The sequence below is a fragment of the Pseudomonas putida genome (assembly GCF_030159595.1).
GTDB lineage: Bacteria > Pseudomonadota > Gammaproteobacteria > Pseudomonadales > Pseudomonadaceae > Aquipseudomonas > Aquipseudomonas putida_AC.
The window spans coordinates 339420-394973 of sequence record NZ_BSKJ01000001.1 but is presented as its reverse complement, the minus strand read 5'-3'; the positions used below and the strand labels follow the sequence as shown (position 1 = coordinate 394973).

Sequence of the window (55554 nt, the reverse complement as noted above, 5' to 3'; positions counted from 1 at the left end):
GCTCAACCTCAATCGGCGCCCGATGCGCACGGGTCGGCCATCATACAAAAAAGCCCCTCGCCTGCGAAGCCCAACGAGGGCTTCGCTGACCGAGGGGCCATCATCCGTGCTTGGCCATTAGGTTGCCAGCACTTCGTCGAGGTCATAGACCCCGGCAATTTCCCGCATATCGTCAGGCATGCTTCGCACCTGGCAGCCTTTACCGGCGGCCTGGGCATCGCGCATGAATGCCAGCAGCAGCGACAGGCCGACACTGGTGGAATGTTGCACCGCCGAGCAATCGAGCACCAGCTGCGCCTCGCGGCAAGCCGAGATCAGCGCCTTGCCCTGCTTGCGCAGGACCGGCCCGCTGCGGTAGTCCAGCACGCCAGCCAGGCACAGTACGCCCGGCTCGGCCATGCTTACAGCGGCCTCACTCATTTGACGGTCTTCTCCGGGGAGCTGTCGGCAGCCTGCTTGGCCTTGGCCACTTCGCCGGCCCAACCATCGATGGTCTTGTCCAGGTCGTTGCCGTTGCGCTGCATGGCATCGGCGAACTGGTCACGGAACAGCTTGCCGATGTTGATGCCGTTGACGATGACGTTACGCACCTTCCACTCGCCGCCGATGTTTTCCAGGGTGTATTGCACCGGGTACACGGCACCGTTGTTGCCGGTGACCTTCATGCCGACACTGGCGCGCTTGCCGTCGTCGGCCTTGGCCGGATCGACGATGATGCCCTGGTTGTTGTATTCGAGCAGGGCGTTGCCATAGAACTGCATCAGGCTGCGCTTGAAGTTTTCCTGGAAGCGCTGCATCTGCTCCGGGGTAGCCTTGCGCGAATACTTGACGGTCATGATGCTGCGGGAAATCCCGTCAGCGTCCACCACCGGGCCGAGAATGCGGTTAAGCGAATCGTAGAAGGCGTTGGGGTTGGACTTGTACTGCTCCTTGTTGGCCTTGAGGTCGCCGAGCAGTTCAGTGGTCGTGCCCTGAACCACGTCGTGCGGCGTCTGCGCAGCCAGGGTCAGCAGGGGGAAAGCCGCCAGCAGAACCAGCAGGCCGCGTCGCAGAATGGAAATCATGGAAACTCCTTAATTAGCCGGTTGCGCTTCTTTCGGTTCCTTGCCAACGGAGTTGAGCAGGAACTTGCCAATCAGATCTTCCAGCACCAGTGCCGACTGGGTGTCGTGGATGGTCGCGCCGTCCTTGAGCACTTCGTCTTCACCGCCCACGCTGATGCCGATGTACTTCTCGCCAAGCAAACCGGCGGTCAGGATCGATGCAGTGGAGTCGGTCGGCAGGTTGTCAACCGACTTGTCCAGTTGCAGGGTCACCCGACCGGTGTAGGAATCACGGTCCAGATCGATGGCGGTAACCTTGCCGATGGTCACACCGGCCATGGTCACTTTAGCTCTGACCGTCAAACCGGCGATATTGTCGAAATACGCATAAACTTTATAGGTATCGCTGCTCGGGCTGGCCGACAGCCCGCTGACACGCAGGGCCAGCAGCAGCAGCGCCAAGATCCCGGCCAGGAGGAAAAGGCCGACACCGATTTCCAGGGTGCGGTTTTGCATCAGAAATCTCCAAACATCAAGGCGGTCAGAATAAAGTCCAGACCCAGCACTGCCAACGAGGCATAGACCACGGTCTTGGTGGTGGCACGGCTGATCCCTTCTGAGGTGGGCTCACAGTCGTACCCCTGGAATACGGCGATCCAGGTCGTGACGAAGGCGAACACCAGGCTCTTGATCAGCCCGTTGAGCACGTCGTCGGTGAAGGAAACACTGTTCTGCATGTTGGCCCAGAACGAGCCCTCATACACACCCAGCCAGTCCACGGCCACCCACGACCCACCCCAGATACCGACAACGCTGAAGATCAGCGCCAGCAGCGGCAGCGAGATGAAACCGGCCCACAGGCGAGGCGCGACGATGTACTTGAGCGGGTCGACGCCGATCATTTCCAGGCTCGACAGTTGCTCGGTTGACTTCATGTTGCCGATTTCAGCTGTCAGCGCCGAACCGGCACGGCCGGCGAACAGCAACGCCGTCACCACCGGGCCAAGCTCACGCAACAGGGTCAGGGCGACCATCTGCCCCACCGCCTGCTCAGAACCGTATTTGGTCAGGATGCTGTAGCCCTGCAGCGCCAGCACCATGCCGATGAACACCCCGGACACGACGATGATCGCCAGCGACAGCACGCCCACTGAATACAGCTGCTTGGTCAGCAACTGGAAACCGCCGCCGATGCCGCCACGGCCGATCAGTGCATGGAACAGGAACAGGCAGGAACGCCCCAGAACCGCCAGCACGTCGATCGCCGAGCGACCCAGCAGGCGGACACGTTCGAGTAAGGATCTTCTGCGCATCAACGCGCCCCCAGCAGGTCGGCGCGGTAATCAGGCGCAGGAAAGTGGAAGGGTACCGGGCCGTCCGGGTCGCCCTTCATGAACTGGCGAATCCGCGGGTTGTCCGAGCCCATCAGCTCATCAGGCGTGCCTTGGCCCAGCACCTGGCCGTCCCCCACCACATAGATGTAGTCGGCAATGCTGGCGGTTTCTGCCAGGTCATGGGACACCACGATGCTGGTAATGCCCAGCGCATCGTTGAGCAGACGGATCAGGCGCACCAGCACGCCCATGGCGATCGGGTCCTGGCCGACGAACGGTTCGTCGTACATGAGGATCTGAGGGTCCAGGGCAATTGCCCGGGCCAGCGCCACGCGACGTTTCATGCCGCCAGACAACTCGTCAGGCATCAGGTCGATGGCACCGCGCAGGCCCACGGCCTGCAGCTTCATCAACACGATGTCACGGATCATTTCGTCCGACAGCTGGGTATGCACGCGCAGCGGGAACGCGACGTTCTCGAACACATCGAGGTCGGTGAACAGCGCGCCGCTCTGAAACAGCACCCCCATCTGCTTGCGGGCGTCGAACAGGTCGCTGCGCGACAGCGTCGGCAGGTTTTGCCCGGCAACCCATACCTCACCGCTGGAGGGGCGCAACTGCGCGCCCATCAAGCGGAGCAACGTGGTCTTGCCGCAACCCGATGGCCCCATGATGCCGGTGACCTTGCCGCGCGGGATGCGAATGTCGACGTTGCTGAAAATGCTGCGCGAACCGCGTTTGAAGGTAACCCCCTTCAACTCGACCGCGTAGGCGCTATCCACACTCATCTGGACTCCTTGCTAGTGCAGCCTCGTCCTAATGGACGCCGGCCTCCATCAGGAAGGCACACGCCCCCCCTGGCAGGCCGAATAGCGGCGAACTATAGCACCGCTGACAGCGCCGCCCCAAGGCCAGGCAACGAGTCGTTCAGCCCTGTGACAGGCTTTGCTGACATTCGCCACAGCAATCGAAAGGGTGAGGGTTTTCGTCATTGCGCGTATAATCGCGGCCTTTTCATCAGGCATTGCTTTTTCGACATGAGCCAATCCAGCGAGCTGATCCAATCCGCCCAACGCACCCTGCGCCTGGAACTCGAGGCCGTAGAGGCCCTGCTGGCGCGCATCGACGACAATTTCGTCAAGGCCTGCGAACTGATCCAGGCCTGCAAGGGCCGGGTTGTCGTGGTCGGCATGGGCAAGTCAGGGCACATCGGCAACAAGATCGCCGCCACCCTGGCCAGCACCGGCACACCCGCATTTTTCGTGCACCCGGCCGAAGCCAGCCATGGCGACATGGGCATGATCACCCGCGAGGATGTCATCCTTGCCCTGTCGAATTCAGGCAGCACTGCCGAGATCGTCACCCTGCTGCCCCTGATCAAGCGCCTGGGCATCAAGCTGATCAGCCTGACCGGCAACCCGGACTCGCCCCTGGCCCAGGCCGCCGAGGTCAACCTCGACGCCCGCGTCGAACAAGAGGCCTGCCCACTGAACCTGGCGCCCACCTCCTCTACCACGGCATCGCTGGTGCTGGGGGACTGCCTGGCCATCGCGTTGCTCGAAGCCCGCGGTTTCACCGCCGAGGACTTTGCCTTCTCGCACCCGGGTGGCGCACTGGGCCGACGCCTGCTGCTGAAGGTCGAAAACGTGATGCACAGCGGCGACGAACTGCCCCAGGTGCCCCGCGGCACCCTGCTCAAGGACGCACTCCTTGAAATGTCCCGCAAAGGTTTGGGCATGACCGTCATCGTCGAAGCTGACGGCAAGCTGGCCGGGATCTTCACCGACGGCGACCTGCGCCGTAGCCTGGACCGCAACATCGACGTGCACACCACCCTGATCGACCAGGTCATGACCGTGCACGGCAAGACGGCACGCGCCGAAATGCTTGCCGCAGAAGCCCTGAAGATCATGGAAGACCACAAGATCGGTGCCCTGGTGGTGGTGGACCGCGAAGACCGCCCGACCGGTGCCCTGAACATGCACGACCTGTTGCGCGCCGGCGTAATGTAAGGAGCGATGGAATGAACCAGGACCTCATGCAACGCGGCAAGCACATCAAGCTGGCAGTGTTCGACGTGGACGGCGTGCTCACCGACGGGCGCCTGTACTTCCTCGAAGACGGCAGCGAATTCAAGACCTTCAACACCCTCGACGGCCAGGGCATCAAGATGCTCATGAATTCGGGCGTGACCACCGCGATCATCAGCGGCCGCAAGACCCCGGTGGTCGAGCGCCGGGCCAGAAACCTCGGCATCCCGCACCTGTACCAAGGCCGAGAGGACAAATTGGTCGTGCTTGACGGCCTGCTCGCCGAACTGGGCCTAAGCTATGATCAAGTGGCCTACCTGGGCGACGACCTGCCGGACCTGCCGGTCATTCGTCGGGTAGCATTGGGCATGGCCGTGGCCAACGCCGCGCCGTTCGTTCGCCAGCACGCCCACGGCGTGACCCAGGCACGCGGCGGCGAAGGTGCGGCCCGTGAATTCTGCGAACTGATCATGCAGGCCCAGGGCACCCTGGACGCTGCCAACGCCAATTACCTGTAAGGCTGCCCATGTTCAGCAAGAAAGCCCGCAATGCTGCGCTGCTCGCAGTGATCGCTGCCCTGCTGGTGGCGATCGGCTACTGGAATGTCAGCCCGGAAAGCTTCCTCGACAAGCCGGTAAGCCAGGTCGATGAGAGCGCCATCGACTACTATGCGATCAACGCCCACAGTGTGCAGTTTCTGCCCGACGGCAAGCTGCAGTACGAAATGACCGCCGACAAGGTCGAACACCTCAAGGCCAGTGAAATCACCCTGCTGACCACGCCGGACCTGCACATGTACCGCGGCACCGAATACCCGTGGCATGTACAGAGCACCCGCGCCGAGGTCAACCCGGACGGTACCGAGGTCGAACTGATCGACAAGGTACGGGTTGCCCGCACTGACGAAAAGCAGCGCGAAACCATCATTACCAGCTCACGCATGACTGTGTTCCCGCAGAAGCAATATGCGCAGACCGAGCAAGCCGTTAGAATCGACGGCGCCGGTGGCACTACTACGGGCAAAGGAATGAAAGCGTATTTGAAAGAAGGCAAGATGGACTTGCTCTCTAACGTAAGAGGACAGTATGAGGCTCGTTAAAACCCTCCCCCTTTTGCTCAGCCTGAGCGCAGCACTGGGAAGCGCGAGCGCCCTCGCCCTGCCGAATGACCGTGACCAGCCTATCCGCATCCAGGCCGACAACGCCCACCTGGACGACAAGCAAGGCGTGGCCACCTACACCGGCGACGTGATCATCACCCAAGGTTCGATGATGATCAAAGGCAACACCGTGACCATCACCCGTTCCGCCTCTGGCGACATCGACGTGGTGACCTCGGTGGGCAACCTGGCCTACTTCGAGCAGCAGCAGAGCGCGGCCAAGCCGGACAAGATGAAAGGCTGGGGCGTGACCATCCAGTACCAGTCGCAAAAAGACCTGGTGATCCTCACCGACCGTGCCAAGGTCGAGAACGAGGGCAACACCACCGAAGGCGAGAAAATCGTCTACAACACCCAGACCCAGGTGGCGACTGCCGGTCGCGGTGGTAACGTGACCACACCGCGTCAGCGTATCGACATGGTGATCCAGCCCAAGAAGAAGGCCGAGTAAATGGCAACCCTCAAAGCCCAGCACCTGGCCAAGAGCTACAAGGGGCGGCAGGTCGTACGTGACGTCAGCCTGTCGATCGACAGCGGCCAGATCGTTGGCCTGCTCGGTCCCAACGGCGCCGGCAAGACCACCTGCTTCTACATGATTGTCGGGCTGGTCCAGGCCGAGCAGGGGCGTGTGCTTATCGATAACCTCGATGTCAGCCACCAGCCCATGCACGGTCGCGCCCGCGCAGGCATTGGCTACCTGCCGCAGGAGGCCTCGATCTTCCGCAAGCTGTCGGTGGCCGACAACATCATGGCCATCCTCGAGACTCGCAAGGAACTCGACCGCGAAGGGCGCCGCAAAGAACTGGAAAGCCTGCTGCAGGAATTCCACATCAGCCATATTCGCGACAACCTTGGCATGAGCCTGTCCGGTGGTGAACGCCGCCGTGTCGAGATCGCCCGCGCCCTGGCGACCGCCCCCAAGTTCATTCTGCTGGACGAACCCTTCGCCGGTGTCGACCCGATTTCGGTCGGCGACATCAAGCAGATCATCCACCACCTCAAGGCCAAGGGCATCGGTGTATTGATCACCGACCACAACGTGCGCGAGACCCTGGATATCTGCGAAACCGCCTATATCGTCAATGATGGCCGCCTGATCGCAGAAGGCGATGCCGAAACCATCCTGGCCAACGACCTGGTCAAAGAGGTTTACCTGGGCCACGAGTTCCGTCTCTGACCCCGATACATGCCTGGAGTACCGGCAAATCGCCCTGAAACCGGGGTTAAAGTTGTTACAGTGCTCTAGGCAAACGCTACAATTTAAGGCATAAAACTTGCTTGATCTGGCGCTCCGGCGCCCTCGTGTAGTGGATGGCGCATGCGCGCCGGCGAACAAGGTATTAAGCCCCAGCCATGAAACCATCGCTCGTCCTAAAAATGGGCCAGCAACTGACGATGACACCGCAGTTGCAACAGGCCATCCGCCTGCTCCAGCTTTCCACCCTGGACCTCCAACAGGAAATCCAGGAAGCGCTGGAGTCGAACCCGATGCTCGAACGTCAGGAAGACGGCGACGACTTCGACAACAGCGACCCGATGGCGGACAACGCCGAGAACAAGCCGGCCGCCGAAGCCCAGGACAACAGCTTCCAGGAGAGCACCGTCAGTGCCGACAACCTGGAAGACGGTGAGTGGAGCGAGCGCATCCCCAACGAGCTTCCAGTTGATACCGCCTGGGAAGACATCTACCAGACCAGCGCCAGCAGCCTGCCGAGCAACGATGACGACGAGTGGGATTTCACCACCCGCACATCCGCCGGCGAGAGCCTGCAGAGCCACCTGCTGTGGCAGTTGAACCTGGCGCCGATGTCCGACACCGACCGCCTGATCGCCGTCACCTTGATCGACAGCATCAACGGCCAGGGCTACCTGGAGGACACCCTCGAGGAAATCTGCGCCGGTTTCGACCCGGAGCTGGACATCGAGCTCGACGAAGTCGAAGCGGTGCTGCACCGCATTCAGCAGTTCGAGCCAGCGGGTGTTGGCGCCCGCAACCTGGGCGAATGCCTGCTGCTGCAACTGCGCCAGTTGCCGGCGAGCACCCCCTGGATGACCGAAGCCAAGCGCCTGGTCACCGATTTCATCGACCTGCTCGGCAGCCGTGATTACAGCCAGCTGATGCGGCGCATGAAAATCAAGGAAGACGAGCTGCGCCAGGTGATCGAACTGGTACAAAGCCTCAACCCGCGCCCGGGCTCGCAAATCGAGTCCAGCGAGCCCGAGTATGTGGTGCCCGACGTTATCGTGCGCAAAGACAGCGACCGCTGGCTGGTGGAACTGAACCAGGAAGCCATCCCGCGCTTGCGCGTCAACCCGCAGTACGCAGGCTTCGTACGCCGTGCCGATACCAGCGCCGACAACACCTTCATGCGTAACCAGTTGCAGGAAGCGCGCTGGTTCATCAAGAGCCTGCAAAGCCGCAACGAAACCCTGATGAAGGTTGCCACGCAGATTGTCGAGCACCAGCGCGGTTTCCTCGACCATGGTGACGAAGCAATGAAGCCGTTGGTGCTGCACGACATCGCCGAGGCGGTAGGCATGCACGAGTCGACCATTTCGCGGGTTACCACGCAGAAATACATGCACACCCCGCGTGGTATCTACGAACTGAAATACTTTTTCTCCAGCCACGTCAGCACCTCCGAAGGCGGAGAATGCTCGTCCACGGCGATCCGCGCGATCATCAAAAAACTGGTTGCGGCGGAAAATCAGAAAAAGCCATTGAGTGACAGCAAGATCGCTGGTTTACTGGAGGCACAAGGCATCCAGGTAGCCCGTCGCACCGTCGCCAAGTACCGCGAGTCCCTCGGCATCGCACCGTCGAGCGAGCGCAAGCGACTGATGTAGCCCCTGAGATGTGCCACAGCGTTTGCGGGGTAGGTGCAAGACCTGCCTCTTTATGCACGGGCAACAAAGGAGAAGCTGTATGCAAGTCAATATCAGTGGACAGCATGTAGAAGTCACCCAACCACTGCGCGATTATGTGCTTGAAAAGCTCGCCCGCGTAGAAAGTCACTTCGACAAGATCACCAACGTGCAGGTCATCATGAAAGTCGAGAAGCTGCAGCAGAAGGTCGAGGCGACCCTGCAGATTCCCGGCGGCGAAGTGGTTGCCAACGCCGAACACGAAGACATGTATGCAGCGATCGACGCCTTGGCCGACAAGCTCGACCGCCAACTGAAAAAACACAAGGAAAAACAGCAAAGCCTGCTGCAAGGTGCAGCTGCCCGCTGATCCCCCTCATCCATGATCCGACTTGAAACCATCCTGACCCCCGGCCGTTCCCTCGTGAACGTGCCGGGCGGCAGTAAAAAGCGCGCCCTGGAAAAGGTCGCCACCGTCATCGCCGAACAAGTGCCAGAACTGGAGATGCAAGACGTCTTCGAAAAACTGGTCGCCCGGGAAAAACTCGGCTCGACCGGTTTCGGCAACGGCATCGCCATTCCGCACTGCCGCCTTGAAGGCTGCTCGGCGCCGGTTAGCGCCCTGCTGCACCTTGAAGCACCTATTGATTACGACGCTATCGATGGCGCACCCGTGGACCTGCTGTTTGTCCTGCTGGTGCCTGAAGCCGCCACCGATGCCCATCTGGAACTGCTGCGTCAGATCGCCAGCATGCTCGATCGCAAAGAGGTTCGTGATCGTCTGCGTGCCGCCAGCAGTAACGAGGCCCTGTACCAGGTTGTCCTGGACGTACAGAACGAGCACTGAACATGCGCCTGATCATCGTCAGCGGCCGGTCCGGCTCCGGCAAGAGCACCGCCCTCGATGTCCTGGAAGACAACGGTTTCTACTGCATTGACAACCTTCCCGCCGGGCTGCTTCCGCAGTTGGCGGAGGAGGCACTGATCAACACGGAATTACTGCAACCCAAGGTTGCCGTGTCAATCGATGCGCGCAACCTGCCCAGCCACCTCACCCGCTTCCCCGAGCTACTCGAAGAAGCGCGAGCGCGGAATATCCAGTGCGACGTGCTGTTCCTGGATGCCGAAGAGGACATGCTGCTCAAGCGCTTCTCGGAAACCCGCCGACGCCACCCGCTGACCAATGCCAACCGTTCGCTGGCAGAAGCCATTCGCGTGGAGAGCGAGCTGCTAGGGCCAATTGCCGATCTGGCAGACCTGAAGATCGACACCACCAGCCTCAACCTGTATCAACTGCGGGATTCGATCAAGCTACGCCTGCTCAACCAACCCGAGCCCGGTACAGCCTTCCTGGTCGAGTCGTTTGGTTTCAAGCGCGGCATGCCAGTCGATGCCGACCTGGTATTCGATGTACGCTGCCTGCCCAACCCCTACTGGAAGCCCGAACTGCGCGAGCACTCCGGCCTTGATCAACCGGTCGCCGACTACCTGGCCGCACAGCCGGACGTCGAAGACATGTTCAATGACATCTCCAGTTACTTGCTCAAGTGGCTGCCCCGCTTCGCCGCCAGCAACCGCGCCTACGTCACCATTGCTATCGGCTGCACCGGCGGCCACCACCGCTCGGTGTACATCACCGAACGCCTTGGCCAGTTGCTGCAGCAATCCCTGAAAAACGTCCAGGTCCGCCACCGCGACCTCTAAGCCCAAGGATCCGCCCCACGATGCCCGCCCGCGAAATCACCATCATCAACAAGCTGGGCCTGCATGCCCGGGCGGCAGCGAAGTTCGTCGGCGTGGCCGGCCGCTTCCCCTGCGCAGTCAGGGTTGGCCGCGCGCCGGACAAGCTGGTGGATGGCAAGAGCATCATGGCGGTGATGATGCTGGCGGCCGGAAAAGGCACACAGGTTCACCTGCTGACCGAGGGTGAGCAGGACAACGACGCGATGGATGCGCTGGTCGAGCTGATCAATAACTTCTTCGACGAAGGCGAATAAACCGCTTGGGCCTAGGTTGACTGTACCGGCCCTATCGCCGGCAAGCCTGCTCCCACAGGTACAGCACAGGCCGCAAGCCGGGTGAAATACCTGTGAGAGCAGGCTTGCCGGCGATGAGGCCAGATCAGGACATCGCGGTATCCATCACCATCATCAAACAGAACCCGATACACAGCCCCAGGCTGGCCAGACGATGATGGCCGTTGCTGCGTGATTCCGGGATGATTTCCTGGGTGACTACCAGCAGCATCGCCCCCGCCGCGCAGGCCAGGCCCAGCGGCAGCAGCAGTTCGGCGATGTTCACCAACCAGGCACAGATCACTGCAGCTACCGGCTCGACCAAACCTGAAGCAGCACCGATCAGGAAGGCTTTGAAGCGCGGCATGCCCGCCCCTGCCAACACCAGCGCAATGACAAGACCCTCAGGCACATCCTGCAAGGCAATACCCATGGCCAGGCTGTCGGCGTCAGCCATTCCACCACCGGCCGACACACCAATAGCCATGCCTTCAGGGATGTTGTGCGCGATGATCGCGATGACAAACAGCCAGATGCGCGCAGCAATCACTGGCTGATTGCCGGTGCCGACCAGTGCTTCCGGCGAGGCGCCAGACACCTTGAGGTCAACCAGAAACAGGCACAGCGCACCGAACATCAGGCCAAAGCTGATCAGACCACCCGCGCCCCAAGGGCTGAAACCGATGGACTGAGCGGCGTCCAGCCCCGGAATGATCAAGGAAAACGCGGTGGCCGCCAGCATTACGCCAGCGCCAAAGCCCAGCAGCGTATCGGCCAACGCCACCGGCATGTTGCGAATGACCAGTACCGGTACCGCGCCCAGCGCCGTCCCCAGCGCACACAATGCGCCGCCTTCCAGCGCACGCAGCATGCGTGGCTCCAGGTCCAGCCAGGCAAGGCCTCGCGCCACCAGCAGCGCGGTGCCGACCAGCAACAGCAAGGTCCCAAGCGCCAGGCGGAACAGGCGCACACTGCTGACAGACATTACCTCTGAGCGCATACCGGTCTGACTCACTTCAGGGCTTCGAGGTAACGACGTTCCACTTCCGCCCAGTCAATGACGTTGTAGAAGGCACCGATGTATTCCGGACGACGGTTCTGGTACTTCAGGTAGTAGGCGTGCTCCCACACGTCCAGCCCGAGGATCGGCGTGTTGCCGTGCATCAGCGGGCTGTCCTGGTTGCCGCTGCTCTCGACCACCAGGGTATTCTGCGGTGTTACGCTGAGCCAGGCCCAGCCGCTGCCGAAACGGGTCAGCGCAGCCTTGGTGAAAGCATCCTTGAAGGCATCAAAACCGCCCAATTGTGCAGTGACGGCTTGCGCCAGCTGGCCCACAGGCTCGCCACCGCCCTTGGGCGACATGACGGTCCAGAACAGGCTGTGGTTGGCGTGCCCGCCACCGTGGTTGGTCACTGCGCCACGCAGGTTTTCTGGCAGCTGCTTGACGGCGCCGACCAGTTTTTCCACCGGCCATTCGGCCCACTCGGTACCTTCGATGGCGGCGTTGAGGCCGTTGACGTAGGTCTGGTGATGCTTGGTGTAGTGGATCTCCATGGTCTGCGCATCGATGTGCGGTTCCAGCGCATCGTAGGCGTAAGGCAAAGCAGGCAAGGTATGCGGCATGTCAGTGAATTCCGTAGGCTTGGGTTCTGGGCGCCACATCCGGCTGGGCAGCGAGTTCGCTGGCCCCGGCGTTATGGCGGTTGAGCAGACGCTCGGTACGTGGGTACTGGCCGTATTCGGCGATGAAACTCAGCAACTCGGTGTAGGTGCGCCCACTGTGGCGCAAGGCTGCGTCACGCAGCGCTTGGGGCAAGCGCGCCTCCTGGCTGGCCTGCAACAGCCGTTGGTGAGCGGCGCACAGGTAGTCGGCGCTCTCGTGCGGCTGGTTCAGGCGCAGGTGCAGGTCGGCCAGGTTGTGGTGGGCGATGACAAATGCAGCCACCGCTTCGTCGACATCATGCCAGCGCTCGAACAGCACCTGGGCGAGGGCCAGGGCCTGCAGGTAATGTTCCCGGGCGTCAACCAGCTCGCCTTGTTCGAACAGGCGGTTGGCGGTTTCCGTGGTGCGTTTCCAGTGCTGCATGGTTGCCTCCTGAGCGGTGACGCAGGGTCAGATACCGCCGGCGGTGAGTTTTTCCGGGTCCAGCAGCGCTTCCAGTTGGTCACGCGACAGGTCGGTGTGCTCCAGCGCCACATCGATGATCGGGCGGCCCTGCTTGTAGGCGGTCTTGGCGATTTCGGCAGCCTTGAGGTAGCCGATGATCGGGTTCAGCGCAGTGACCAGGATCGGGTTGCGCGCCAAGGCCTCCTTGAGCTTGCCCTCGTTGACCTTGAACGTGGCGATGGCCTTGTCGGCCAGCAGGCGGCTGACGTTGGCCATCAGCTCGATACTTTCCAGCAGGTTGCGGGCGATCACCGGCAGCATCACGTTCAGCTCGAAGTTGCCGGACTGGCCAGCGACAGCGATGGTGGCGTCGTTGCCAATCACTTGGGCAGCAACCATGGCGGTGGCTTCCGGAATCACCGGGTTGACCTTGCCTGGCATGATCGAGGAGCCAGGCTGCAGGCCTTGCAGCTCGATTTCGCCCAGGCCAGCCAGCGGGCCGGAGTTCATCCAGCGCAGGTCGTTGGCGATCTTCATCAGCGCCACGGCGGTAGTCTTGAGCTGGCCAGACAGCGCCACGGCGGTGTCCTGCGAGCCGATCAGGGCGAACAGGTTCTGGCCCGGGGTGAACTCGACCTGGGTCAGGCCGCTGAGCTGGCGGGCGAAACCGGCCGCGAACTGTGGGTGGGCGTTGATGCCGGTCCCCACGGCGGTGCCGCCCTGAGCGAGCGCCTGCAGGCTCGGCAGGGTCGCTACGATGTGTGCCTTGGCACCGTTGATCTGCGCGGCCCAGCCATCCAGCACCTGGCTCATGCGCACCGGCATGGCGTCCATCAAGTGGGTACGGCCAGTCTTCACATACTGATGCACTTGCGCCGACTTGGTCTCGATCACCTGCACCAGGTGGCTCAGGGCCGGCAACAACTGCTCGTGCAGGGCCAAGGCCGCGCTGACGTGGATAGTGGTCGGAATGATGTCGTTGCTGCTCTGGCCACAGTTGACGTGGTCATTGGCGTTTATCGCATCGCCCAGTACACGGCTGGCCAAGGTGGCGATCACCTCGTTGGCGTTCATGTTCGAACTGGTGCCGGAACCGGTCTGGAACACATCCACCGGGAAGTGCTGGATGAAATCCTCGCTCAGCAGTTGCTCGACCGCCTTGACGATGGCATCGCCCTGCGCGGCGGACAGTTGCTCCAGCTCGATGTTGGCCTTGGCGGCGGCCGCCTTGGCCAGCAGCAGCGCGCGAATGAACTGGGCTGGCATGCGCTGGCCGCTGACTGGGAAGTTGTCGACCGCGCGCTGGGTCTGGGCACCGTACAGGGCCTGGGCCGGCACCTGCAGTTCGCCCATGCTGTCACGCTCGATACGGGTATCACTCATCATCAAATCCTTGCATCAGGTCATCGGGAGAAATCGACGGCAGCAGGCGGCAATTGGCCAACTGCAGGGCGTAGGGCTGCCAGCGCTGGTTCTGTTCATGGCGGTCGAGATTGCGCAGGTCCAACAGTGGTCGCCAGGCCTGGTCGAGGCACAGGCAGCGCCAATGCCAGGGCAACATACGGTCGCAGGCGGTATCCAGCAGCAGGCGGAAAGAGGTCAGTGCCACCGTCCATGACGAGGTCTCGGTGCAGCACACCAGATAGCGGCCCTCGGCCAGGTAATGCTCGATCAGGCGCGGCTCGTCGGGTTCGAGCGCACAGCGGATGCGCCGGCTGAGCCAGCGCCAGTTTTCCAGGTAGGGCAGTTCGCGGAGGACGGGTTTCATGAACATCATCGCCGGGTTACTGGATAATGATATTCATTATTAAGTGATAAACAGAATCACTTCAAGAAAAAGGTGATGAAACAAAAAACCCGGCACAGGGCCGGGTCTTCTGATTTGCTGAGGAATCTCGAACGGATTAGCTACCCGCTACAGTCATCCGCTCGATCAGCACAGACCCCGTATGGATATTGCTACGCGTTTCGAGATCGCTACCAATCGCCACAATTTGCTGGAACATGTCCTTCATATTGCCGGCGATGGTCACTTCCTGCACGGCATGCTGGATCTCGCCGTTTTCGACCCAGAATCCTGCCGCACCCCGGGAGTAATCCCCCGTCACCATGTTCAAGCCGTGCCCCATCAGTTCGGTAACCAGCAGGCCGCGACCCATACGACGGATCAGGGCCGCCTGGTCTTCGACGCCGTGGCTGACGAACAGGTTATGCACACCGCCCGAGTTGGCCGTGCTTGGCAAGCCCAGCTTGCGCCCGGAATAGGTGCCCAGCAGGTACGACACCAGCTCGCCTTTGTCGACGAACGGCTTTGCATAGGTCGCCAGGCCATCACCATCGAACGCGGCGCTGCCCAGTGCTCGCGGAATGTGCGGGCGCTCGTCGAGGGTAAGCCAGGAGGGGAACAGGCGCTGGCCAATGGTCCCTTCAAGGAACGACGATTTGCGGTAAAGATTGCCGCCGGAAATCGCCGAAAGGAAGCTGCCGAACAAGCCACCAGCCAGTTCGGCGGAAAACAGCACCGGCACTTCGCAGGTGGGCACCGGGCGCGCGCCCAGGCGGCTGGCGGCACGCTCGGCAGCGCGAACACCGATGCTACGCGGGTCGGCCAGCAGGTTGCCTTGGCGGTTCACGTCATACCAGTAGTCACGCTGCATTTGCCCGTCGCCTTCGGCGATCATCACGCAACTCAGGCTGTGCCGGGTCGAAGCGTAACCACCGATAAAGCCATGGCTGTTGCCGTACACGCGACAGCCTTGATGGGTATTCAGGGTGGTGCCATCTGCGTTGAGGATGCGCGGGTCGGCATCGAATGCCGCAGCCTCGCAGGCCAGGGCCATCTCGATGGCCTTCTCGGGCTCGATATCCCAGTCGTGATACAGGTCCAGATCCGGGATGTCGCGGGCCATCAGCGCTGCATCGGCCAGGCCGGAACATTCGTCCTCGGACGTATGCTTGGCAATGGCCAATGCCGCAGCGACGGTTTCGCGAATTGCGTCCGGGCCACTGGCCGAGGTGCTGGCCGAACCTTTGCGCTGGCCAACGTAAAGGGTGATGCCAAAGCCCTGGTCACGGTTGAATTCGACGGTCTCAACCTCACGCTGGCGTACCGTTGTGGACAGGCCCTGCTCCAGCGACACTGCCACTTCGCAGGCACTGGCCCCCTGGCGGCGCGCCTCGGCAATGATTGCCTCGACCTGCTCCTGCAATGCTGGCAGGTCTTTCGGACCCACGCTCTGGACTGCACTCATGGTTCTCTCCAATCAAATTCTGCGTACGGCTTGGGGTCATTCTACGACCGGGCCGGACAAGCGGCCCCCGACTGGTTATCATGGCGGCGATTTCTAGCGGACTGCCACCATGGTTGATTCAAACGACGACGCCTTCGACGGCGAAAAAAGCAAAACCCAGATCAAGCGCGAACTGCATGCACTGGTCGAACTCGGCGAGCGCCTTACCACGCTCAAGGCCGATACCCTGGCGCGCCTGCCGTTGACCGACGAGCTGCGCAAGGCGCTGGCCGAGGCCAGCAAGCACACGGCTCATGGCGCCCGTAAACGCCACATGTCGTTCGTCGGCAAGCTGATGCGCGTACAGGACCTGGATGCCATCCACGCCTTGCTCGAACAGATGGACAGCTCGACTCGCCAGTACAACGAGCGCTTCCACGGACTGGAACGCTGGCGCGACCGCCTGATCGACGGTAACGACGAAGACCTCGAACGTTTCGTCAACGAGTACCCCGAAACCGATCGCCAGCAAATGCGCTCGCTGGTCCGCCATGCCCAGCACGAGAAGGCGCGGAACAAGCCGCCTGCCGCTGCGCGCAAGGTGTTCAAGTACATCCGCGACCTCGACGAACTGCAGCGCGGGTTGCGTTGACCCAATGGGGGCCGCCTTGCGGCCCCCAGAAGGCCATCACGCCCCGGTACCGCCCACGGTAATCGCATCCAGCTTCAAGGTAGGCTGCCCTACCCCCACCGGCACCGACTGCCCGTCTTTGCCGCATGTGCCGACCCCGCTGTCCAGCGCCAGGTCGTTACCGACCATCGACACCCGGCTCATTGCCTCCGGACCGTTACCAATCAGGGTCGCCCCTTTCACCGGTGCAGTAATCTTGCCGTCTTCGATCAGGTAGGCCTCACTGGTCGAGAACACAAACTTGCCGCTGGTGATGTCCACCTGGCCACCGCCGAGGTTGGCGCAGTAGATACCCTTCTTCACCGACGCGATGATTTCCTGTGGGTCGCTTTCGCCGGCTCGCATGTAGGTGTTGGTCATGCGCGGCATTGGCAGGTGCGCGTAGGATTCACGGCGGCCGTTACCGGTCACCGCCATGCCCATCAGGCGCGCGTTCAGCTTGTCCTGCATGTAGCCCTTGAGCACCCCGTTCTCGATCAGTGTGGTGCATTCGGTCGGGGTGCCTTCGTCATCCACGCTCAGCGAGCCACGGCGGCCTTCGAGCGTGCCATCGTCAACGATGGTGCACAGGCTCGATGCCACTTTCTCGCCAATACGGCCACTGAACGCCGAACTGCCCTTGCGGTTGAAGTCGCCTTCCAGGCCATGGCCGACAGCTTCATGCAAAAGCACGCCCGACCAGCCCGAACCCAATACCACCGGCAAGGTACCGGCCGGCGCCGGAATCGCTTCCAGATTCACCAGTGCCTGACGCAGCGCCTCACGGGCATAGCCCATCACCCGCTCTTCAGTGAAGAAGCGGTAGTCGGTACGCCCGCCACCGCCCTGCCCGCCGCGCTCGCGGCGGCCGTTCTGCTCGACGATCACACTGACGTTGAAGCGCACCAGCGGGCGCACGTCGGCGGCCAGGCTGCCATCTGCCGCCGCGATCAGGATGCGCTCCCAGACCCCGGCCATACTCACACTGACTTGCTGAATGCGTGGGTCCAGGGCACGGGTGGCGGCATCGACACGCTTGAGCAACTCGACCTTCTCAGCACGGCTAAGTACATCCAGCGGGTTGTCTGCGGCATACAGGGCCGTTACTTCCTGGCTGCGGAAGGCCTGCACCGTACCGTTCTGACCGGCACGGGAGATAGAGCGGGCAGCGCGCGCCGCCGAGGTCAGCGCCTCGAGGTTGATTGCATTGCTGTAGGCGAAGCCGGTCTTTTCACCCGACTGGGCACGCACGCCCACGCCTTGGTCAAGGTTGAAGCTGCCCTCTTTGACAATGCCGTCTTCCAGCGCCCAGGTTTCTGAGATCTGCCCCTGGAAATACAGGTCGGCGGCGTCGATGCCGGGGCCGGCCAACTCACCCAGCACGCTCTGCAGGCTGTCCAGGGTCAAGCCGCCTGGGGCCAGGAGCTGCTCACTGACGGTGGATAACATCTGGCTCATAGTCACTCCGAGGTGTGCGCAGGCCGCAACGCGCCCTGCGAGAAAAAGCGCCGGTGCGATACCACCGGCATGCGCGCCCGGATGGACGCTTGTTCTTCAATGTCGCGCTCGGCAAGCAGTACCGCTTCGCCTTGCGCCTGTTCTGCGACGATGCGCCCCCAGGGGTCGACGATCGCCGCATGGCCATGGGTTTCGCGTGGGCCTGGGTGGGTACCGCCCTGCGCCGCCGCCAGCAGGTAACACTGGGTTTCGATGGCGCGGGCGCGCACCAGTACCTCCCAATGGGCCGCGCCTGTCACTGCTGTAAAGGCAGCCGGCGCAGTGATCAGTTCCGCGCCAGCAGCACGCAGTGCGCTGTACAGCTCGGGGAAACGCAAGTCGTAGCACACGCTCAACCCCAGCCGCCCGACAGGTGTATCAGCCACCACCACTCGAGCGCCATGCGCATAGTCATCAGACTCACGGTAACGGCCGCGATTGTCGGTAACATCCACGTCAAACAGATGCAGCTTGTCATAACGTGCCACCACCTCGCCGTGCTCATCGATCAGCAGCGAGCAGGCATGGGCCTTGGCCTCGGGCTGGCCGACCGGCGGCAAGGGCAAGGTACCGGCAACAATCCATAACTTGAGGTCGCGGGCGGTGCGTTTCAACCATGGCAGGATCGGCCCGTCGCCCAACGCTTCGGCACGGCCGATATCAGCAGCGTCCTTGCGGCCCATGGCGGCGAAGTTTTCCGGCAGCACCGCCAGCCGTGCACCGCCCAATGCAGCCTGCTCCAACAGGGCACCGGCACGTTGCAGGTTGGCCAGCACATCATCCTGGCTGACCATCTGGATTACCGCTGCCTTCATGGGCACTCCTAGCGGGATTTCTCGAAAGGTTTCACAAAGGTGATTCTAGGCTCTTTCACCGGCCCTTCGACACGGTAATGCACGCTGGCAAAGCGTGAAACACGGTCACCGATCAACCGATCAACCAGGAACAGCGCTCCACCTACGGCCGGCGCGCCGACAATCAGTGCCGCCAGCGGCAGGTTGTTGGTCACCGGCAGGCTCACCTGCAGGTTCGCATCGATCCGGTCGCGCACCATGTCCAAGGTGCCGTCCAGCTCGAAGTTGCTCGACGGGCCGGTGACGCTGATCGGCTCGCGGGTCACATACACCCCGTCACTGGCCACCAGCAGGCCCTTGACCCGGTCATAGGCCAGGCCTTTGTCGAACAGGTCGGAGAAGTCCAGACGCAGGCGCCGGCCAATGGAGTTGAAGTTGAGCAGGCCGAATACCCGCAACGCCTGAGCGCTGCCTTCAACCTCGACGAACTGGCCGGTACGCAGCGCCGCGTCCATGCTGCCCGAGAAGCGCTTCAGGCCCACCGCGGCCGGCGAACCGGGCCAACGGCCGTCCACATCCAGGCGGAAATCGCGGCTGGTCACGGTCGGGGCAAAGCCCCAGGCCTTGAGTACATCGGCCAGGTTCTTGCCGTCCAGGCGCCCTTTGTACCAACTGCTGGTGTTACCCGTTTCGCCTTCCCAGCCACCGCCACCGTCGATGCGCAGGCCTTTGAAATCGAGGTCGATGTCACTGGCGCTAACACCACGAGCGGTTGGTCGCAACTTGATCGAGGCACTGCCGAACAGGTCGTCACCGCGGTACAGCTTGTCGATGCTCAGGTCCAGCGCCGGGACCTTGCGCGGGTCGAACGAAGCCAGCGGGTCGGGGCCCTCCTCAGCCTGTGCCTGGGCAGGGTCGGCCGCAGGCAAGCGCAAGGTTTGCATTCGCACCACCATGGGCGCACCTTTGGCATCCGGCACGCGGGCATTGCCAATCACTTCCTTGCTGTCGAGGCGCAGGTCCCAGGCCTGGCCGCCTCGGGCCAGCCTGACCACAGCCTGGTTCAGGTCCATACCGAAGGCGCTCAACTGGCCAATGCTCAGGTCAACGCTTTGCAGGTTCTGCCGCGCACTGCCACCTGGATCGTCGCCAGCCAGGCGCGCCGCCTGTTCCTGCCAAGGTGCCAGGTCCAGCGCCTCCAGACGGCCACGCACCCGCAGGCCTTGACCGGCAGGCAGTTGAGCGTCTCCTGCGCCCAGCAGCAACTCGCCACGACCCTGGGCCAGCTTGTCGGCCGGCGCAGCATAAGCAAAGCGGGCAAGGCTGGTGTAGGCGGCATCGAAGCGACGCTCCGGCCCCTGCAGGTTCATGCTGAAACGGCTGTCGCGGGTATCTGCCGCAGCCTTGCCGAACGGCGCCGGCAGCTCGATCGCCAGGCCCTTGAGGTTGGAGGTGACGCTCAGGTTGTTTTCCTGGCTACCCAGGCTGACCTGCAACTGGTACGGCAGGTCGCCGGACACCGGCAAGGACTGCTTGAACTGCAGCCAGTCAGTCAGCGCCTTGAGCGGCACCAGGCCATTGGCATTGATGCGGGTCTGCATCTGTCCGGCCTGGCCTTCAGCGGTGATTTGCGCCGTTACCGGCTTGCCGAAGGCCTGCAAGCTGATGCCCTTGCCACTCAGGCCCTTGTCGAAGTCAAAGCTGAAGTCCCCCTTCAGGCGGTTCAACTCCAGGCTCGGAGGGGCGACTTTCAACCGCGCGTCGCTGGTGACGAAGTCCACCTGCACTTTCGGCCGCTGCCCATGAGCTAGCGGGATATCGAGTTTGACCTTGCCCTTCAGCGGCCCCTCACCCTCCCAGCCGGCGAAAATTTCACCCGTGCCGATTGGCGCCTCCTTGAGAATCTTCAGGCCATCGCCCAGGCTGCCGTCGAAGTCTCCGTCCAGGTACAGGTGACTATGCTGGTCACCGTCGACATGCGGGATATCAACCTTCACATCACTGACCTTGGTGTCGAGCAGCACGCCACGCTGAGCCTTGATGCGCACACCGCTGTCTTCGATGAACACATCGCCGTCCACATGCTGCACTTGCGGCCAACCGGGCTGGAAGTCCAGGGCGGCATCACGCACCTTGAAGAACAGGCTGATACTACGGGCTTCCGGCGCGGCGCCATGGTTCAGCGAACCCTGATACTGGAAGTAGCCTTCGTCCACCGCGCCTTTGACGATAGCGCTGCGCAACCATTCGTCGAGGGCCGGGCTGAGCACCTCGGGCAGGTATTTGGCGGTATAGCGGCCATCGCCTTCGGTCAGGCCGACGCGCAGGTCCATGTAGTCCTCGCGGCCCTCTTCGAACAACAGACGAATCAGGAAGTCGCCGGCAATCTTGCCCTCCTCGCCCAGCACCTTGAGATACGGCGCAATCAGGGTGAAACCGTCGTTGTCCAAGGTCCAGGTCAGGCGTGCATTGGCCTTCTGGTAGTGCCAGGGTTTGGCGAAGATCGGATACAAATGCAGCATGAACGCTTCGGTATCCAGGCGCAGCTCGCCGTGGCCCAGGTCACCACTGATGCTGCCGCTGACGTTACCGGCAGCCGGAGCACTGTGATAGGCATCGAAACCGACCTTTTCCAGGTTGGCTTCGAACTGCAGACGCTTGTCGCCCTCGGCCTTGGGCCGGGCCTCCAGCCGCACATTGCGCAGCGCGCCGGTCACCTTCAGGCCATCGACCACGGCCATGACGTTGTCAGGCAACGGCGCCAAGGCATCGATCAGCGGGGTCAAAGGCGTAAGGTCGAGCCGATCGGCCTGCACCTGCCAACGGTCATCGGCTGCGCTCTCGCCCGGGCGCTGCTGCAACTGCAGGTGCGACTCCCAACGGGTCTTGCCGATGTCCATGGCCAGGGAGTCGACCACCACATCGAAGCCTTGATCCCGGCGCTGGAACCAGGCGCCCAGGGCCAGGTTGTTCAGGGTCGCTGCCTTGCGGCCGGCATAGGCGCCCTGCAGTTCGGGTGCATTGAGCCGCACCACAGCTTGCTGCAGCTGCCCCTCGCGCCAGTCGACCCAGAACTCTCCGCCCGCTCGCAATGCATCGGCTTGCCACTGGCCCAACAGGTGCGGTGGCAACCAGCGCGCCCAGTCACTTTGCGGCAGGCTCAGGTAAGCCTCGAGCTGGCCATCGCGCCAGGCCTTGGCCGACGCACGGCTGCGCAGGTTCAGCGACAGGGGCTGACCGTCAGGCAGGGTTGCACGCAGGTCCAGGGACTGACGTGAAGCGCCAGCCTGCAAGCCAGCGCTAACATAGGTCAGCGTAAGCGGGTCACGCTGCCATGGGTGCAAGGTGACCTGGCTGTCGAACACATCGACGCGGCCCAGTTGACGCAGTCGCTGCAGCAGGTCCGCGGGGTCGAGTGGCGTGTCGTCTTTCTTTGGCAGGCCTTCGAGGCTCCAGGCGCCCTGCGCGTTCTCGCGCAGTATCAGTTGCAGGCCGCCCAGCTGAATGCGCGCCAGGCGCACTTCGCGGGCGGTAAGGCTGGCCCAGACATCGGGCACCACTTTCACGTCATCCAGGCGCAGCGCCGTAGCACCTTCACCCAGTTGCAGGTCGCGCACCCGCAACACCGGTGCCAGGCCGCTCCAGCGGCCTTCAAGGGCACCCACATGTACCGGCAGGCCCAGCGCCTGCTCGGCCTTGCTTTCCACATCGGCCCGGTACTCGGCCACCAGCGGCACCAGTTCGCGGCCGAGGCTGACATACAGCGCCACCAATACCGCCAACAGGGCGCACAAGCCCAGCCCCCAGCGGGTCAAGGCGACAAGAACGCGGGTCAGACGTCCCATGGCCATGGCCCTCCAAGTCGTTTATCCATGATGGCCGGTAGTGGCGGTTTTGCCAGCCCGACCATCCAGCGCTGCGTTCTAGAAGACCTCAGAGCAGCACCACGTCGTATTGTTCCTGCGAATACATCGACTCGACCTGGAAGCGAATGGTTCGACCGATGAAGGCCTCCAGCTCCGCCACGTTGCCGGACTCTTCATCCAGCAGGCGATCGACCACCTTCTGGTTGGCCAGCACACGGTAGCCCTCGGCCTGATAGGCACGGGCCTCACGCAGGATCTCGCGGAAGATCTCGTAACAAATGGTCTCGGGGGTTTTCAGCTTGCCGCGCCCCTGGCAGGCCAGGCACGGCTCGCACAGCACCTGCTCCAGGCTTTCACGCGTGCGCTTGCGGGTCATCTGCACCAGGCCCAGCTCGGTGATACCGATGATGTTGGTCTTGGCGTGATCGCGCTCTAGCTGCTTTTCCAGGGTACGCAGCACCTGGCGCTGATGCTCTTCATCTTCCATGTCGATGAAGTCGATGATGATGATGCCGCCGATATTGCGCAGGCGCAGTTGCCGGGCGATGGCGGTAGCGGCTTCCAGGTTGGTCTTGAAGATGGTCTCTTCCAGGTTGCGATGGCCGACGAAAGCACCGGTGTTCACATCGATGGTGGTCATCGCTTCGGCCGGGTCTACCACCAGGTAGCCACCCGACTTGAGCGGCACCTTGCGCTCCAGGGCACGCTGGATCTCGTCTTCGACACCGTACAGGTCAAAGATCGGCCGTTCACCCGGGTAGTGCTCAAGGCGGTCGGCAATCTCCGGCATCAGTTCGCCGACGAACTGCGTGGTTTTCTGGAAGGTTTCCCGCGAGTCGATGCGGATCTTCTCGATCTTCGGGTTCACCAGATCGCGCAGCGTGCGCAGGGCCAGGCCCAGGTCTTCGTAGATCACCGTCGGCGCGCCGCACGTCTTGATCTGGGAACCGATCTGCTCCCACAGGCGGCGCAGGTAGCGGATGTCCTGCAGGATCTCTTCAGCGCGCGCACCTTCTGCCGCGGTGCGCAGGATGAAGCCACCGGCATCCTTGATGTTCTCGCTTTCCATGCAGTCACTGACCACCTGTTTGAGGCGATCACGCTCGGCTTCGTCTTCGATCTTCAGCGAGATGCCGACATGGCTGCTGCGCGGCATGTACACCAGGTAGCGCGACGGGATCGACAGCTGGGTGGTCAGGCGTGCGCCCTTGGTGCCGATCGGGTCCTTGGTCACCTGCACCACCAAGGCCTGGCCTTCGTGAACGAGCGCAGTGATGTTCTCTACCGCCGAGCCTTCACGCTGGGAAATTTCCGAGGCATGGATGAACGCCGCGCGCTCCAGGCCGATGTCGACGAAGGCCGCCTGCATGCCCGGCAGCACGCGCACGACCTTGCCCTTGTAGATATTGCCGACGATGCCCCGGCGTTGGGTGCGCTCGACGTGCACCTCCTGCAACACCCCGTTTTCCACCACCGCCACGCGTGACTCCATCGGGGTGATGTTGATCAGGATCTCTTCACTCATGGCAGGCTCTCGTCAAAGGTCTTTTGTAATGATGGATGGCGTATGCACTGCTGGCTACCGCAGGTTTGTTACCTCTGGCGTATGCGCAGGTAGTTGCCAGCAGGCAATGCCGAACTGGCCAAGCAAATCGGCCGTTTCGCTGAGAGGTAGGCCGACCACTGCCGAGTAACTGCCGGAAAGGCCGGTGACGAACACCGCGCCCAGACCTTGGATGGCGTAGCCACCCGCCTTGTCCGCTGGCTCGCCGCTCGCCCAGTAGCGCTGCGCTTCATCGGCGCTGATGGTGCGAAAACGCACCTTGCTGGTAACGCAAAAACTGTGCACGCGCTGACCATCATCGAGGGCGACAGCAGTCAGCACCTGATGCTCGCGCCCTGACAGGTCAGCCAGCATGGCCAGGGCATCTTCGCGGTTTTCCGGCTTGCCGAGAATACGACCATCGAGCACCACCGCGGTGTCTGCACCAAGCACTACAGCCGGGCCATCGACACTGGCCAGGCCAGCGGCGGCCTTGGCCCGGGCCAGGCGTTCGACGTAGGTCGGGGCGCTTTCGTTGGCCAGTGGCGTTTCATCGATGGGGGCGCTGACGACGCTGAACGGCACGCCGATCTGGGTCAGCAGTTCACGACGACGGGGCGAGCCGGAGGCCAGGTATAGCGGGTTCATTCAGACATCTCCCTGTCAGTGGCGCATCGGCGTCAGTTGATATGCAAGCGTCGGCGCAGATCGCGCAGGGCAAAGCTGATCCACGGCCAGAGCAAGGCACTGATCACCGCCGACCAGACCAGCGCCAGGGTGGGCAGGCGATTGCCGGTCAGTGCGCTGAGCCACAACTGGATCAGCTGGGCGATGCCGAAAATCACCAGAATGACCAGGCTTTGCTGCCACATGGGGAACATACGCAGGCGCTGCTGCAGGGACAGCACCAGGAAGGTGATGAGGGTAAGGACCAGCGCATTTTGCCCAAGCAGGGTGCCGTACAGCACGTCTTCGGCAAGGCCCAACACGAATGCCGTGGTCATACCGACCTTGTTCGGCACCGCCAGGGTCCAGAACGACACCAGCAAGGCCAGCCACATGGGCCGGAATACTTCCATGAACTGCGGCATGGGCGAGACGCTGAGCAGCAGGCCGATGGCGAAAGTCAGCCAGATGACCCAGCCGTTGTTGCGGCGTGAAGCAGCCATCATTGTCTCCGGGTATGAGCGGGTGCGGCAGGCGCAGCCGCCGGCGTGACAGGGGCAGCCGCCGGGGCTGCAGGCTGTGCGGCCGGCGCTGGCGTTGTGGCCGGTACGACCGGCGCATTGCTGGCTGGCGTGCCCTGCTCGCCCGCGCTTACCGGCTGGCCTGGGGCCGAAGTACCCTTGCGGTCAGCCTCTTCCTGGGCAATGGCGGCGTCGGTGGCGCGCTGTTCCGGGCTACGCCGGTCGCTGAACACCAGCAGCATGTAGCGGCTGCGGTTGAGCGCGGCGGTGGGGATGGCGCGCACGATGGCGAATGGCTGGCCGGAGTCGTGGATCACCTCGTTGACCGTGGCCACCGGGTAGCCGGCCGGGAAGCGCTGGCCCATGCCCGAGCTGACCAACAGGTCGCCTTCCTTGATGTCGGCGGTATCGGCCACATGGCGCAGCTCCAGGCGCTCCGGGTTGCCGGTGCCGCTGGCAATGGCACGCAGGCCATTGCGGTTGACCTGCACCGGAATGCTGTGGGTGGTGTCGGTCAGCAGCAGCACCCGTGAGGTGTAGGGCATCAGCTCGACCACCTGGCCCATCAGGCCACGCGCATCAAGTACCGGCTGGCCCAGGAACACACCGTCACGCTCACCCTTGTTGATCAGGATGCGGTGGGTGAACGGGTTGGGGTCGACACCGATCAGCTCGGCCACTTCAACCTTTTCGTTGACCAGCGCCGAAGAGTTGAGCAGCTCGCGCAGGCGCACGTTCTGCTCGGTCAGGGCCGCCAGCTTCTGCAGGCGCCCCTGCAACAGCAGGGCCTCGGTCTTGAGCTTTTCGTTTTCGGCGATCAGTTCGTTGCGGCTGCCGAACTGGCCGGCCACGCCTTGCCACGCACGCTGTGGCAGGTCGGTGATCCAGTACGATTCCATCAGTACCACGCCCATCTGGCTGCGCACAGGTTTGAGCACGTCAAAGCGCGCGTCGACAACCATCAACGCGACCGACATCACCACCAGAACGAGCAGGCGAACGCCCAGCGAAGGGCCCTTGGAGAAAAGCGGTTTAATGGGCCGTTCCTCGTGGACGACTCAGGAGGTCATTGGACATGGAACAACGCACCAGCCTGGTTGCGGGTTGACGGATACGGCGCCCTGAACGGGCGCCAGCCCAGCACATACAGGTAGCACTGTGCGTACCACCTGTAAACCGGGCGCTCGTGAACAGGGAGTGGGATCACTCGCTGGAGAGCAGATCCATCGCGTGCTTGTCCATCATCTCCAGGGCGCGACCGCCGCCACGGGCGACACAGGTCAGCGGGTCCTCGGCGACGATCACCGGCAGGCCGGTTTCCTGGGCCAGCAGCTTGTCGAGGTCACGCAGCAGCGCACCACCACCGGTCAGCACCAGGCCACGCTCGGCGATGTCCGAAGCCAGCTCGGGTGGCGACTGTTCCAGGGCGCTCTTCACGGCCTGGACGATGGTTGCCAGCGATTCCTGCAGCGCTTCGAGCACTTCGTTGGAATTCAGGGTGAAGGCACGCGGTACACCCTCGGCCAGGTTGCGGCCACGCACGTCGACTTCGCGCACTTCGCCGCCCGGGTAGGCGGTACCGATTTCCTGCTTGATGCGCTCGGCGGTGGACTCACCGATCAGGCTGCCGTAGTTGCGGCGCACATAGGTGACGATGGCTTCGTCGAAGCGGTCGCCGCCAACGCGGACGGATTCGGCATAAACGACGCCGTTCAGGGAGATGAGGGCGATTTCAGTGGTACCACCACCGATATCGACGACCATCGAACCACGGGCCTCTTCAACCGGCAGGCCGGCACCGATGGCAGCAGCCATTGGCTCTTCGATCAGGAACACTTCACGCGCACCGGCACCCAGGGCCGACTCGCGAATGGCGCGGCGCTCTACCTGGGTCGACTTGCACGGCACGCAGATCAGCACACGCGGGCTTGGCTGCAGGAAGCTGTTCTCGTGAACCTTGTTGATAAAATATTGCAACATTTTTTCGCACACGCTGAAGTCGGCGATGACGCCGTCCTTCATCGGACGAATGGCAGCAATGTTGCCAGGCGTACGGCCCAGCATGCGTTTGGCTTCGGTACCGACGGCGACGACGCTTTTCTGATTGCCATGGGTACGGATGGCAACAACCGAGGGCTCATTCAGGACGATACCGCGCTCACGCACGTAAATAAGGGTGTTGGCAGTACCCAGGTCGATGGAAAGATCGCTGGAAAACATGCCACGCAGTTTCTTGAACATGGGAAAGTGACCCTGGGGAAAGCGTGGGTAAAAAAGTGCGGCAAACTCTAACAATGGCAGGGATTTTGGGCAAGGAGCCAATATGTTAAATTGGCTGTTTTTCCGAGCACGCCAGCAGAAATTCGCGGCCGTTAGACCGCCAGAAAGCTGACATGTTCCTCACTGCGGACCCAAATTCCGTTCTTTGTTTCCCTTGGAGATCCCCATGGCGCTTGAACGCTGCGACGTGGAAAAGATCGCTCATCTGGCCCGTCTGGGCCTGAATGATGGCGAACTGCCACGCATTACCGACGCCCTGAACAGCATTCTCGGGCTGGTCGACCAGATGCAAGCGGTCGATACCACTGGTATCGAGCCCCTGGCCCACCCCCTGGAGGCCAGCCAGCGCCTGCGTCCCGATCAGGTCACCGAAAGCAACCAGCGCGATACCTACCAGGCTATCGCGCCGTCGACCGAAAGCGGTCTGTACCTGGTTCCCAAAGTCATCGAGTAAGGGATAGAGCCTGCCATGCATCAATTGACCCTGGCCGAGATCGCCCGCGGACTCGCCGACAAATCGTTTTCTTCCGAAGAGCTGACTGGCGCCCTGCTGGCGCGCATCAAGCAGCTCGACCCGCAGATCAACAGCTTCATCAGCATCACCGAAGACCTGGCCCTGGGCCAGGCGCGTGCCGCCGACGCCCGTCGCGCCGCTGGCGAAAACGGTGCGCTGCTGGGTGCCCCGATTGCCCACAAGGACCTGTTCTGCACCAACGGCGTACGCACCAGCTGCGGCTCGAAGATGCTCGACAACTTCAAGGCGCCGTATGACGCCACCGTGGTCGCCAAGCTGGCCGAAGCCGGCATGGTCACCCTGGGCAAAACCAACATGGACGAGTTCGCCATGGGTTCGGCCAACGAATCCAGCCACTACGGCGCGGTGAAAAACCCATGGAACCTCGAACACGTCCCAGGCGGTTCGTCGGGGGGGTCGGCTGCTGCCGTGGCCGCACGCCTGCTGCCGGCCACCACCGGCACCGACACCGGCGGCTCGATCCGACAGCCGGCGGCACTGACCAACCTCACCGGCCTCAAGCCGACGTACGGTCGTGTCTCGCGCTGGGGCATGATCGCCTATGCCTCCAGCCTCGACCAAGGCGGGCCGCTGGCCCGCACTGCCGAGGACTGCGCCCTGCTGCTGCAAGGCATGGCCGGTTTCGACGCCAAGGACTCCACCAGCATCGAAGAGCCGGTGCCGGACTACAGCGCCAACCTCAACGCCTCGCTGCAGGGCCTGCGCATCGGTCTGCCGAAAGAGTACTTCGGTGCAGGCCTTGACCCACGGATCGCCGACCTGGTCCAGGCCAGCGTCAAAGAGCTGGAAAAGCTCGGCGCGGTAGTCAAGGAAATCAGTCTGCCGAACATGCAGCACGCCATCCCGGCCTACTATGTGATCGCTCCGGCTGAAGCCTCTTCCAACCTGTCGCGTTTCGACGGCGTACGCTTCGGCTACCGCTGCGAAGAACCGAAGGACCTCACCGACCTGTACAAGCGCTCTCGTGGTGAAGGCTTCGGCGTTGAAGTGCAGCGCCGCATCATGGTTGGCACCTACGCCCTGTCGGCTGGCTACTACGACGCCTACTATGTGAAGGCGCAGCAGATCCGCCGCCTGATCAAGAACGACTTCATGGCCGCCTTCAACGACGTCGACCTGATCCTCGGCCCAACCACGCCAAACCCGGCCTGGAAGCTTGGCGCCAAGAGCAGCGACCCGGTCGCCGCCTACCTGGAAGACGTCTACACCATCACCGCCAACCTGGCGGGCCTGCCGGGCCTGTCGATGCCAGCCGGCTTCGTCGACGGCCTGCCGGTCGGCGTGCAGCTGCTGGCACCGTACTTCCAGGAAGGCCGCCTGCTCAATGTCGCGCACCGCTACCAGCAAGTGACCGACTGGCACACCCGCGCCCCCAACGGCTTCTGAGGAATTCACACATGCAATGGGAAGTTGTGATCGGGCTGGAAATCCACACTCAGCTCGCCACCCAGTCGAAGATTTTCTCCGGCAGCGCCACCACCTTCGGTTCCGAGCCGAACACCCAAGCCAGCCTGGTTGACCTGGGCATGCCCGGCGTACTGCCGGTGCTGAACCAGGAAGCCGTGCGCATGGCGTGCATGTTCGGCCTGGCCATCGACGCCGAAATCGGCAAGCGCAACGTGTTCGCGCGCAAGAATTACTTCTACCCGGACCTGCCCAAGGGTTACCAGATCAGCCAGATGGACCTGCCGATCGTCGGCAAGGGTCACCTGGACATCGCCCTGGAAGACGGCACCATCAAGCGCATCGGGGTCACCCGCGCGCACTTGGAAGAAGACGCCGGCAAGAGCCTGCACGAAGACTTCAGCGGCTCCACCGGCATCGACCTGAACCGTGCCGGCACCCCGCTGCTGGAAATCGTCTCCGAACCTGACATGCGCAGCGCCAAGGAAGCCGTGGCCTACGTCAAGGCGATCCACGCGCTGGTGCGTTATCTGGGCATCTGCGACGGCAACATGGCCGAAGGCTCGCTGCGTTGCGACTGCAACGTGTCGATCCGCCCGAAAGGCCAGGCCGAGTTCGGCACCCGCTGCGAGATCAAGAACGTCAACTCGTTCCGCTTCATCGAGCGCGCGATCAACAGCGAAATCCAGCGCCAGATCGACCTGATCGAAGACGGCGGCAAAGTGGTGCAGGAAACCCGCCTGTACGACCCGAACAAGGACGAAACCCGCTCCATGCGCAGCAAGGAGGAAGCCAACGACTACCGTTACTTCCCCGACCCGGACCTGCTGCCGGTGGTGATCGAGGACAGCTTCCTCGAAACCATCCGCGCCGGCTTGCCGGAGCTGCCACCACAGAAGGTCGAGCGCTTCCAGAGCCAGTACGGCCTGTCGGCCTACGACGCCAACGTGTTGGCTTCCAGCCGCGAACAGGCGGACTATTTCGAAGAAGTGGTGAAGATTGGCGGCGATGCCAAGCTGGCCGCCAACTGGGTCATGGTCGAGCTGGGCAGCCTGCTGAACAAGCTGGGGGTCGAAATCGACCAGGCGCCGGTGAGCGCCGCGCAACTGGGTGGCATGCTGCTGCGCATTCGCGACAACACCATCAGCGGCAAGATCGCCAAGACCGTGTTCGAAGCCATGGCTGCCGGTGAAGGTGATGCCGACAGCATCATCGACAGCAAAGGCCTGAAGCAGGTCACCGACACCGGCGCAATCGACAAGATGCTCGACGAAATGCTGGCGGCCAACGCCGAGCAGGTCGAACAGTACCGCGCCGCCGACGAGGCCAAGCGTGGCAAGATGTTCGGCTTCTTCGTCGGCCAGGCGATGAAGGCGTCGAAGGGCAAGGCTAACCCTGGGCAAGTGAACCAATTGCTCAAGGCCAAGCTCGAAGGGTGATTGTTTTACCCCTGTAGTCCTGCGAGGGCTTCGCCCTCGTTCGCGGGCAAGCCCGCTCCCACAGTTACATCGCCGCCGTCACGGGCGGTGACATACCTGTGGGAGCGGGCTTGCCCGCGAATGGCCACACCGGAGCATTTGAATTGCTAAAACGATCCCTCGGCACTCTTGCCCTCTTTTCCCTGCTGGCCGGCTGCGCCAGCCACGACATCGACCCGCGCGGTTACGACCAGACGGGCACCGCGTCCTATTACGGCTCGCGCCACCACGGTAAACGCACCGCCAGCGGCGAACCGTTCAACCAGCACGGCCTTACCGCCGCCCACCGCAGCCTGCCTTTCGGCACGCGCGTACGGGTCACCAACATGAGCAACCAGCGCAGTGTGGTGGTGCGCATCAACGACCGCGGCCCACATACGCGTGGCCGGCTTATCGACCTGTCTCGCGCCGCAGCGGAAAAAATCGGTATGCTGCGTAGCGGAACAGCACGCGTGCGAGTACAAGGGCTTAGCGACTGACGCGACAGGAGTCCGACCATTTTCGACCTGGCCACCCTTCCCACCTTCAGCCTCCTGCAACTGGGCATCGCCCTGCTGTTGCTGGTCGCCGGCGCCGAGCTGCTGGTGCGCGCCGCGCTGCGCCTGGCCCAGCGCCTTCATGTTCGCCCGTTGATCATCGGCTTGAGCCTGGTGGCCTTCGGCAGTACCGCACCACAACTGACCGTAAGCCTGCAGGCCGCCTACCAGGGCGCGCCGGATGTGGCGGTCGGCAGCGTGATCGGCAGCAACATCTTCAACGTACTGGTCATTCTCGGCCTGGCCGCACTGATCATCCCTCTGCGCGTGTCGCGCCAGCTGGTGCGCCTGGACATTCCGCTGATGATCGTCGCCAGCGGCCTGGTCTATGCCCTGTCCGCCAACGGTTACCTGGGTCGGGTGGAAGGTGGGCTGCTGCTGCTTGGCCTGGTCGGCTACCTGGCAATGCTTTGGCACCAGTCACGCCACTACGCACGCACCTACCCCGCGCCAGACACCGCCAAATCCAGCGCCAGGCGCTTCTGGTCAGGCACGCTGCTGCAGGTGCTGGCCGGTCTTGGCCTGCTGAGCCTGGCGGGCCACCTTCTGCTGGAGGCCGCCGTGGAGGTTGCCACCGACCTAGGCCTGTCCGAGCGCATCGTCGGCCTGACCGTCGTCGCCATCTGCACCTCCCTGCCAGAGCTCGCCGCCGCATTGATCGCTGCCCTGCGCGGTGAACGGGAAATTGCCGTGGGCACCGTGATCGGCAGCAACCTGTTCAACCTGCTGGCCGTGCTGGGTCTGACTGCGTTGATCACCCCTGAGCCGCTGTCGATCTCGCCCAACGCCCTGGCGTTCGACCTGCCGGTGATGCTCGGGGTTGCCGCACTAAGCCTGCCGGTGTTCTATTCCGGTTACCGGATTACCCGCGCCGAGGGCCTGGTGTTCCTCTGCCTGTACCTGGCCTACGGGCTGCATGTGGCGGCGTTCACCATGGGTATGCCGCTGGCCGGGCGCCTGGAGCGGTTGATGCTGTTCTATGTACTGCCTGTGCTTGCCGTGGTGTTGCTGTACACCACCGTGCGCGCCTGGCGTCGCCAACACTAAGGAAAACAACATGGCTGATAGCAACAAGACCGGCGAGCAGATTCGCCGCCAGGTAATGGGCGATGCATTCGTCGACCGGGCACTGGGCAATGCCACCGACTTTACCCAGCCGTTGCAGGACTTTGTCAATGAACATGCCTGGGGCAGCGTGTGGGCCCGTGAGGGGCTGCCACTGAAGACCCGCAGCCTGATTACCCTGGCCACGCTGACGGCACTCAAGTGCCCGCAAGAGCTCAAGGGGCATGTGCGTGGGGCGTTGAATAATGGCTGTACGGTGGAGGAGATTCGCGAGGCGCTGCTGCATTGCGCGGTGTATGCGGGGGTGCCGGCGGCGATTGATGCTTTCCGTGCGGCACAGGAAGTGATCGACAGTTACCCAAGCTGAAGGCTACTGGCCCTATCGCTGGCTTGCCGGCGATAGGGCCCGTACTGTGTAACTTACTTAGCCTGGCGCGCCTTCTTCAGCTTGAAGGCCACCCACAGCACGGCAATCCATGCCGGGATCAGCATCACCGAGATGCGAATCGGCGGGGTCAGGTACATCACCACCAGGATCAGCACGATGAACGCCAGGCACAGGTAGTTGGTCAGCGGGTGCCCCAAGCTCTTGTAGAACGGGGTAATCCCGGCCGCCAGCTTGGCCTTGCGGAACTTCAGGTGGGTAATGCTGATGCTCGCCCAGTTGATCACCAGCGCCGACACCGCCAGGGCCATCAGCAAGCCAAAGGCTTCACCCGGCATCAGGTAGTTGATCACCACGCACAGCCCGGTAGCGAAGGCCGACACGCCCAGCGCAGTCAGTGGCACGCCGCTGCGGCTGACTTTCAGCAACTGGCGCGGCGCGTCACCCTGGCTGGCCAGGCCGAACAGCATGCGGCTGTTGGCGTATACACAGCTGTTGTAGACCGACAGCGCGGCCGTCAGCACCACGATATTGAGAATGGTCGCCACCAGGTCGCTGTCCAGCTCGTGGAAAATCATCACGAACGGGCTGCCGCCCTGCACCACCTTCTGCCACGGGTACAGCGACAGCAGCACCGCCAGCGCACCGATGTAAAAGATCAGGATACGGTACACCACCTGGTTGGTGGCCTTGGGAATGCTCTGGCGCGGATTGTCTGCCTCGGCAGCGGTGATACCCACCAGCTCCAGGCCACCGAACGAGAACATGATCACCGCCAGCGCCATCACCAGACCACTGACACCGTTAGGGAAGAAGCCGCCGTACTGCCACAGGTTGGCCACGCTGGCATCCGGGCCGCCATGGCCGCTGCTCAGCAACCAGGCGCCGAAGCCGATCATGCTGACGATGGCCACTACCTTGATCAGGGCGAACCAGAATTCCATTTCGCCATAGACCTTCACCTGAGTCAGGTTGATCAGGTTGATCACCACGAAAAAGATCGCCGCCGTTGCCCAGGTCGGGAAATCCGGCCACCAGTACTGCACATAGATGCCTACCGCCGTCAGCTCGGCCATGCCGACCAGCACATACACCACCCAGTAGTTCCAGCCCGACACAAAGCCGGCGAATTCACTCCAGTACTGGTGTGCGAAGTGACTGAAACTGCCAGCAACCGGCTCTTCCACCACCATTTCGCCCAACTGGCGCATGATCAGGAAAGCCATCAGGCCGGCGATGGCATACCCAAGCAGGACGGAGGGACCGGCCAGCTGGATGGTCTGGGCAATGCCCAGGAACAACCCGGTGCCGATGGCCCCACCCAGCGCGATCAGCTGGATATGGCGGTTCTTCAGCCCGCGCTGTAACCGCTCGGGCGTGCTCTGGTCTTGCATGAAGTGTCCTTTAGCTCAGTGAGGCAGTGTTTTTATGGTGTATGCAGTCAAGGATCTAGATCCATCCGCCCCACTGCAAGATGAAAATACCAATGTTCGTGGTGATCGCTGCCATTAGGGTGGTAATCACGATGATCGACGCTGCCAACTGGTGATTACCGTTAGCGGCCCGGGCCATGACATAACTGGCCGCCGCGGTCGGGCTGCCGATGTACAGGAACAGGATGCCCAGCTCGGCACCGCGAAAGCCGCACAACCATGCACCAAGGGTGCCCAGCACGGGTAGCCAGACCATTTTCACCAGGCTGGCATCGATGGCCAGCCGGCCGCTATCGCGCAATGCCGACAGCGACAGGGTGCCACCAATGCAGATCAGCGCCAGCGGCAGGGTCATCTGCGCCAGGTAGTCGCCCGAGGTCAACAGCCAGTTGGGCAGCGGCACCTGGCCGTAAGCCATGGGGGTGGCGACCAGCACGCTGATGATCAGCGGGTTGCTGAAGATGCTCTTGCAGATGCTCCACGGGTCGGACTTGAGGTCCGGGCTGTACACCGCCAGTACCACTGCCGACAGCGAGTTGTACATGAGGATCACCAGGCCAGCGAGTACCGCCCCCAGGGAAATACCATAGTCACCGTACAGGCTGGCAGCCAGGGCCAGGCCGATCACGCCATTGTTGCCGCGGAACGCGCCCTGGGTATAGATGCCCCGCTCTGCCAGCGGGCTGCGCCAGATAGCCATGCCCCAGGCAATGGCGAAGCCGACCAGGGTGGCGACGATGAAGTAGAGGATGACACCGGGCTTTACTGCGGACGCCAGGTCGGCGTGATAGATGCCGAGGAACAGCAGCGCCGGCATGCAGACATTGAACACCAGCTGCGAGGCGACCCGGTTGAAATTGTCGTCGATCAGGTGGATGCGTTTGAGCAGTACACCCATGAACAGCATGGCGAAGACCGGTGCCGTGATGTTCAGCGTCTGGATAAGAAGGGCGAGCATGCGCAAGCGATCCTGGAGGGGGTTGCCGTTAGGGGGCTAATGATACGCCAACGGCTGGGATTTGCGGGGATCGAGCGCGATAAAAGGAATTGTCTTTCAGATTTGCTACTGCCTGTACTGGCCTCTTCGCGGGCAAGCCCGCTCCCACAGGTCCTTCGCTGCACTCATGGGCGGCGCAATACCTGTGGGAGCGGGCTTGCCCGCGAAGAGGCCGGTACAGGCCCAGCAAGAATCAGCGTCGAACCGGCCGCTTCTGCAATTTGCGCTGCAAGGTCCGCCGGTGCATGCCCAAGGCCCGCGCGGTGGCCGAGATATTGCCCTCGTGCTCATTCAGCACGCGCTGGATGTGCTCCCACTGCAGGCGGTCAACCGACATCGGGTTTTCCGGCACCAGGGTATCCAGGTCGGTGTGCTCCGACAGCAACGCCGCCAGTACATCATCGGCATCGGCCGGCTTGCACAGGTAATTGCAGGCGCCACGCTTCACCGCCTCCACCGCAGTGGCAATGCTCGAGTAACCGGTCAGGATCACCACACGCATTTCCGGGTCCAGCTCCAGCAGCTTGGGCAGCAGCACCAAGCCCGAGTCACCGTCCATCTTCAGGTCCAGCGTGGCGTAGTCTGGCAAATCCTGCTGGGCCAGGATCAAGCCTTCCTCGGCAGAACTGGCAGTGCTCACGCGGAAACCGCGGCGGCTCATGGCCCGGGCCATGACCCGGGTGAAGGTGGCATCGTCATCCACCAGCAGCAGGTGCGGCAGCTCTTCGCTTTCGACCTGGTTTTCTTCGCTCATCATTCATCTCCTCGCTTGCCATAGGGCAGGCGCAATTCGGTCAGGGTGCCACCCTGTTCATGACTATAGAGTTTCACCGAACCGCCCGCACGGGTCACGCTGGCCTTGCTCAAGAACAGGCCCAGGCCAAAGCCTTTGCCTTTGGTGGTAATGAAAGGTTTGCCGATGGCTTCGGCAATGGCCGGCGGCACGCCCGGGCCATGATCGCGGATGCTGATAACGATGTCGTGTGCGTCCCAGTCCAGACGCACTTCCAGGTCATCGGGGCAGGCATCGGCAGCATTGTTCAACAGGTTCAGCAGCGCCTGGGTCAGATCAGGTGGCGGGGTCAGCCGCGGCACCTTGCCATCGCGCAGGCGCTGGAAGCGGTAGCTGGCTTCCGGGCGCATCAGGTGCCAGCGGTTCAGCGCCTCGTCCAGCCAGGCGGTCACATCCTGCTCCACGATCGCCAGGCGGCGGTTGGCTTCGGCTGCGCGCACCAGCTGTTGCAGGGTTTCCTTGCACAGCTTCACCTGGTCCTGGAGGATCTGCAGGTCTTCCTGCAGCAGTGGGTCAGTGTGGTCCTGACGCATTTCGTTGATCAGCACGCTCATGGTCGCCAACGGCGTACCCAGTTCGTGGGCGGCACCGGCGGCCTGGGTGGCCACGGCCAGCAACTGCTCGTCGCGCAGGCTTTCTTCACGCCGCTCGGAACGCAACTGCTCCTGGCGGCGCAGCTCTTCGGCCATGCGCGCAGCAAAGAACGTGATCACCGCCGCAGCCAAGGCAATACTCAGCCACATGCCGTAGACCTGCATCTTGTCCCGCGCCATCGGCAGGCCTTCGAGCGGGTAGAACTGCACCAGCAGTAGGCTGTAGGCCGTCAGGGCGATACCCGAAAGGATCAGCGAATACAGCCACGGCAAGGTCACCGCCGCAATCGCCAGCGGCACCAGGTAATACGACACGAACGGGTTGGTCGAGCCACCGGAGTAATACAGCAAGGCACTGTGAATCAACAGGTCACAGGCCAGTTGCAGGGCATATTCCATTTCAGTGACCGGCAGCGACAGGCGCAGGCGCAGCGCCGTGAAGGCGCACAGCAGCGAAGACAAGGCCAAGGTGCCAGCCAGCGATAGCCAAGGCAAAGGCAGCAGTTCGGTCCAGTAGGCAACGCCCACGGAGCCTGCCTGGGCAGCCAGGACCAGGACCCGAATGACGGTCAGGCGCCAGAGGTTCTGGCGAGTAGCGGACAACGGTTGTACGGCGGCGAGCATGAGCTCTCCTGATGAGTGCTCCAGAAAAATCGGCTGGAGTATACCGAAGCCAGGCGCCTCGCTGCAGCGATGCGGCAAAGCGCCACACTTTGTCACAGGTTCATGATGGCACTTTTGAACCCACTACACTGTTGCCGGTCAGATGGGCCATGCGTGGAAAGGATGGCCAAAACCCACGCCCTTTATTGCCAAGGAGTACCACATGCAAATCCCACGTCGCAGCGCCGCCCTTGTCCTGTCTTGCGGACTGCTCGCCAGCCTGCCGGCGCTGGCTGCCGATGAGCCGCGCTACAACCAGGTATCGCTGCGCGCCGAAGTCAGCAAGGAAGTGGCGCGTGACCTGATGGTCGTGACCCTGTACAGCGAAGCGCAGAACACCGACCCGGGCAAGCTCGCCAAGCAGATCACCGAAACCATGAACAAGGCCGTGCAGCAGTCGCGCCAGGTCAAGGACGTGAAGATCAGCCAGGGCAGCCGCAACAGCTACCCGGTGTATGACAGCAAGGGCCAGAAGATCACCGGCTGGCGCGAACGTGCCGAGCTGCGCCTGGAGAGCGCCAACTTCCCGGCCTTGTCCCAGCTTACCGCCGACTTGCTGCAAACGCTGAAAATGGGCGGCATGGACTTCTCCATCGCCCCGGCCACGCGCAAGGCCAGCGAGGATGCACTGCTCAAGGACGCGGTCGACGCGTTCAAGGCACGCGCGCAGTTGGCCACCGAGGCGCTGGGCGGCAAGGGCTACAAAGTGGTCAACCTGAACCTCAACAGCAGTGGCTACCCGCGCCCGTACCTGCGTAGCGCACCAATGGCAATGAAGGCCATGGGGGCTGACGAGGCGGCGCCGGCGCCGGATATCGAAGCGGGTACCAGTGAAGTGAGCATGAATGCCGATGGATTGATCGAAGTGCAGATGCCTTAACGGACCCACGCAACACCTCTGGGAGCGGGCTTGCCCGCGAAAAAGACACCGCGGTGGATGGCACGGGCTTCGCCCGTGTTCGCGGCGGTGCGACGCCTCGACGAGCTCGCTCCCACAGGGATCGCAACAGCCCTCAATTCTTCAATTTCAGACCTTTCCTACGCACCACTAAGGTGCCTCCTACATTTACGCCCGCCGCGAAACATCCTGCAAAAAGCCATCATTTTGCCTGCGCAAACGTTTAACTTCGTCGAAAGTTATACCGATGCGACATCCATGTACGGTCGTACCACTTTTCTGGCGCCAACTATCCTTCTACCTGTTGCATTGTGAACATCCCCTGCATTAGTATCCGCAGGTCGGCTCACGAGGCCACCTCATCCGAAAAATGACAACAATGAGGCCACCATGCTCAAACACGCAGTCATTCCGTTCCTGCTGGGTGCAGGTTTGCTCACCGGCGCACCGTCGGCCCTTGCCGCGTCCAACCTGGTGTTCTGCTCCGAAGGCAGCCCGGCCGGTTTCGACCCGGGGCAGTACACCACCGGGACCGACTTCGACGCCTCGGCCGAGACCATGTTCAACCGCCTGACCCAGTTTGAGCGTGGCGGTACCGCGGTCATCCCGGGCCTGGCGACCAAGTGGGAAGTGTCCGACGACGGCAAGACCTACACCTTCCACCTGCGCGAAGGCGTCAAGTTCCACACCACCGACTACTTCAAACCCTCCCGCCCCTTCAACGCCAACGACGTGCTGTTCACCTTCAACCGCATGCTCGACAAGGACCACCCGTTCCGCAAGGCCTACCCCACCGAGTTCCCGTACTTCACCGACATGGGCATGGACAAGAACATCGCCCGCGTCGAGAAAATCGACCCGATGACCGTGGCATTCACCCTGAACACGGTCGATGCCGCGTTCATCCAGAACCTGGCCATGAGTTTCGCCTCCATCCTCTCCGCTGAATACGCCAACCAGCTGATGGCCAACGGTCGCCCCAGCGACATCAACCAGCACCCCATCGGCACCGGGCCGTTCGTGTTCCAGCGTTACCAGAAGGACTCGCAGATCCGCTACAAGGGCAACAAGGATTACTGGGCTCCGGATGAAGTGAGGATCGATAACCTGGTGTTCTCGATCAACATCGACCCCTCCGTGCGTATACAGAAGCTGCGCCGCAACGAATGCCAGGTCACCCTGCACCCGCGCCCGGCCGACCTGCCGGCACTCAAGGCCGACAGCAAGCTGCAGGTGCTGCAACAGCCGGGCTTCAACCTCGGCTACATCGCCTACAACACCCAGCACCCGCCATTCGACCGCCTGGAAGTGCGCCAGGCGATGGACATGGCGGTGAACAAGAAAGCCATCATCCAGGCGGTGTACCAGGACTCCGGCCAACTGGCGGTCAACGCCATGCCGCCCACCCAGTGGTCCTATGACGAAAGCCTCAAGGACGCTCCCTACGACCCGGAAAAGGCCAAACACCTGCTCCAGCAGGCCGGGGTCAAGCCTGGCACCGAAGTTACCCTGTGGGCCATGCCGGTGCAGCGCCCGTACAACCCTAACGCCAAGCTGATGGCTGAAATGCTCCAGGCCGACTGGAGCAAGCTCGGCTTCAAGGTGCGCATCGTCAGCTACGAATGGGGCGAGTACATCAAGCGCATGAAAAGCGGCGACCACGACATCGCCCTGATCGGCTGGACCGGCGACAACGGCGACCCGGACAACTGGCTGGGCACCCTCTACAGCTGCGATGCCATCGGCAGCAACAACTACTCGCTGTGGTGCGACCCGCAATACGACAGCCTGGTCAAGCAGGCCAAGCAGGTCACCGACCGCACGCAACGTACCGCCCTGTACCAGCAGGCCCAGCAGCGGCTCAAGCAGCAGGTACCGATTACCCCGGTAGCGCATTCCACAGTCAACCAACCGCTCAGCGTCAAGGTTTCCCAGTTCAAGGTCAGCCCGTTTGGGCGCAATGATTTTTCCGGTGTGAGTGTTGATTAGGCGTTAGCCGGCACCGGCCTCTTCGCGGGTGAACCCGCTCCCACAGAGACATCCACACACCAGGGGTCTGCGCAGATCCCTGTGGGAGCGGGTTGACCCGCGAAAAGGCCCGCAAAGCCAACACACCCCCCCGATTTAGCCCGGTGATCCCGCGGCAACCCTGGCAACACCGCAACAACCATCCGGCCCACAAGGCCGGCAATAACTAGAAAAGCATGGGAGCTTCAACCTTGAAAGTATTCACCCTGACCGCACTGGCCTTATCCATCAGTGCCTTATCCACCGTGGCCCAGGCCGACCCGCAAAGCCAGGATTACATCCCCCTCACCCTCAAAGACAGCAGCGAGCAAGCGCAAGCCAGCGGCTTCATCGACGGCCAGAGCCTGTCCGGTACCACCCGCAACTGGTACGCCCGCGAACGTGCCGCCCGCGCCCCACTGTGGCGTTACTACAAAAGCGACGGCACCCGCCACGCCACCCACAGCCGCGAAAACTGGCTGCAGGGCACCATCCTCAACTACAGCTCCGGCTTCACCCAGGGCACCGTGGGCTTCGCCGTCGAAGCCGCCGGCTACAACGCCATCGCCCTGCAACAGAGCCGACAGGCCGTCGCCGGCCCCAACAACCGCACGCTCACCCACAGCGACGGCGACCCCATCGGCCAGTGGAGCAAACTGGGCCTGGGCAACATCAAGGCGCGCGTGTCCAACACCACCCTGACCCTCGGCCGCCAGGCGGTGGACACGCCGATGATCGCCTACATCGGCAACCGCGCACTGCCCTCGAGCTTCCAGGGCGCGTTCCTGCACAGTGCCGAGTTCGACAACCTCAGCTTCGACCTGGGTACCTTCGACCGCGTCTCGCCACGTACCGAGCAAAGTCTCAGCAAATTCCGCAGCGAATACAGCGCCACCGGCGTGGAAACCGACCGCGCCAGCACCACTGGCATCAACTACCAGCCGTTCAAGAGCCTGAGTACCAGCCTGTACGCCACCCAGGTCGACGACTTCTGGAACCAGTACTACTTCGGCGCCAACCACATGCTGGGCGACAGCGCGGTACTCAGCCTGAAGACCGGCCTGAACTACTACAAGACCGTGGACGCCGGCAGCCAGAAAATGGGCAAGATCGACAACGACGTCTACAGCCTGTCGCTTGGCCTGACCCACCAAGCCCACACCCTCAGCGCCTCGTGGCAGCAGGTGAACGGCAACGAGTACTTCGACTACCTGCACGAAACCAACGGCATCTACCTGGCCAACTCGCTGCTGTCGGACTTCAACGGCCCCAACGAGAAATCGCTGCAGATTTCCTACGTCCTGAACATGGCGCCCTATGGCGTGCCGGGCCTGAAGTTCAACCTGTACAACGCCCGCGGCTGGGGCATCGACGGCACCCATTACCGCGGCACGGCCTACGACGTGAATGGCCTGGACGGCGAAAACCACTACGAGTGGGGCATCGGCACCAGCTACGCGGTGCAGAGCGGGCCGCTGAAAGACACCAGCATCCGCGCCACCTATACCGCGCACCGCGCCAGCAAGGCACAGGGTGACGGCAGCCTGGATGAGTTCCGCGTGGTCACCACCATTCCATTCAACATTCTCTGACCGCTGGCGCCACGGCCCGCTTCGTGATGGGCCGTGGCGGCTACGCTGGATTCAATGCAAGCCGGGAGTCTAAACCCATGCAGAGAGCTTTCATGAAATCGCTACCGCTACGCTTGGCCTTGGCCGCACTGGTGCTGGGCAGCGCCTCGCAACTGGCGGCCAAACCGTTGGTGGTGTGTACCGAAGCGAGCCCGGAAGGGTTCGACGTTGTGCAGTACACCACCGGGGTCACGTTCGATGCCACCGCCGAAACACTGTTCAACCGCCTGGTCGACTTCAAACCCGGCAGCACCGACATCGAGCCGGCCCTGGCCGAGCGCTGGGACATTTCACCCGACGGCCTGACCTACACCTTCCACTTGCGTCAGGGCGTGAAGTTCCACAGCACCGACTACTTCAAGCCAACCCGCGCCTTCAACGCCGACGACGTGCTGTGGAGCCTCAACCGCCAGCTTGACCCGAACCACGCGTGGCACGACAAGACCAGTGTCGGGTACCCGTATTTTGAAAGCATGTCCTTCAAAGAGCTGCTCAAATCGGTGAAGAAAACCGACGACCACACCGTGGTGATCACCCTCACCCGCCCCGAAGCGCCGTTCCTGCGGGACATGGCCATGGGCTTCACCTCGATCTACTCCGCCGAATACGGCGACCAGTTGCTCAAGACCGGCAAGACCGCCGAGCTGAACAGCAAGCCGATCGGCACCGGCCCGTTCATCTTCCAGCGCTACAACAAGGATGCTCAGGTCCGCTTCAAGCCCAACCCGGACTACTTCCGGGGCAAACCGCCGACCGATACCCTGGTGTTCGCCATCGCCACCGACAGCAACGTGCGCTTGCAAAAGTTGCGCGCCAACGAGTGCCAGATCGCGCTGTACCCCAAGCCGGAAGACGTACCGTCGATCAAGGCCGACCCCAGGCTCAGGGTGGCCGAGATCGAAGCGCTGGTCACCGGCTATATCGCCATGAATACCGAGCACAAATACCTCAGCGATGTGCGCGTGCGTAAAGCCATCAACATGGCCTTCGACCGTCAGGCCCACGTTGACCAGCTGTTTGGCAAAGGCAATGCGCGGGTCGGCGTGAACCCTTACCCACCGACCATGATCGGTTACAACACGCGTAACCAGAACCCGCCGCGCGACCTCGACAAGGCGCGCGCACTGCTCAAGGAAGCTGGCGTACCGGCAGGCACGGTGATCACGCTGTTCACCCGCAACGGCGGCGGCATGACCAACCCTAACCCGCGGCTGTCCGCCGAGATGCTGCAGGCTGACCTGAAGCAGGTTGGCCTGAAGCTGGATATCCGGGTGATGGAGTGGGCCGAAATGCTGCGCCGTGCGAAAAAGGGCGAAGCCGACCTGGTGTCCACCGGCTGGGCCGGCGACAACGGTGACCCCGATAACTTCCTCACCCCGCTGCTCAACTGCGAGGCGGCGAAGAACGGCGAAAACTACGCCCGCTGGTGCAACCCGAAATTCCAGGAGCTGATCAGCCGCGCCCGCGAAGTGATCGACAACGACGAGCGCGCAAGGCTCTATAGCGAGGCATTGAAGGTGTACGATGACGACCAACCCTGGATCAGCATGGCCCACCCCAAGGTGTTCGTGGCCATGCGTGACAACGTGGAGGGCTATGTGATCAGCCCTCTGACCAAAAATAACTTCGCCACCACGAAGGTGAAGTAGAACAACAACGACCGCCGGCAACCCACATGGGGACCGGCGGCACCACCGTGGCGTGCCACTGGCCGCACGGTCTGAAGAGGTAACCCCGACAATGTTGAGCTTTATTGCCCGGCGCCTGGGCCTGCTGATACCGACCTTTTTCGGCATCACCTTGCTGACCTTCGCGCTCATACGCCTGATCCCCGGCGACCCGGTGGAAGTGATGATGGGCGAGCGCAGGGTCGACCCCGAAATGCATGCCCAGGCCATGGAACGCCTGGGCCTGAACAAGCCATTGCCAGCCCAGTACCTGGACTATGTGGGCAAGCTCGCCCAGGGTGACCTGGGCGAATCGCTGCGTACCCGAGAAAGCGTGTGGAGCGAGTTTCTCACGCTGTTCCCGGCTACCTTGGAACTGGCCTTCGCCGCCCTGCTGTTTGCCGGCATCGTCGGCCTGCTGGCCGGGGTGATCGCCGCGCTCAAGCGCGGTTCGCTGTTCGACCACGGGGTGATGGGCATATCGCTGGCTGGCTACTCGATGCCGATCTTCTGGTGGGGCCTGATCCTGATCATGTTCTTCTCGGTGAGCCTGGGCTGGACCCCAGTGTCCGGGCGCATCGACCTGCTCTACGACATCGAGCCTAAAACCGGTTTCATGCTTATCGACACGCTGCTCAGTGACGAAGAAGGCGCCTTCAAGGACGCGGTGATGCACCTGATATTGCCGGCCATCGTGCTCGGCACCATCCCCCTGGCGGTCATCGCCCGCATGACCCGCTCGTCGATGCTCGAAGTACTGCGCGAAGACTACATCCGTACCGCCCGTGCCAAGGGCCTGTCACCAGCCCGCGTGGTATTCGTCCATGGCCTGCGCAATGCCCTGATCCCTGTGCTGACGGTATTTGGCCTGCAGGTCGGCACGCTGCTGGCCGGTGCAGTGCTGACCGAAACCATCTTTTCCTGGCCGGGCATCGGCAAGTGGCTGATCGAAGCCATCGGTGCCCGTGACTACCCCGTGGTCCAGAACGGCATCCTGTTGATCGCCTGCCTGGTGATCCTGGTCAACTTCGTCGTGGACATCCTCTACGGCCTGGCCAACCCACGCATCCGTCATCAGCGCTGAGGCCCTTGCCATGACTAGCCCGATCCCCAAATCCGTGTCGCCGGCCAGCCGGGTGGACCAGAGCTTGCTCTACCCCTCGCCCTACAAAGAATTCTGGCAAGCCTTCGCGCGCAACAAAGGCGCGGTAATGGGCCTGGCCTTCATGTGCCTGGTGGTGTTCTGCGCGCTGTTCGCGCCGTGGGTCGCCCCGCATGATCCGAGCGAGCAGTACCGCGACTTCCTGCTGACCCCGCCGGTATGGCTGGAAGGCGGCACCTGGCAGTTCATCCTCGGCACCGACGAACTGGGCCGCGACCTGCTTTCGCGGCTGATTCAAGGCGCGCGGCTGTCGCTACTGATCGGCCTGTCGTCGGTAGTGATGTCGCTGATCCCGGGCATCCTGCTGGGCCTGCTGGCTGGCTTCTTCCCGCAAATTCTCGGCCCATCGATCATGCGCCTGATGGACGTGATGCTGGCCCTGCCCTCCCTGCTGCTGGCCGTGGCCATCGTCGCCATCCTCGGCCCAGGCCTGATCAATACGGTGATCGCCATCGCCATCGTCTCCCTGCCCTCCTATGTGCGCCTGACCCGGGCCGCGGTGATGGTCGAGCTGAACCGCGACTACGTCACCGCCGCACGCCTGGCCGGTGCCGGGCTGCCACGGCTGATGTTCGTCACCGTGCTGCCCAACTGCATGGCGCCGCTGATCGTGCAGGCTACCCTCAGCTTCTCCTCAGCGATCCTCGACGCTGCCGCCCTGGGCTTCCTCGGCCTCGGCGTACAACCGCCAACCCCCGAGTGGGGCACCATGCTGGCTTCGGCCCGGGACTACATCGAGCGCGCCTGGTGGGTGGTAAGCCTGCCTGGCCTGACCATTCTGCTCAGTGTGCTGGCAATCAACCTGATGGGCGACGGCCTGCGCGATGCGCTGGACCCGAAACTCAAGAACGCCGCCTGAGGAGAACGCCATGTCACTGTTGCAGATCAACAACCTGAACGTGCGCTTCGGCGACGCCACTGCGGTACCGGTGGTCGATGGCCTGGACCTGACGGTGGAAGCCGGCGAGATCCTGGCCATCGTCGGCGAATCCGGCTCGGGCAAATCGGTCACCATGATGGCCGTGATGGGGCTGATCGACGCCCCCGGCCGCATCACCGCCGACACCCTCACCTTCGACGGCACCGACATGCTCAAGCTCAGCGGCCGCCAGCGGCGCAAGGTGGTGGGCAAGGACATCGCCATGGTCTTTCAGGACCCGATGACCGCGCTCAACCCGAGCTACACCGTGGGCTACCAGATCGAGGAAGTGCTGCGCCAGCACCTGGGGCTGAAGGGAAAAGCCGCTCGCCAGCGTGCCCTTGAGCTGTTGAAGAAGGTCGAGATCCCGGCTGCGGAAAGCCGCCTGGATGCTTACCCGCACCAACTGTCCGGCGGCATGAGCCAGCGCGTGGCGATCGCCATGGCCATCGCCGGCGAGCCCAAGCTGCTGATCGCCGACGAACCGACCACCGCGCTGGACGTGACCATCCAGGCGCAGATCATGGAGCTGCTGGTCAACCTGCAAAAAGAGCGCAACATGGCGCTCATCCTGATCACCCACGACCTCGCGGTGGTCGCCGAAACGGCCAGGCGCGTGTGCGTGATGTACGCAGGCCAGGCCGTGGAAGTAGGTCAGGTGCCTGAGTTGTTCGACGTGCCTGCCCACCCCTACAGCGAAGCCTTGCTGGCAGCGATCCCCGAGCACAGCATCGGCGCCGAACGCCTGGCCACCCTGCCCGGCATCGTCCCTGGCCGTTACGACCGCCCTGTCGGCTGCCTGTTGTCGCCGCGCTGCCCGTATGTACAGGACAACTGCCGTCACCAACGCCCGTCCCTTGATCCCCAGGTTCACAGCCTGGTGCGCTGCTTCTACCCGCTGAATCAGGAGGTGGCGTGATGGCCGTCGTTCTATCTGCCCGGGATCTGACCCGGCATTACGAAGTCTCCCGCGGGCTGTTCAAAGGCCATGCGCTGGTCCGTGCACTGAATGGTGTGTCGTTCGAGCTGGAAGCCGGCAAAACATTGGCCGTGGTTGGCGAGTCCGGCTGCGGCAAGTCGACCCTGGCCCGTGCCCTGACCCTGATCGAAGAACCATCGTCCGGCTCGCTGCAAATTGCCGGTACCGAGGTAAAAGGCGCCAGCAAAGCGCAGCGCAAGCAATTGCGCCGCGATGTGCAGATGGTGTTCCAGAGCCCCTACGCCTCGCTCAATCCACGACAGAAGATTGGTGACCAGCTGGCCGAGCCACTGCTGATCAATACGTCGCTGAGCAAGGCCGAACGCCGCGAAAAAGTGCAGAAGATGATGGAGCAGGTCGGCCTGCGCCCCAAGCACTACCAGCGTTATCCGCACATGTTCTCAGGTGGCCAGCGCCAACGTATCGCCCTGGCCCGAGCGATGATGCTGCAACCGAAAGTACTGGTAGCCGACGAGCCGACATCAGCACTGGATGTATCAATCCAGGCGCAGGTGCTGAACCTCTTCATGGATTTGCAGAAGGCGTTCAACACCGCCTATGTGTTCATCTCGCACAACCTGGCGGTGGTGCGGCATGTGGCCGATCATGTGCTGGTGATGTATCTGGGGCGGCCGGTAGAGATGGGCCCTAAAGAGGACATCTACGAGAAGCCGCTGCATCCCTATACCCAGGCACTGCTGTCGGCAACACCGGCCATTCACCCCGACCCGCTAAAGCCGAAGATCCGCATTGCCGGGGAGCTGCCCAACCCGCTTAACCCGCCGGATGGGTGCGCGTTCCACAAGCGTTGCCCGCATGCGACCGAGCGCTGTGCCAAGGAGGTGCCGGCGCTGCGGCAGGTGAGTACCCGGCAGGTGGCTTGCCACTATGCCGAGCAGTTTCTTTAGCTTTTAGATAGCCGGGGCCGCTGTGCGGCCCCGAGCTGTCAATGCATGAAGAACCAGATCAGGATAATCACTGGAATCGGTACCCCAATCATCCACAGCAGTATCGAGCGCATGGCCTTTCTCCTTGTGCGTTGTTGAAGAAATCCGGTGCAGCACCCGTGCCAGCTGTATCAAAAAAATTACTTTCAAAAGAAACAGATACTTACCCTAAAAGCCGCTTGATAAAGCCGTGCAAAATGCCAGATTCACACCCTTGCACCTGGGTGTTCTGCAATGCACTATCAGGTTCATGACCGCCACCACCCTCCCCGACGGCCCCGAGCAAACCCCGCTCACCGCCGACACTGTGCTGCGCTACCACCTGTGCTGGAAGCACCGCGACCTCGACGGCGTGATCGCGCTTTACCACCCCGACATCCAGTACCACGATTTTTTCCAGAACCGCGTGCTCGGCTATCAGGAACTGCGTGACTATGTACGGGCCTGCTTGCCCCATGAAGCCGGCGAAGACATCGTCCACAGCGACCGTATCCGCGTCGATGGCTGCACGGCGTTCATCCAGTACCAGGTCACGGTCCAGGGTGGCGATGGCCTGGTGGCGTTCCAGTCCAGCGAGGCGATCACCGTCAAGGACGGCCTGATCTGGCGCGTCAACGAATACGCCACGCTGGTCCGCCAGAACGGCAGCAGGCACGCCAGCGCTGGCCCGCGCCCTGCCACCAGCCGCCTGGGCCTGTCGCCACGCCAGCTGTCAACCATGGCCCAGGACCTGGAGCACTACTTCCAGCGCCAGCGCCCCTACCTGGACCCGGAGCTGGACCTGCAACAGGTGGCAGATGCCAGTGGCTACAGCCGCAACCAGATTTCCTACCTGCTCAACCAGGTGCTTGGGCAAAACTTCTACCGCTACGTCAACCAGGCTCGCTTGCAGCACCTGATGGCCAGCCTGAACGACGACAGCATCGAGGCGACGATTGACGAGTTGGCGTTCAGCGCCGGCTTCAATTCGCTGTCGGCGTTCTACAAGTGCTTCCGGGAACACACCGGCCTGACGCCCAAGGCGTACCTGAAGCAAATTTCCCTGCGTGCACGCACATAAGACAGCCGCCCGTACACACCACTAGGATCGCCCACAGACCTTGACGGATGTGGAGCTGAACCCGATGCAACCCTTGCGCACGCTCAGCCTGTGGATGGACCAGCTCGACGAGCCGTTGTGCGCCCGCCCGGCCCTGCGTGAAAACCTGGACGCGGATGTGTGCATCATCGGCGCCGGCTACACCGGCCTGTGGACGGCCTACTACCTCAAGCGCCAGGCGCCACAACTGAACATCGCGGTGATTGATGCCAACATCGCCGGCTTCGGCGCCTCGGGGCGCAACGGCGGCTGGCTGATGGGCAATCTGCTGGGTGAGGACCGCCTGCTGGCCACCCTGTCGCCACAACAGCGCCGTGCCAGCATCGACCTGCTGCATGGCATACCCGATGAGGTGCACAGCGTGCTGCAACGCGAAGGCATCGAATGCGACTATCGCAAAGGTGGTGTGCTGTACTGCGCCGCGCGCTACCCGGAACAGGAACGCAGCCTGCGCGCCTACCTCGACGACCTGTATCGCCAAGGCATGACCGAAGACGACTACCGCTGGCTGCGCCCCGAGCAACTGGACGCTCAGTTGCGGGTCAGCAATGCCTTTGGCGCCATCTACAGCCCGCACACTGCAACCATCCAGCCGGCCAAACTGGTGCGCGGCCTGGCGCGGGCGGTGGAAGCACTGGGCGTGCCAATCTACGAAAACACCCCGGCCATCGACTGGCAACCCGGCGAGGTGCGCACGCCACTGGCGCGGATTCGCTGTCAGTGGGTGGTGCCCGCTGTTGAAGGCTACGCCGCCAGCCTGCCGCCACTGGGCAAACACCAGCTGCCGGTACAGAGCCTGCTGGTGGCCACCGAACCGCTGCCGGAATCGACCTGGGAGCAGATCGGCCTGAGCCAGGGCCAGGCCTTCAGCGAGAGCAGCCGCCAGGTCACCTATGGCCAGCGCACCGCCGACAACCGCCTGGTATTCGGCGCACGCGGTGGTTACCGCTTCGGTGGCCGCCTGCGCGAAAACTTCAACCTCGACGAGCACGAAATCGAGCTGCGCCGCTACCTGTTCAGCGAGTTGTTCCCGCAGCTGAAACATGTGCGCATCACCCACTCCTGGGGCGGCAACCTGGGCATGGCCCGGCGCTTCCGCCCGCACATGCTGTGCGACCGCCAGCGTGGCATCGCGTTGGCCGGTGGTTACGGTGGTGAAGGGGTCGGCGCCACCAACCTGGGTGGCCGTACCCTGGCGGCGCTAATCCTCAACCAGCACAACGAAATGACCGCACAGCCCTGGGTACTCGACAACCGCCCGGTTTCCAGCCTGGCCAGTTGGCCACCCGAACCCTGCCGCTGGCTGGGCTACAACGCGATCATCCAAAGCTTCGTCCACGAGGACCGGACCCTCGCCAACCCCGCCAGTGCGCCCTGGAGGCGGCGCCTGGCCAGCTCGCTTGCAGACTTCATGGAAGGCTTCATGCACTGACTTCCCTTTCCCCGACACAGGATCCACCAGTCATGAGCATCACCCAGTTCAAAAACACCCACAGCGTTGCGCTGGAAAGCACCAACCCGGTCGCAGTACCGCTTGGCGACCGCGTGGCCGTGACGTCGGTTACCTGCGTGGAACGCAGCGATGGCGTAGAAACCGGCATCTGGGAGTGCACCCCCGGGCGCTGGCGACGGCAGATCGTGCAACAGGAGTTCTGCCATTTCATCAAAGGCCGCTGCACGTTCACGCCCGACGGTGGCGAACCCCTGGTCATAGAAGCCGGAGACGCACTGATGCTACCCGCCAACAGCACCGGCACCTGGGACATCCAGGACACCGTGCGCAAGACCTACGTCCTTATTTTCTGATCCGCTGATCGCCTGCCTTCGATAACAACAGACAAAGCAAGGTAACCCCGACATGCGCACGCTCCTTCTCGCTCCCCTGATGCTGGCCGCCAGCGTGGCCGGCGCCGCCGAAACAGTGAAGATCTACAACTGGTCCAGCTACGTCGCCCCCGACACACTGAAGCACTTCCAGCAAGCCAGCGGCATCGTGCCCACCTACGACGTGTACGACAGCAACGAAACCCTCGACGGCAAGCTGATGACCGGCAACTCCGGCTACGATGTGGTGTTCCCCTCCAACCACTTCATGGCCCGGCAGATCCAGGGCAAGGCCCTGAAGCGTCTGGACAAGTCGCAGCTGCCCAACTGGCAAAACCTCAACCCGGTTCTGCTCAAGGCACTGGAGGTGAACGACCCGGGCAACCAGTATGGTTTCCCGTACCTGTGGGGCAGTACCGGCATCGGCTACAACATCGACAAGGTCAAGGCGGTGCTTGGCGACAACGCGCCGGTGGATTCGTGGGACCTGATCTTCAAGCCCGAGTACATGAGCAAGCTGAAGAGCTGCGGGGTTGCCGTGCTGGATAACGGCCCCGAGCTGCTGCCGATTGCCCTGCACTACCTGGGCCTGCCGCACCACAGCCAGAACCCGGCTGACTACGAAAAGGCCAAGGCACTGCTGATGCAGGTGCGGCCGTACATCAGCTACTTCCATTCATCGAAGTACACCGGCGACCTGGCCAATGGCGATATCTGTGTGGTGGTGGGCTTCTCGGGGGATGTGCTGCAAGCGAAAAACCGTGCCGAAGAAGCGAAGAACGGGGTGAAGGTGGGCTATTCGATACCCAAGGAAGGCGCCCCCATGTGGTTTGACATGGTGGCCATGCCGGCCGATGCACCGGACGAAAAAGCCGGGTATGCCTACATGAACTACCTGCTGCAGCCGGATGTGATGGCCAACATCAGCAACCATGTGCAGTACGCCAACGGTAACCTCAAGGCGGACGGGCTGGTGGAGCCGGCCATGAAGGGCAATACGATGATTTACCCGAGCGAAGACATGATGGGCAAGTTGTATGCGTTGGAAGCGATGCCGGCAAAGATTGACCGCATCAGAACCCGCATCTGGACCAGCATCAAGGCCGGGAACTAATCTGGGGCCGCTTTGCGGCCCTTCGCGGGCAAGCCCGCTCCCACAGGCTGCTCACCACTCCAGAAAGTTGTGTAGTACTTGTGGGAGCGGGCTTGCCCGCGAAGGGCTGCAAAGCAGCCCCAATCAAGCAATCAGTGGTGCTCGCGGGTAGCGCGGAACTTGACGTCCGGCCAGCGCTCTTCCATCAGCGCCAGGTTGACCCGGGTCGGCGCCAGGTAGGTCAGGTGCCCGCCACCGTCGATAGCCAGGTTCTCCATGGCCTTGGTCTGGAATTCCTCGAGCTTCTTCTTGTCATCGCAGCTGATCCAGCGAGCCGACCACACGGTGATCGGCTCGTAGGCGCATTCGACCTTGTACTCTTCCTTCAGCCGGCTGGCGACCACATCGAACTGCAGCACACCGACCGCACCGAGGATGATGTCGTTGCTGCGCTCCGGGAAGAACACCTGGGTCGCGCCTTCTTCGGCCAGCTGCTGCAGGCCCTGGCGCAGCTGCTTGGACTTGAGCGGGTCCTTCAGGCGCACGCGGCGGAACAGCTCCGGGGCGAAGTGCGGAATACCGGTGAAGCCCAGCGCTTCGCCTTCGGTGAAGGTATCGCCAATCTGGATGGTGCCGTGGTTGTGCAGGCCGATGATGTCGCCGGCAAAAGCTTCATCCAGCTGCTCGCGCTCGGAGGAGAAGAAGGTCAGCGCGTCACCGATGCGCAAGTCCTTGCCGGTACGCACATGGCGCATCTTCATGCCCTTCTCGTACTTGCCCGAGCAAATGCGCATGAAAGCGATACGGTCGCGGTGTTTCGGGTCCATGTTCGCCTGGATCTTGAACACGAAGCCTGTGAACTTCTCTTCCACCGGCTCTACGGTACGCTCGTGGGCGACACGGGCCAGCGGGCGCGGCGCCCAGTCGACAACGGCATCGAGCACATGGTCGACACCGAAGTTGCCCAGTGCCGTACCGAAGAACACCGGGGTCAGTTGGCCATTGATGAACTCGTCCTGATCGAACTCATGGCATGCACCCTGTACCAGCTCGAGCTGTTCGAGGAAGCGATCATATTCGTCACCCAGGTGCGCGCGGGCTTCATCGGAGTCGAGCTTCTCGATGATCTTCACCTCGGTACGCTCATGGCCGTGGCCCGGGGTGTAGACGATGATGTAGTCACCTTTCAGGTGGTACACACCCTTGAAGTCACGGTAGCAACCAATCGGCCAGGTGATCGGCGCAGCCTTGATCTTCAGAACGGCTTCGATCTCGTCGAGCAGTTCGATCGGGTCGCGGATGTCACGGTCGAGTTTGTTGATGAAGCTGACGATTGGCGTATCGCGCAGGCGACACACGTCCATCAGGGCGATGGTACGCGGCTCGACACCTTTACCGCCGTCGAGCACCATCAGCGCCGAGTCCACTGCGGTCAGGGTGCGGTAGGTGTCTTCCGAGAAGTCTTCGTGGCCGGGGGTGTCGAGCAGGTTGATCATGTGCTCGCGGTACGGGAACTGCATCACCGAGGTGGTGATGGAGATGCCGCGCTGCTTCTCCATTTCCATCCAGTCGGAGGTGGCGTGGCGGTCGGACTTGCGCGACTTCACGGTACCGGCGACGGCAATGGCCTTGCCCATCAGCAGCAGCTTCTCGGTGATGGTGGTCTTACCGGCGTCGGGGTGGGAAATGATTGCGAAAGTGCGGCGCTTCGCGACTTCGGCGGCCTGGTTGGTCATGGGAAATCGCCTGACTGGGGGATTTAAAAGGGGCGATATCATACCTGAAGTTGGGCGGGGACGAAAATCTGATCCCCGCCCGCTGGTCAATCACGCGCGTTTTGCCTGATCCTCACAAAAACCGTCAAGCGTGACAGGTGGACGGCCAGGCATATGAGCAACAAGCTCCAGAGTACCGCCCAGTGCCTCCACATAGCTGCGCAGGGTCGAAATCAACATGTCGCTGCGGCTTTCCACCTTGGAGATGTTGCCCTGACGAATATCCAGGCGCTCTGCCAAACTTTCCTGCGTGAACTCAAGCTGTTTACGCAATGCCTGGAGTGTCATTTCTTCACGAATCAACTGGCGCCCCAGCGCCTCCACACGCTCCCTGCGCTCAGGGGACAATTCACTCATGACCTCATCGAGTGTTTTAGACATTTTTCTCACCTCTCGAAAGGTGGTTGGCAAAACGAGTGTCTGCTCGGTTTATCAACCGCTGATAAAACTTGTGCTGCCCAATCCCGGCCTTGTCGCCAGCCACCAGGATGACTGCCTGGCGGTATGGATCAAATGCAAATGCTACCCGCCATACCGCATTACGCTCGGTGAACCTCAGTTCCTTCATATTCGGATATTGGGATCCATTCAACGTATCAACATGTGGCCGTCCGAGCGAAGGTCCTGAGGACTGCAGTAAACGCAGATGACCAAGCAGTCGCTCCTGAACACCTTTATCCATCGCTTCGAAATCGCTAATGAACTCGTCACAGAACCTGATCGTCCACATCGACAAAATACCTCCTAAGGAATATTCCCTCAAGCAAATACTGGAAAATTCCAGAAGGTAATTTTGTCCATCGGCATAATCAGATCGATATCAGGTAAACCAACGCCTACAAGTAAGAATATCGATTTTTTTTCGTGCGAATTTTCGCGTCATCCAGTGATTAACACTGGCCAAATGCCGCCTCAGATGGGAACCTTTACGCCCACGGAGACGTCCACTCCCCTGCAACCCGCTTCGGTTGGGGACTGGTTTCATCAGCATTTTCGGGCCCGACGGGGTTCGGCTCATGGCCTGATCGCAGCCTTCGGCGTGCGTCACGCTGCTACTCGCGAACACACCAACCGCCGCCAGGACTGGCCGGCAAAAAAGAAGTGTGCTCGCCGACAACACAAGGAGTCCGCCTGTGGCTAAACGCTACGGTAAAGGGCTGTTGGGATGCGCCACCGTGCTCGTCATCCTGGCCCTGCTGATCCACTGGATCGGCATCGACACGATCGCGCGTTATCGCGGCGATCTTGGGTTCTACCTGCAAGCGCACCTGGTGCTGGTGCTGGCTTCGATGGCGGCGGCGTTGGCCGTGGGCATCCCGGCTGGCATTGCGCTCAGTCGACCGCACCGGGTCGACAAAGCCGAGCGCTTCATGCAGTTCTTCAACGTTGGCAACACCATCCCTCCCCTGGCCGTTCTGGCCATCGCGCTCAGTATCCTGGGCATCGGCGCCGGGCCTGCGATCTTCGCGCTGTTCCTCGCCTCCCTCCTGCCCATCGTGCGCAACACCTACGAGGGCCTGAAAAACGTACCCGCCTCGCTCAAGGAAGCCGCCACCGGCATCGGCATGACCCCGCGCCAGCAACTGTGGCAGGTGGAACTACCCAATGCCGTGCCGATCATCATCGGCGGTGTGCGCGTGGCCCTGGCGTTGAATGTGGGCACCGCGCCCCTGGCGTTCCTGATCGGCGCCAACAGCCTGGGCAGCCTGATTTTCCCCGGCATCGCCCTGAACAACCAGCCACAACTGCTGCTAGGTGCTGCCTGCACCGCGCTGCTGGCGCTGGTGCTGGATGCGGCGGTGAGTTTCTCCAGCAAGCGCTGGCTGGAACGTGGCCTGGCCCAATAAGGATAGGGAACGTATGAAGAAAAGAATCGCCTTGCTGCTGGGCGCGGCCCTGCTGTTCGCAGGATTTGCCCAGGCAGCGGAAAAACCGCTGATCCGCATCGGCGCGCGGGTGTTCACCGAACAGACCGTGCTCGCCGAAATCACCGCGCAGTACCTGCGTACCAACGGCTTCGACGTGCGCGTCACCACCGGCCTGGGCAGCAA

Annotated in this window: 57 protein-coding genes (1 of these 57 cut by a window edge); 31 read left to right on the top strand and 26 right to left on the bottom strand. The window is 62.4% G+C overall.

The annotated features are described in order from the left end of the window. Window positions 1-117 precede the first annotated feature (117 nt). Genes QQL85_RS01795 through QQL85_RS01775 form a run of 5 tightly spaced genes read right to left on the bottom strand, consistent with a single transcriptional unit; the run spans window position 118 to window position 3165 of the window. Complete coding sequence (locus QQL85_RS01795; RefSeq protein WP_284354924.1) at window positions 118-420, bottom strand: STAS domain-containing protein; 303 nt, start codon at window positions 418-420, stop codon at window positions 118-120. After that, the gene (locus QQL85_RS01790; RefSeq protein ID WP_284354923.1) at window positions 417-1064 is read right to left on the bottom strand and encodes an MlaC/ttg2D family ABC transporter substrate-binding protein; all 648 of its coding nucleotides are present in this window, start codon (window positions 1062-1064) and stop codon (window positions 417-419) included. Before QQL85_RS01790 ends, QQL85_RS01795 begins: the two co-directional genes overlap by 4 nt. Before the next feature lie 9 nt (window positions 1065-1073). After that, on the bottom strand, window positions 1074-1559 hold the full coding sequence (mlaD, locus tag QQL85_RS01785) for an outer membrane lipid asymmetry maintenance protein MlaD (RefSeq protein ID WP_010952152.1): 486 nt from the start codon (window positions 1557-1559) through the stop codon (window positions 1074-1076). After that, complete coding sequence (gene mlaE, locus QQL85_RS01780; protein ID WP_016713133.1) at window positions 1559-2356, bottom strand: lipid asymmetry maintenance ABC transporter permease subunit MlaE; 798 nt, start codon at window positions 2354-2356, stop codon at window positions 1559-1561. The genes mlaD and mlaE overlap by 1 nt, the downstream gene beginning before the upstream one ends. Beyond that, window positions 2356-3165, bottom strand: a complete 810-nt coding sequence (locus QQL85_RS01775) for an ATP-binding cassette domain-containing protein (RefSeq protein WP_012270662.1) — start codon at window positions 3163-3165, stop codon at window positions 2356-2358. The genes mlaE and QQL85_RS01775 overlap by 1 nt, the downstream gene beginning before the upstream one ends. A gap of 249 nt (window positions 3166-3414) precedes the next feature. Here QQL85_RS01775 and QQL85_RS01770 point away from each other — a divergent pair, with 249 nt between their 5' ends. The 10 genes from QQL85_RS01770 (at window position 3415) to QQL85_RS01725 (ending at window position 10428) form a co-directional block, all read left to right on the top strand. After that, window positions 3415-4389, top strand: coding sequence for a KpsF/GutQ family sugar-phosphate isomerase (locus QQL85_RS01770; RefSeq protein WP_284354922.1), 975 nt, complete (start codon window positions 3415-3417; stop codon window positions 4387-4389). Window positions 4390-4400: 11 nt separating this feature from the next. Further along, window positions 4401-4925 carry a KdsC family phosphatase gene (locus QQL85_RS01765; protein ID WP_060501748.1) on the top strand — a complete coding sequence of 175 codons (525 nt, stop codon included), beginning with the start codon at window positions 4401-4403 and terminating at the stop codon, window positions 4923-4925. A gap of 8 nt (window positions 4926-4933) precedes the next feature. Next, a complete protein-coding gene (gene lptC / locus QQL85_RS01760; RefSeq protein WP_284354921.1) occupies window positions 4934-5506 on the top strand; it encodes an LPS export ABC transporter periplasmic protein LptC in 573 nt (190 codons plus the stop codon). Beyond that, the gene (gene lptA, locus QQL85_RS01755; RefSeq protein ID WP_012270658.1) at window positions 5493-6017 is read left to right on the top strand and encodes a lipopolysaccharide transport periplasmic protein LptA; all 525 of its coding nucleotides are present in this window, start codon (window positions 5493-5495) and stop codon (window positions 6015-6017) included. The genes lptC and lptA overlap by 14 nt, the downstream gene beginning before the upstream one ends. Further along, window positions 6018-6743, top strand: coding sequence for an LPS export ABC transporter ATP-binding protein (gene lptB / locus QQL85_RS01750; protein WP_284354920.1), 726 nt, complete (start codon window positions 6018-6020; stop codon window positions 6741-6743). Window positions 6744-6919: 176 nt separating this feature from the next. Further along, window positions 6920-8413: an RNA polymerase factor sigma-54 gene (locus tag QQL85_RS01745; protein WP_284354919.1), complete on the top strand. Its 1494-nt coding sequence runs from the start codon at window positions 6920-6922 to the stop codon at window positions 8411-8413. A 79-nt stretch (window positions 8414-8492) separates the two neighbouring features. Continuing rightward, window positions 8493-8801 carry a ribosome hibernation-promoting factor, HPF/YfiA family gene (gene hpf / locus QQL85_RS01740; RefSeq protein ID WP_003255135.1) on the top strand — a complete coding sequence of 103 codons (309 nt, stop codon included), beginning with the start codon at window positions 8493-8495 and terminating at the stop codon, window positions 8799-8801. Window positions 8802-8813: 12 nt separating this feature from the next. Beyond that, on the top strand, window positions 8814-9278 hold the full coding sequence (ptsN, locus tag QQL85_RS01735; protein ID WP_284354918.1) for a PTS IIA-like nitrogen regulatory protein PtsN: 465 nt from the start codon (window positions 8814-8816) through the stop codon (window positions 9276-9278). A 2-nt stretch (window positions 9279-9280) separates the two neighbouring features. After that, window positions 9281-10135 carry an RNase adapter RapZ gene (gene rapZ / locus QQL85_RS01730; RefSeq protein ID WP_284354917.1) on the top strand — a complete coding sequence of 285 codons (855 nt, stop codon included), beginning with the start codon at window positions 9281-9283 and terminating at the stop codon, window positions 10133-10135. 20 nt (window positions 10136-10155) lie between these two features. Continuing rightward, a complete protein-coding gene (locus tag QQL85_RS01725) occupies window positions 10156-10428 on the top strand; it encodes an HPr family phosphocarrier protein (RefSeq protein ID WP_105946930.1) in 273 nt (90 codons plus the stop codon). 124 nt (window positions 10429-10552) lie between these two features. Here the strand turns inward: QQL85_RS01725 and QQL85_RS01720 are convergent, their stop codons facing one another. The 6 genes from QQL85_RS01720 to pmbA form a co-directional block, all read right to left on the bottom strand. Next, window positions 10553-11446: a ZIP family metal transporter gene (locus tag QQL85_RS01720; RefSeq protein WP_284354916.1), complete on the bottom strand. Its 894-nt coding sequence runs from the start codon at window positions 11444-11446 to the stop codon at window positions 10553-10555. Between the two features lie 11 nt (window positions 11447-11457). Continuing rightward, a complete protein-coding gene (locus tag QQL85_RS01715; RefSeq protein WP_284354915.1) occupies window positions 11458-12069 on the bottom strand; it encodes a superoxide dismutase in 612 nt (203 codons plus the stop codon). 1 nt (window position 12070) lies between these two features. After that, complete coding sequence (locus QQL85_RS01710; protein ID WP_284354914.1) at window positions 12071-12532, bottom strand: hypothetical protein; 462 nt, start codon at window positions 12530-12532, stop codon at window positions 12071-12073. A 27-nt stretch (window positions 12533-12559) separates the two neighbouring features. Then, a complete protein-coding gene (locus QQL85_RS01705; protein ID WP_284354913.1) occupies window positions 12560-13936 on the bottom strand; it encodes a class II fumarate hydratase in 1377 nt (458 codons plus the stop codon). Beyond that, window positions 13929-14330 (bottom strand): FagA protein, encoded by a 402-nt coding sequence (locus QQL85_RS01700; RefSeq protein ID WP_284354912.1) that lies wholly within the window; start codon window positions 14328-14330, stop codon window positions 13929-13931. The genes QQL85_RS01705 and QQL85_RS01700 overlap by 8 nt, the downstream gene beginning before the upstream one ends. A 127-nt stretch (window positions 14331-14457) precedes the next feature. Beyond that, the gene (gene pmbA, locus QQL85_RS01695) at window positions 14458-15804 is read right to left on the bottom strand and encodes a metalloprotease PmbA (protein WP_284354911.1); all 1347 of its coding nucleotides are present in this window, start codon (window positions 15802-15804) and stop codon (window positions 14458-14460) included. Window positions 15805-15913: 109 nt separating this feature from the next. On the opposite strand from pmbA, the gene yjgA reads away from it, so the two are divergent. Further along, window positions 15914-16435 (top strand): ribosome biogenesis factor YjgA, encoded by a 522-nt coding sequence (yjgA, locus tag QQL85_RS01690; protein WP_284354910.1) that lies wholly within the window; start codon window positions 15914-15916, stop codon window positions 16433-16435. 36 nt (window positions 16436-16471) lie between these two features. Here yjgA and tldD read toward each other — a convergent pair whose 3' ends face one another. The 8 genes from tldD to mreB all read right to left on the bottom strand — a co-directional run bounded on the left by tldD (window position 16472) and on the right by mreB (window position 27581). Next, window positions 16472-17911: a metalloprotease TldD gene (gene tldD / locus QQL85_RS01685; protein WP_012270646.1), complete on the bottom strand. Its 1440-nt coding sequence runs from the start codon at window positions 17909-17911 to the stop codon at window positions 16472-16474. A gap of 2 nt (window positions 17912-17913) precedes the next feature. Next, window positions 17914-18765 carry a carbon-nitrogen hydrolase family protein gene (locus tag QQL85_RS01680; protein WP_284354909.1) on the bottom strand — a complete coding sequence of 284 codons (852 nt, stop codon included), beginning with the start codon at window positions 18763-18765 and terminating at the stop codon, window positions 17914-17916. 8 nt (window positions 18766-18773) lie between these two features. Then, window positions 18774-22595, bottom strand: a complete 3822-nt coding sequence (locus QQL85_RS01675; protein ID WP_284354908.1) for a YhdP family protein — start codon at window positions 22593-22595, stop codon at window positions 18774-18776. Between the two features lie 82 nt (window positions 22596-22677). After that, the gene (gene rng, locus QQL85_RS01670) at window positions 22678-24135 is read right to left on the bottom strand and encodes a ribonuclease G (protein WP_284354907.1); all 1458 of its coding nucleotides are present in this window, start codon (window positions 24133-24135) and stop codon (window positions 22678-22680) included. Window positions 24136-24189: 54 nt separating this feature from the next. After that, window positions 24190-24801: a Maf family protein gene (locus tag QQL85_RS01665; RefSeq protein WP_284354906.1), complete on the bottom strand. Its 612-nt coding sequence runs from the start codon at window positions 24799-24801 to the stop codon at window positions 24190-24192. A gap of 32 nt (window positions 24802-24833) precedes the next feature. Further along, a complete protein-coding gene (gene mreD / locus QQL85_RS01660) occupies window positions 24834-25322 on the bottom strand; it encodes a rod shape-determining protein MreD (RefSeq protein WP_003255161.1) in 489 nt (162 codons plus the stop codon). Further along, a complete protein-coding gene (gene mreC, locus QQL85_RS01655) occupies window positions 25322-26317 on the bottom strand; it encodes a rod shape-determining protein MreC (RefSeq protein ID WP_434482142.1) in 996 nt (331 codons plus the stop codon). The genes mreD and mreC overlap by 1 nt, the downstream gene beginning before the upstream one ends. 226 nt (window positions 26318-26543) lie before the next feature. Next, a complete protein-coding gene (gene mreB / locus QQL85_RS01650) occupies window positions 26544-27581 on the bottom strand; it encodes a rod shape-determining protein MreB (protein WP_003255163.1) in 1038 nt (345 codons plus the stop codon). A gap of 205 nt (window positions 27582-27786) precedes the next feature. Between mreB and gatC the strand changes: the two genes are divergently transcribed. The 6 genes from gatC to QQL85_RS01620 all read left to right on the top strand — a co-directional run bounded on the left by gatC (window position 27787) and on the right by QQL85_RS01620 (window position 33005). After that, window positions 27787-28074: an Asp-tRNA(Asn)/Glu-tRNA(Gln) amidotransferase subunit GatC gene (gene gatC, locus QQL85_RS01645; RefSeq protein ID WP_056795914.1), complete on the top strand. Its 288-nt coding sequence runs from the start codon at window positions 27787-27789 to the stop codon at window positions 28072-28074. Window positions 28075-28089: 15 nt separating this feature from the next. Continuing rightward, complete coding sequence (gene gatA, locus QQL85_RS01640) at window positions 28090-29541, top strand: Asp-tRNA(Asn)/Glu-tRNA(Gln) amidotransferase subunit GatA (RefSeq protein ID WP_284354905.1); 1452 nt, start codon at window positions 28090-28092, stop codon at window positions 29539-29541. Between the two features lie 11 nt (window positions 29542-29552). Continuing rightward, window positions 29553-30998 carry an Asp-tRNA(Asn)/Glu-tRNA(Gln) amidotransferase subunit GatB gene (gatB, locus tag QQL85_RS01635; protein WP_284354904.1) on the top strand — a complete coding sequence of 482 codons (1446 nt, stop codon included), beginning with the start codon at window positions 29553-29555 and terminating at the stop codon, window positions 30996-30998. A gap of 143 nt (window positions 30999-31141) precedes the next feature. Further along, complete coding sequence (locus QQL85_RS01630; protein WP_284354903.1) at window positions 31142-31516, top strand: septal ring lytic transglycosylase RlpA family protein; 375 nt, start codon at window positions 31142-31144, stop codon at window positions 31514-31516. A 60-nt stretch (window positions 31517-31576) separates the two neighbouring features. After that, a complete protein-coding gene (locus QQL85_RS01625; RefSeq protein ID WP_284355084.1) occupies window positions 31577-32620 on the top strand; it encodes a calcium/sodium antiporter in 1044 nt (347 codons plus the stop codon). A gap of 10 nt (window positions 32621-32630) precedes the next feature. Then, entirely contained in the window at window positions 32631-33005 is a 375-nt protein-coding gene (locus tag QQL85_RS01620; protein WP_284354902.1) for a carboxymuconolactone decarboxylase family protein, read from the top strand. Between the two features lie 53 nt (window positions 33006-33058). On the opposite strand, the gene QQL85_RS01615 is transcribed toward QQL85_RS01620, so the two are convergent. The 4 genes from QQL85_RS01615 to QQL85_RS01600 form a co-directional block, all read right to left on the bottom strand. Further along, window positions 33059-34417 carry an amino acid permease gene (locus QQL85_RS01615; RefSeq protein ID WP_284354901.1) on the bottom strand — a complete coding sequence of 453 codons (1359 nt, stop codon included), beginning with the start codon at window positions 34415-34417 and terminating at the stop codon, window positions 33059-33061. 55 nt (window positions 34418-34472) lie between these two features. Continuing rightward, a complete protein-coding gene (locus QQL85_RS01610) occupies window positions 34473-35414 on the bottom strand; it encodes an AEC family transporter (RefSeq protein WP_284354900.1) in 942 nt (313 codons plus the stop codon). A gap of 232 nt (window positions 35415-35646) precedes the next feature. Next, window positions 35647-36207: a response regulator transcription factor gene (locus QQL85_RS01605; RefSeq protein WP_003255244.1), complete on the bottom strand. Its 561-nt coding sequence runs from the start codon at window positions 36205-36207 to the stop codon at window positions 35647-35649. After that, on the bottom strand, window positions 36207-37463 hold the full coding sequence (locus tag QQL85_RS01600) for an ATP-binding protein (RefSeq protein ID WP_105946944.1): 1257 nt from the start codon (window positions 37461-37463) through the stop codon (window positions 36207-36209). The genes QQL85_RS01605 and QQL85_RS01600 overlap by 1 nt, the downstream gene beginning before the upstream one ends. Before the next feature lie 202 nt (window positions 37464-37665). On the opposite strand from QQL85_RS01600, the gene QQL85_RS01595 reads away from it, so the two are divergent. From QQL85_RS01595 to QQL85_RS01540, 12 genes are all read left to right on the top strand, one after another. Then, complete coding sequence (locus QQL85_RS01595; RefSeq protein ID WP_284354899.1) at window positions 37666-38382, top strand: SIMPL domain-containing protein; 717 nt, start codon at window positions 37666-37668, stop codon at window positions 38380-38382. A gap of 408 nt (window positions 38383-38790) precedes the next feature. Next, a complete protein-coding gene (locus QQL85_RS01590) occupies window positions 38791-40389 on the top strand; it encodes an ABC transporter substrate-binding protein (RefSeq protein WP_284354898.1) in 1599 nt (532 codons plus the stop codon). Between the two features lie 230 nt (window positions 40390-40619). Beyond that, on the top strand, window positions 40620-41999 hold the full coding sequence (locus QQL85_RS01585) for an OprD family porin (protein WP_284354897.1): 1380 nt from the start codon (window positions 40620-40622) through the stop codon (window positions 41997-41999). Between the two features lie 77 nt (window positions 42000-42076). Continuing rightward, on the top strand, window positions 42077-43687 hold the full coding sequence (locus QQL85_RS01580) for an ABC transporter substrate-binding protein (RefSeq protein ID WP_284354896.1): 1611 nt from the start codon (window positions 42077-42079) through the stop codon (window positions 43685-43687). A gap of 91 nt (window positions 43688-43778) precedes the next feature. After that, window positions 43779-44789: an ABC transporter permease subunit gene (locus tag QQL85_RS01575; protein ID WP_284354895.1), complete on the top strand. Its 1011-nt coding sequence runs from the start codon at window positions 43779-43781 to the stop codon at window positions 44787-44789. A gap of 10 nt (window positions 44790-44799) precedes the next feature. Continuing rightward, window positions 44800-45726 (top strand): ABC transporter permease subunit, encoded by a 927-nt coding sequence (locus tag QQL85_RS01570; RefSeq protein WP_284354894.1) that lies wholly within the window; start codon window positions 44800-44802, stop codon window positions 45724-45726. A gap of 10 nt (window positions 45727-45736) precedes the next feature. Beyond that, complete coding sequence (locus QQL85_RS01565; RefSeq protein ID WP_284354893.1) at window positions 45737-46705, top strand: ABC transporter ATP-binding protein; 969 nt, start codon at window positions 45737-45739, stop codon at window positions 46703-46705. Continuing rightward, window positions 46705-47673 carry a peptide ABC transporter ATP-binding protein gene (locus QQL85_RS01560; protein ID WP_284368760.1) on the top strand — a complete coding sequence of 323 codons (969 nt, stop codon included), beginning with the start codon at window positions 46705-46707 and terminating at the stop codon, window positions 47671-47673. The genes QQL85_RS01565 and QQL85_RS01560 overlap by 1 nt, the downstream gene beginning before the upstream one ends. Window positions 47674-47962: 289 nt before the next feature. Continuing rightward, on the top strand, window positions 47963-48772 hold the full coding sequence (locus QQL85_RS01555; protein WP_284354891.1) for an AraC family transcriptional regulator: 810 nt from the start codon (window positions 47963-47965) through the stop codon (window positions 48770-48772). Between the two features lie 64 nt (window positions 48773-48836). After that, entirely contained in the window at window positions 48837-50243 is a 1407-nt protein-coding gene (locus QQL85_RS01550; RefSeq protein ID WP_284354890.1) for an NAD(P)/FAD-dependent oxidoreductase, read from the top strand. Window positions 50244-50275: 32 nt separating this feature from the next. Continuing rightward, window positions 50276-50617 carry a cupin domain-containing protein gene (locus tag QQL85_RS01545; protein WP_284354889.1) on the top strand — a complete coding sequence of 114 codons (342 nt, stop codon included), beginning with the start codon at window positions 50276-50278 and terminating at the stop codon, window positions 50615-50617. 52 nt (window positions 50618-50669) lie between these two features. After that, on the top strand, window positions 50670-51749 hold the full coding sequence (locus QQL85_RS01540; protein WP_284354888.1) for a polyamine ABC transporter substrate-binding protein: 1080 nt from the start codon (window positions 50670-50672) through the stop codon (window positions 51747-51749). Window positions 51750-51880: 131 nt separating this feature from the next. Here QQL85_RS01540 and QQL85_RS01535 read toward each other — a convergent pair whose 3' ends face one another. The 3 genes from QQL85_RS01535 to QQL85_RS01525 form a co-directional block, all read right to left on the bottom strand. Next, window positions 51881-53464 (bottom strand): peptide chain release factor 3, encoded by a 1584-nt coding sequence (locus tag QQL85_RS01535; RefSeq protein ID WP_284354887.1) that lies wholly within the window; start codon window positions 53462-53464, stop codon window positions 51881-51883. 90 nt (window positions 53465-53554) lie between these two features. Continuing rightward, window positions 53555-53884, bottom strand: a complete 330-nt coding sequence (locus QQL85_RS01530; RefSeq protein ID WP_284354886.1) for a helix-turn-helix domain-containing protein — start codon at window positions 53882-53884, stop codon at window positions 53555-53557. Further along, window positions 53877-54233, bottom strand: coding sequence for a type II toxin-antitoxin system RelE/ParE family toxin (locus QQL85_RS01525; RefSeq protein WP_284354885.1), 357 nt, complete (start codon window positions 54231-54233; stop codon window positions 53877-53879). Before QQL85_RS01525 ends, QQL85_RS01530 begins: the two co-directional genes overlap by 8 nt. A 403-nt stretch (window positions 54234-54636) precedes the next feature. Between QQL85_RS01525 and QQL85_RS01520 the strand changes: the two genes are divergently transcribed. Continuing rightward, a complete protein-coding gene (locus QQL85_RS01520) occupies window positions 54637-55350 on the top strand; it encodes an ABC transporter permease (RefSeq protein ID WP_284354884.1) in 714 nt (237 codons plus the stop codon). A gap of 13 nt (window positions 55351-55363) precedes the next feature. Then, a protein-coding gene (locus QQL85_RS01515; protein WP_284354883.1) for a glycine betaine ABC transporter substrate-binding protein crosses the window boundary here: on the top strand, window positions 55364-55554 show its start. Its footprint extends 724 nt past the window's final position; only the first 191 of its 915 coding nucleotides appear in the window; the start codon lies at window positions 55364-55366; its stop codon lies off the right edge, out of view.

What these genes read in the sequence shown, in the direction of transcription:
- QQL85_RS01595 (WP_284354899.1), top strand. Translation starts at nt 37,666, where the DNA reads ATGCAAATCCCACGTCGCAGCGCCGCCCTTGTCCTGTCTTGCGGACTG.
- QQL85_RS01600 (WP_105946944.1), bottom strand. Translation starts at nt 37,463, where the DNA reads ATGCTCGCCGCCGTACAACCGTTGTCCGCTACTCGCCAGAACCTCTGG.
- QQL85_RS01525 (WP_284354885.1), bottom strand. Translation starts at nt 54,233, where the DNA reads ATGTGGACGATCAGGTTCTGTGACGAGTTCATTAGCGATTTCGAAGCG.
- hpf (WP_003255135.1), top strand. Translation starts at nt 8,493, where the DNA reads ATGCAAGTCAATATCAGTGGACAGCATGTAGAAGTCACCCAACCACTG.
- tldD (WP_012270646.1), bottom strand. Translation starts at nt 17,911, where the DNA reads ATGAGCCAGATGTTATCCACCGTCAGTGAGCAGCTCCTGGCCCCAGGC.
- QQL85_RS01765 (WP_060501748.1), top strand. Translation starts at nt 4,401, where the DNA reads ATGAACCAGGACCTCATGCAACGCGGCAAGCACATCAAGCTGGCAGTG.
- mlaE (WP_016713133.1), bottom strand. Translation starts at nt 2,356, where the DNA reads ATGCGCAGAAGATCCTTACTCGAACGTGTCCGCCTGCTGGGTCGCTCG.
- QQL85_RS01590 (WP_284354898.1), top strand. Translation starts at nt 38,791, where the DNA reads ATGCTCAAACACGCAGTCATTCCGTTCCTGCTGGGTGCAGGTTTGCTC.
- lptB (WP_284354920.1), top strand. Translation starts at nt 6,018, where the DNA reads ATGGCAACCCTCAAAGCCCAGCACCTGGCCAAGAGCTACAAGGGGCGG.
- QQL85_RS01550 (WP_284354890.1), top strand. Translation starts at nt 48,837, where the DNA reads ATGCAACCCTTGCGCACGCTCAGCCTGTGGATGGACCAGCTCGACGAG.
- lptA (WP_012270658.1), top strand. Translation starts at nt 5,493, where the DNA reads ATGAGGCTCGTTAAAACCCTCCCCCTTTTGCTCAGCCTGAGCGCAGCA.
- QQL85_RS01560 (WP_284368760.1), top strand. Translation starts at nt 46,705, where the DNA reads ATGGCCGTCGTTCTATCTGCCCGGGATCTGACCCGGCATTACGAAGTC.
- QQL85_RS01665 (WP_284354906.1), bottom strand. Translation starts at nt 24,801, where the DNA reads ATGAACCCGCTATACCTGGCCTCCGGCTCGCCCCGTCGTCGTGAACTG.
- rapZ (WP_284354917.1), top strand. Translation starts at nt 9,281, where the DNA reads ATGCGCCTGATCATCGTCAGCGGCCGGTCCGGCTCCGGCAAGAGCACC.
- ptsN (WP_284354918.1), top strand. Translation starts at nt 8,814, where the DNA reads ATGATCCGACTTGAAACCATCCTGACCCCCGGCCGTTCCCTCGTGAAC.
- QQL85_RS01565 (WP_284354893.1), top strand. Translation starts at nt 45,737, where the DNA reads ATGTCACTGTTGCAGATCAACAACCTGAACGTGCGCTTCGGCGACGCC.
- QQL85_RS01675 (WP_284354908.1), bottom strand. Translation starts at nt 22,595, where the DNA reads ATGGCCATGGGACGTCTGACCCGCGTTCTTGTCGCCTTGACCCGCTGG.
- gatA (WP_284354905.1), top strand. Translation starts at nt 28,090, where the DNA reads ATGCATCAATTGACCCTGGCCGAGATCGCCCGCGGACTCGCCGACAAA.
- QQL85_RS01575 (WP_284354895.1), top strand. Translation starts at nt 43,779, where the DNA reads ATGTTGAGCTTTATTGCCCGGCGCCTGGGCCTGCTGATACCGACCTTT.
- pmbA (WP_284354911.1), bottom strand. Translation starts at nt 15,804, where the DNA reads ATGAGTGCAGTCCAGAGCGTGGGTCCGAAAGACCTGCCAGCATTGCAG.
- rng (WP_284354907.1), bottom strand. Translation starts at nt 24,135, where the DNA reads ATGAGTGAAGAGATCCTGATCAACATCACCCCGATGGAGTCACGCGTG.
- QQL85_RS01775 (WP_012270662.1), bottom strand. Translation starts at nt 3,165, where the DNA reads ATGAGTGTGGATAGCGCCTACGCGGTCGAGTTGAAGGGGGTTACCTTC.
- QQL85_RS01555 (WP_284354891.1), top strand. Translation starts at nt 47,963, where the DNA reads ATGACCGCCACCACCCTCCCCGACGGCCCCGAGCAAACCCCGCTCACC.
- QQL85_RS01540 (WP_284354888.1), top strand. Translation starts at nt 50,670, where the DNA reads ATGCGCACGCTCCTTCTCGCTCCCCTGATGCTGGCCGCCAGCGTGGCC.
- QQL85_RS01605 (WP_003255244.1), bottom strand. Translation starts at nt 36,207, where the DNA reads ATGAGCGAAGAAAACCAGGTCGAAAGCGAAGAGCTGCCGCACCTGCTG.
- mreD (WP_003255161.1), bottom strand. Translation starts at nt 25,322, where the DNA reads ATGGCTGCTTCACGCCGCAACAACGGCTGGGTCATCTGGCTGACTTTC.
- QQL85_RS01720 (WP_284354916.1), bottom strand. Translation starts at nt 11,446, where the DNA reads ATGCGCTCAGAGGTAATGTCTGTCAGCAGTGTGCGCCTGTTCCGCCTG.
- QQL85_RS01580 (WP_284354896.1), top strand. Translation starts at nt 42,077, where the DNA reads ATGCAGAGAGCTTTCATGAAATCGCTACCGCTACGCTTGGCCTTGGCC.
- gatB (WP_284354904.1), top strand. Translation starts at nt 29,553, where the DNA reads ATGCAATGGGAAGTTGTGATCGGGCTGGAAATCCACACTCAGCTCGCC.
- mreC (WP_434482142.1), bottom strand. Translation starts at nt 26,317, where the DNA reads ATGTCGGTCGCGTTGATGGTTGTCGACGCGCGCTTTGACGTGCTCAAA.
- QQL85_RS01530 (WP_284354886.1), bottom strand. Translation starts at nt 53,884, where the DNA reads ATGTCTAAAACACTCGATGAGGTCATGAGTGAATTGTCCCCTGAGCGC.
- QQL85_RS01705 (WP_284354913.1), bottom strand. Translation starts at nt 13,936, where the DNA reads ATGAGTGATACCCGTATCGAGCGTGACAGCATGGGCGAACTGCAGGTG.
- QQL85_RS01725 (WP_105946930.1), top strand. Translation starts at nt 10,156, where the DNA reads ATGCCCGCCCGCGAAATCACCATCATCAACAAGCTGGGCCTGCATGCC.
- lptC (WP_284354921.1), top strand. Translation starts at nt 4,934, where the DNA reads ATGTTCAGCAAGAAAGCCCGCAATGCTGCGCTGCTCGCAGTGATCGCT.
- QQL85_RS01570 (WP_284354894.1), top strand. Translation starts at nt 44,800, where the DNA reads ATGACTAGCCCGATCCCCAAATCCGTGTCGCCGGCCAGCCGGGTGGAC.
- mlaD (WP_010952152.1), bottom strand. Translation starts at nt 1,559, where the DNA reads ATGCAAAACCGCACCCTGGAAATCGGTGTCGGCCTTTTCCTCCTGGCC.
- QQL85_RS01770 (WP_284354922.1), top strand. Translation starts at nt 3,415, where the DNA reads ATGAGCCAATCCAGCGAGCTGATCCAATCCGCCCAACGCACCCTGCGC.
- QQL85_RS01790 (WP_284354923.1), bottom strand. Translation starts at nt 1,064, where the DNA reads ATGATTTCCATTCTGCGACGCGGCCTGCTGGTTCTGCTGGCGGCTTTC.
- mreB (WP_003255163.1), bottom strand. Translation starts at nt 27,581, where the DNA reads ATGTTCAAGAAACTGCGTGGCATGTTTTCCAGCGATCTTTCCATCGAC.
- QQL85_RS01620 (WP_284354902.1), top strand. Translation starts at nt 32,631, where the DNA reads ATGGCTGATAGCAACAAGACCGGCGAGCAGATTCGCCGCCAGGTAATG.
- QQL85_RS01615 (WP_284354901.1), bottom strand. Translation starts at nt 34,417, where the DNA reads ATGCAAGACCAGAGCACGCCCGAGCGGTTACAGCGCGGGCTGAAGAAC.
- QQL85_RS01610 (WP_284354900.1), bottom strand. Translation starts at nt 35,414, where the DNA reads ATGCTCGCCCTTCTTATCCAGACGCTGAACATCACGGCACCGGTCTTC.
- QQL85_RS01535 (WP_284354887.1), bottom strand. Translation starts at nt 53,464, where the DNA reads ATGACCAACCAGGCCGCCGAAGTCGCGAAGCGCCGCACTTTCGCAATC.
- QQL85_RS01700 (WP_284354912.1), bottom strand. Translation starts at nt 14,330, where the DNA reads ATGATGTTCATGAAACCCGTCCTCCGCGAACTGCCCTACCTGGAAAAC.
- yjgA (WP_284354910.1), top strand. Translation starts at nt 15,914, where the DNA reads ATGGTTGATTCAAACGACGACGCCTTCGACGGCGAAAAAAGCAAAACC.
- QQL85_RS01680 (WP_284354909.1), bottom strand. Translation starts at nt 18,765, where the DNA reads ATGAAGGCAGCGGTAATCCAGATGGTCAGCCAGGATGATGTGCTGGCC.
- QQL85_RS01715 (WP_284354915.1), bottom strand. Translation starts at nt 12,069, where the DNA reads ATGCCGCATACCTTGCCTGCTTTGCCTTACGCCTACGATGCGCTGGAA.
- QQL85_RS01745 (WP_284354919.1), top strand. Translation starts at nt 6,920, where the DNA reads ATGAAACCATCGCTCGTCCTAAAAATGGGCCAGCAACTGACGATGACA.
- QQL85_RS01795 (WP_284354924.1), bottom strand. Translation starts at nt 420, where the DNA reads ATGAGTGAGGCCGCTGTAAGCATGGCCGAGCCGGGCGTACTGTGCCTG.
- gatC (WP_056795914.1), top strand. Translation starts at nt 27,787, where the DNA reads ATGGCGCTTGAACGCTGCGACGTGGAAAAGATCGCTCATCTGGCCCGT.
- QQL85_RS01545 (WP_284354889.1), top strand. Translation starts at nt 50,276, where the DNA reads ATGAGCATCACCCAGTTCAAAAACACCCACAGCGTTGCGCTGGAAAGC.
- QQL85_RS01710 (WP_284354914.1), bottom strand. Translation starts at nt 12,532, where the DNA reads ATGCAGCACTGGAAACGCACCACGGAAACCGCCAACCGCCTGTTCGAA.